Raw genomic sequence first — 53,892 nt, 5'->3', positions numbered from 1 at the left:
GGGGTCGTATCCGGCCAAGGGCATGCTGATCGTGCCGGCCTCCACGGCCTGCGTCGCCGGCGTGGCGCTCGGGCTGTCGAAGGACCTGCTCCAGCGGGCGGCGAGCGTCACCCTCAAGGAGCGCCGGACGCTGGTCGTGGCCGTACGGGAAACCCCCTTGAACGGCCAGACGCTGCGGCACCTGGTGGCCCTGGACGACGCGGGCGCGAGTGTGGTGCCCGCCTCGCCGGCGTTCTACGCGGGGGCGACGCACATCCAGGACCTGGTGGACTTCGTCGCCGGCCGCGTCCTCGACGCCGCGGGCGTCGAACACGGCCTGTACCGCCGCTGGAAGGGCGAACTGCGCGGTGGGAACGGCTGAGCGGAACGAGCGACTTTCTCGAACTCCCAGAACTCTTCAGCGGAAGGCTTTCAATCGCATGGACGCGGTGGACAGGCAGCTCATCCAGGCTCTGAGGGAGAACGGCCGGGCCTCGTACGCGGAGCTGGGGCGCCTCGTCGGCCTGTCGGGCCCCAGCGTCACGGACCGTATCAACCGGCTGGAGGCGGCCGGTGTCATCACCGGCTACCGTGCCACCGTCGACGCGGCCTCGCTGGGTCTCGGGGTCACGGCGCTGATCGGTATCTCGCTGTCCGACGCCGCCGACCACGAGGACGTGGCGCGCCGGCTGAAGGACCTGCCGGAGATCGAGGACTGCTGGTTCATCGCCGGCGACGACTCCTACATGCTCAAGGTGCGCGCGACCGACGTGGACGGCCTCGAGAAGATCATCCGGCGGCTGTCCGGGACCAGGGGTGTCTCCCGCACCCGTACCACCATCGTGCTGTCCACGAAGTGGGAGAACCGGGTCGGGGAGCTTCCCGAAGAGGTCTAGGGATACCGTTGGCGGTGCTGTCTTCAGAAAGGTGTTGGCATGGACGTCGGGCTCAAGCGCGAGCTGGAGGAGAAGGTCCGCTCCGGTGAGCGGCTGACCCGCGAGGACGGCATCGCGCTGTACGAGTCGGACGACCTGGCGTGGCTCGGCGGTCTGGCGCACGAGGTGCGGACGCGGAAGAACGGTGACGTCGTCCACTTCAACGTCAACCGGCACCTGAACATGACCAACGTGTGCACGGCGTCCTGCGCGTACTGCTCGTTCCAGCGCAAGCCGGGCGAGAAGGACGCGTACACGATGCGCATCGAGGAGGCCGTCAAGCTCGCGAAGGCGATGGAGTCGGAGAACCTCACCGAGCTGCACATCGTCAACGGCCTGCACCCGAACCTGCCGTGGCGCTACTACCCGCGCTCGCTGCGGGAGTTGAAGGCCGCGCTGCCGGACGTGTCGCTGAAGGCGTTCACGGCGACGGAGATCCATCACTTCGAGACGATCTCGGGGCTGACCGCCTCCGAGATCCTCGACGAGCTGATCGACGCCGGGCTCGAGTCCCTCACGGGTGGTGGCGCCGAGATCTTCGACTGGGAGGTCCGGCAGCACATCGTGGACCACCGCACGCACTGGGAGGACTGGTCCCGCATCCACCGGCTGGCGCACGAGAAGGGCCTCAAGACGCCGTGCACCATGCTGTACGGCCACATCGAGGAGCCCCGGCACCGGGTGGACCACGTGCTGCGGCTGCGTGAGCTGCAGGACGAGACCGGCGGTTTCCAGGTCTTCATCCCGCTGCGCTACCAGCACGACTTCGTGGACATGAAGGACGGCAAGGTCCGCAACCGCCTTCAGGCGCGGACGCAGATGGCGACGGGCGCGGAGGCGCTGAAGACGTTCGCGGTCTCCCGGCTGCTGTTCGACAACGTGCCGCACGTGAAGGTGTTCTGGGTGATGCACGGTGTGCAGACGGCCCAGCTGGCCCTTCAGCACGGCGCGGACGACATGGACGGTTCGGTCGTCGAGTACAAGATCACGCATGACGCGGACAACTTCGGTACGCCGAACAAGCTCACGCGTGAGGATCTGCTCGAGCTGATCCGTGACGCGGGGTTCCGGCCGGTGGAGCGGAACACGCGGTACGAGATCATCCGGGAGTACGACGGGCCTGACGCTGCGCGTCGGGAGTCGCCCCAGCCGATGAGGGTTTGATCGGCTCGTTCTCGGGTGCGGTGGCGGGGGCTGGTCGCGCAGTTCCCCGCGCCCCTGAGGTGGGTACTCGGGGCGCATGTCTTCGAAAGCGCCCGAGGACCAGTACACCGCCGCCCCTTTCGTTCCCGAGCGTGGCGGGCTTCCGGCACTGCGCAAAGCGGCCGCCGAGTGCCGGGGCTGCCCCCTGCACCTCGCCGCCACCCAGACCGTCTTCGGCTCGGGAGACGCGCATGCCCGGGTGATGCTCGTCGGGGAGCAGCCCGGGGATCAGGAGGACCGGCAGGGGAAGCCGTTCGTCGGGCCCGCGGGGAAGCTGCTGGACCGCGCCCTCGCGGAGGCCGGGATCGATCCGGCGGAGGCGTATGTCACCAACGCCGTCAAGCACTTCAAGTTCACCCGGTCCGAACCGGGCAAGCGGCGGATCCACAAGGCGCCGAGCCTGAGGGAGATGACGGCGTGCGGGCCGTGGCTCGCCGCCGAGCTGGCGGTCGTGGAGCCGGAGCTGATCGTGGTGCTGGGGGCGACGGCGGGCAAGGCACTGCTCGGGTCGTCGTTCCGGGTGACCGAGGTGCGCGGGACCGTGCTGGAGCGCGAGATCCACGGGCGCAGCGAGCGGTTGGTGCCGACCGTCCATCCCTCGTCGGTGCTGCGCGCGGACGACCGGGAGTCGGCGTACCACGGGCTCGTCTCGGATCTCAAAACGGCGGCGCGCGTACTGACGTAATAGCTACGATGGGTTCATGCCCCTTACCTTCACACTGGACCCCACCGTCGACGCCGGTCTGCGCGACGGCATCCTCGACCTGTGGACGGACGTCTCCAACGCCGGCGGGGCGGTCGGCTTCGTCGCGCCGGTGGCGCGGGAGACGATCCGGCCGGAACTGGTGAAGCACTTCGCGGCGATGGCCGAGGGACGCACCCGGCTGCTGGTCGGCCATGACGAGGACGGGCAGGTCGCGGCGACGGCCTTCTTCTCCTTCAACACCCACCGGCTGATGACGCACTGGGTGTGGCTGTACACGCTGATGGTGCACCCCCGACACCAGGGCAAGGGCTACGGCCGTGACCTGCTGGCGGCGGCGGCGGACGCGGCCCGGGGCTTCCAGGGCATCGAGGCGATCCGGCTGACCTGCCGGGGTGGCCTCGGCCTGGAGCGGTTCTACGGCTCCTGCGGCTACAAGGAGGTCGGCCGGGTGCCCGGGGCGATCCGGGTGGCGCCGGGCGATGACCGGGACGACGTCACCATGCTGCTGCCGCTGCTCTGACGCGCGAGGGCACCCCCGTCGGTGATCGGTACGGGGGCGTGCTTCACTGGAGACTGCCCCTGTTTGGAATCGGAAGAGTGGATTGAGATGCTCCGCTACACGCTGATGCGCCTCGGGATCTTCGTGGGCTGCCTCGTGGTGGTCTGGGGTCTCGTCTACTCCGGTGTCGTGCCGCGCGGCCTCGGCTCGTCCAACGGCATGTGGGTCGTCCTGCTCTCGCTGGTGATCTCCGCACCGATCAGCTTCGTCGCGCTGCGCGGGGAGCGGGACCGGGCGTCGCAGAAGATCGCGCCCAAGGTCGACCGCATGCGCGCCAACATGCAGGCGAACCTCAAGGCGAACCAGAGCCAGGAGGACGTCGCCGACGACGCCGCCCGCGCGCAGGGCCAGCCGTCGTAAGGCGTTCCGTGCGCTGCGAGCGCCCCGGTGACCTCGGTCGCCGGGGCGCTTTGCGTTGTATGGGTGGATAGGGCCTTCGACCTCTCAAAGCAAGGCTTTGAGATTCTCAAAGTTCAAGTGTTAACGTCTTGGGGTGAAGTCAGCAGCCGCGTCCCCCCGGTTCCCGAGCCTTCTGCTCGTGGCGCGCCTGCACGTGGACCTCTGCCGGTGCGCGTCCGGGATCTGTCGCCCCTGACGTCTCGCGACCCCGTCTCGCGACCCCTCGTCCACGTCAGCCCCTACGCGTCCCCAACGGAGCATGTCCGTGTCCTCGAACACGAAGTCCTTCAAGCTGCCCTTCTGGGCCCAGATAGCCGCCGGCCTCGTCCTGGGCGTCCTGCTCGGCTGGATCGCCCGCAGTCAGGACGTGTCCTGGCTGGTGACCACGCTGGAGAAGATCGGCGACACCTTCATCGGGCTGCTGAAGCTCGCCGTCGCCCCGCTCGTCTTCTTCGCGATCCTCGTCTCGATCACCAACCTGCGGAAGGTCAACAACGCGGCGCGCCTGGCGTCCCGGACCCTCCTCTGGTTCATGATCACTTCGCTGATCGCGGTGAGCATCGGCCTGGCCATCGGTCTGCTCACCAACCCCGGCGCCGGTACCGGTCTCACCCCGGCGGACGGCGGGAAGCCCAAGCACACCGGCTCCTGGCTGGACTTCCTCACCGGCATCGTCCCGACCGACGTGATCACGCCGTTCACCGAACTGAACGTGTTGCAGATTGTCTTCATGGCGGCCGTCGCCGGTATCGCCGCGCTCCAGCTCGGCGACAAGGCCCAGCCGATCCTCACCCTGAGCGAGTCCGTGCTGGAGCTGCTGCAGAAGGCGCTGTGGTGGGTCATCCGGCTCGCCCCGCTCGGCACCGTCGGCCTCATCGGCAACGCCATCGCCACCTACGGCTGGGACCTGATCGGCAAGTACGCCACCTTCACCGCCGACATCTACGTCGGCTGCGCGATCGTCCTGTTCGTCGTCTACCCGACGCTGCTGGCGACCGTCGCCAAGGCCAACCCGTTGCAGTTCTTCAAGGGCGCCTGGCCCGCGATCCAGCTGGCGTTCGTCTCCCGCTCCTCGGTCGGCACCATGCCGGTGACGCAGAAGGTCACCGAGCGCCTCGGCGTGCCGAAGGAGTACGCCTCCTTCGCGGTGCCGTTCGGCGCAACCACCAAGATGGACGGCTGCGCCGCGATCTACCCGGCGATCGCCGCGATCTTCGTCGCGCAGATCTTCGGCATCGGCCTGAACGTCGGCGACTACCTGCTCATCGCGTTCGTCTCCGTGGTCGGCTCCGCCGCCACCGCCGGCCTCACCGGCGCGACGGTCATGCTGACGCTCACCCTGTCCACGCTGGGCCTGCCCATGGAGGGCGTCGGTCTGCTCCTCGCGATCGACCCGATCCTGGACATGATGCGCACCGCCACCAACGTGGCCGGCCAGGCCCTGGTCCCGGTCATCGTCGCGGCCCGCGAGAACCTCCTGGACCGCGAGGCCTACGACGCGGTCGGCGGCGCCTCCCCGGTCGACGAGCCGGAGCACCGGCCTGAGCCGGTGACGGCGGCGGCCTGACCGATCGTCCCCGAAGGGCGGCGTGGCGTACTGTCTCGCCGCCCTCGGCGTATCCGCGGGGCGGGGCGCGGCCCGTACGCTAGTGCGCATGGGTTCGGGTTCGGTGAAGACCAAGCGGATGCCTCGGGCGGTCCGTGAACGGCAGATGCTGGACGCGGCCGTGCGCATCTTCGGGCAGCGCGGCTACATGACCGCCTCCATGGACGACATCGCCGAACTCGCCGGTGTCTCCAAGCCATTGGTGTATCTGTACCTGAACTCCAAGGAAGACCTCTTCACGGCCGTCATCCGCCGGGAGGCCGCCGCGCTCACCGAGGCCGTCCGCGTGGCCGTCGACCCGCGCTCGCCCGCCGACCGCCAACTCTGGGACGGGTTGCTGGCGTTCTTCACGCACACCGCGCGGCACCCGGACGCGTGGGCGGTGCTGCATCTCCAAGCCCGCACGCACGGTGAGCCGTTCGCCGCGGAGGTCACCGCGCTGCGTGCGGAACTCGTCGCCTTCGTGACCCGGCTGATCCTGGTCGCCGCCCGAGAAGCCCACGACGATCCCGACCTGGCCGAGCGCGAGGTCGCCGGGCTGGCCGAGGCCCTGGTCGGCGCCGCCGAGTCCCTCGCCGCGTGGGCCAACGCCACCGACGGTGTCACGGCCCGGCAGTCGGCGGTGACCCTGATGAACTTCGCCTGGTCGGGCCTCGGCAACCTGATGGCGGGACACCGCTGGTCACCCCCGCCGGCATGAGCCGGAGCGTCCGGGCGTATTTCCGGCCGGGATGAGCCGGAGCCTGCGGCGTCACTCCCGCCCGCATGAGCCGGAGCCCCGAGCCGTCACTCCCGCCCGCGTGAGCCGAGCCGGCCCTCCCCGCGTCACTCCCGCCCGCCTGAGCCGAGCGGCACCGCGAGGCCCGTCAGGTGCACCCTGTCGCCGCCGCGCAGCGCGAACCGTCCCTCGCCGTCCTGCGCGTACCGCACCGTGCCCGGCAGCAGCACCGGCGCCCGGAACTCCGCCCGCACGAAGGCCGCGTCGGGCACGCCGTGTGCGGCCAGGCAGCGTGCCACGCTCCACATGCCGTGCGCGATGGCCCGCGGGAAGCCGAACAGCCGGGCGGTGAGCGGGTGCAGGTGGATGGGGTTGCGGTCGCCGGAGACGGCGCCGTAGCGGCGGCCGAGGTCCCCGCCGAGCCGCCACTCCTCGACCACGGGCGGCTCCGGGGCGTCCCCGCTCTGCCCACCGGCCGCCGACCCCGTGCGGTGCCGTGCCAGATACGTGCTCGTCGACTCCCATACGACGGCGCCGCCCTCCCGCAGTTCGGTCACCACGGACGCCTCGGTGCCGCGCCGGTGCGGTGCCAGCCTCTCGACGCGCACCCCCACGTCGTACGTCCCCGTGGCGGCGAGTGCCCTGTGCCGGGTGATGCCGATCGACGTGTGGACCAGCCCCAGCAGCGGCAGCGGGAAGGTGCGGGCGCTCATCAGCCGCATGGCGAGCGGGAAGCCGAGGACGTGCGGATAGGTGATCGGCAGGGTGTCGTCGGCGGGGGCCAAGCCGCACACGCGCTCGTAGGCGGCCAGGCGGGCGAGGTCGACGCGCAGGCCGGGCAGCAGCAGCCGGACCGCGGGGACGGCCGCGTCCGGGCGCGGCCGCTTCAGCGGGGACAGCAGCGCGCCACGCGCCAGCAAGGGGGCGAGGGCCGGCGGCCGGGTGAGGGTCGTCTCGCGCATCACGCCCCCAGCAGGTCGCAAGTTGCTTACTCCAGAGTAAGGTTACCGGTGGTAAGTCTAATGCCGGCCGGCCGTCGACGCGCCAACAGCCGTGTGACCTGGGCAACGTGAGCCTCTCTCACACGGTTCCCGACGCTGCACAGCCCCGGCCCCGGACCCCCTTGGAACCCGCACAAGGCCCCCACAGGGGCCCCGTACGATTCCCCTGCCCAACCGCCGGTGACCGTCCGCCCACGCCGCCGCCGGTGAACGCCCCGCCGGGCGAGGCACGTACGTCTTGCAGCAAGCAGTGCCGCTGCTGCACGCACCAGGAGCCGCCCGTGTCCACGCCGTACCCCACCTCCGCCGACTACGCCGCTCCCCGGGGCCCCGTGCTGGTGGCACCGGAGACCAAGCGGCTGGGCGGGGCGGTGCGCGAGGCGTACGTCCCGCCCCTCGCCCAGCCCGTCCGCCACGGCTCGCTCGCCGACCTGCCCTTCGACAACGCCGACGCAGCGCCGGACGCGGTGGTGCTCAGCCGCCGCGACCCCTCCGGCCGGTGGACCGACGTGACGGCGGCCGCCTTCGCCGCCGAGGTACGGGCCGTGGCGAAGGGGCTGCTCGCGGAGGGACTGGTGCCGGGCGACCGCATCGCGATCATGGCGCGCACGACGTACGAGTGGACCCTGCTCGACTTCGCCGCCTGGGCGGCCGGCCTGGTCACGGTGCCGGTCTATCCCACCTCCTCGCCCTTCCAGACCCGCTGGATCCTCCAGGACTCCGGCGCCGTCACGCTGGTCACCGAGACCGTCGCGCAGGCCGCGGCGATCGGTCCCGAGCGGGCTCACCTGCCCGACCTGCGCCATGTGTGGGTGATGGAGAAGGGTCACGTGGAGCAGCTCGCCGAGGTCGGCGCGGCGCACGTCCCCGACCAGGAGGTGGACGTACGGCGCGGGATACTCGGCCCCGACACTCTCGCCACGCTGATCTACACCTCCGGCACCACCGGCCGCCCCAAGGGCTGCGCGCTCAGCCACGGCAACTTCTTCGCCGAGGTCGACAACGCCATCGAACTGCTCTACCCCGTGTTCCGGGCCAAGAGCGAGGACGAGCCGTCGGTGCTGCTGTTCCTGCCGATGTCGCACGTCTTCGGCCGCATGGTGGCGATCGCCTGCGTACGCGCCCGGGTCCGGCTCGGCCACGCCCCCAGCCTCAAGCCGGACGAGCTGCTGCCCGACCTGGCGGCCTTCCGGCCCACCTGTCTGCTGACCATCCCCTACATGCTGGAGAAGGTCTTCAACTCGGCCCGCGCCAAGGCCGAGTCGGGCGGCAAGCTGTCCGCCTTCGACCGGGCGGTGGCCGTGGCCCGGCGCTACGGCGAGGCGGTCGAGGACCGGCAGACGGGCACCGGCAGCGGCCCGGCGGCGGCGCTGAAGGCGGGGCGGGCGCTGTACGACCCGCTGGTCTACCGCAAGATCCGGCAGGCGATGGGCGGCCGGGTGCGGTACGCGATCTGCGGCGGCTCCCCGCTCGGCCGACGCCTCGCCGCCTTCTACGCCGGTGCCGGCATCGAGATCTTCGAGGGCTACGGCCTGACCGAGACGACCGGCGCGACCACGGTGACGCCACCGCTCAAGCCGCGCCTGGGCACGGTCGGCTGGCCCCTGCCGGGCACCCGCATCCGGATCGCCGCCGACGGCGAGATCCTGGTCGCCGGCGACCACGTGCTGCGCGGCTACTGGGACCCGGCGGCCGGCGGCGTGGTCCCGGCCGCGCAGGACGGGTGGCTGGCCACCGGCGACCTCGGCGAGCTGGACGACGAGGGGTACCTGACGATCACCGGCCGCAAGAAGGAACTGCTGATCACGGCCGGCGGCAAGAGCGTGGCCCCGGCGCCGCTGGAGAACTGGCTGCGCTCCCACCCGCTGATCTCGCAGGTCATGCTGGTCGGCGACGGCCGCCCCTATGTCTCGGCCCTGATCACCCTCGACATGGACGGCGTCAGCCACTGGCGCCGGATGAACGGCAAGCACCCGGTCCCGGCCGAGCTGCTCATCGGCGACGAGGGGCTGTACGCCCTCCTGCAACGCGCGATCGACGAGGCGAACCGGATGGTCTCGCGCCCCGAGTCCATCCGCCGCTTCGCCGTCCTGCCGGTGGACTTCTCCGAGGAGGCCGGCCACCTCACCCCGTCGATGAAACTGCGCCGCGAAACGATCCTGGAGGCGTTCGCGGACGTGGTGGAAGACATGTACGCCGAGCGCGGCTGAGCGGCCGGCCGGCGGCCCGGGCCCTTGCCCGGACCCGCCCGCCCCCGCACAGTGATCCCATGGATCAGGCACAGGCGCGGCAGTGGCTCGCCACCGCACTGGACGAGGCGCGGGCCGGGTTCGCCGAGGGCGGGGTCCCGGTCGGGGCCGCGCTCTACGGCCCGGACGGCACCCTGCTCGGCCGCGGGCACAACCGGCGCGTCCAGGACGGCGACCCTTCGCTGCACGCGGAGACGGCGGCCTTCCGGGCCGCGGGACGGCAGCGGTCGTATCACGGGACGACGATGGTGACGACCCTCTCGCCCTGCTGGTACTGCTCGGGGCTGGTCCGGCAGTTCTCCATCTCGCGGGTGGTGATCGGTGAGGCGACCACCTTCCACGGCGGCCATGACTGGCTCGCCGAGCACGGGGTGGAGGTCGTCGTCCTGGACGACCCCGCGTGCGTCGCGCTGATGCGGGACTTCATCCGGGACCACCCGGCGCTGTGGAACGAGGACATCGGCGCATGACGCTGCGCGGCGCCGGGTTGCCGTTCGGGTGCGGGTGCGTTGTGCCTGGTCGTCTTTGCCTGCGGCGCCGGGTCGTCTTTCGGCTGCGGGCGCGTTGTGCCTGGTCGCCCTTGCCTGCGGCGCCTGGTCGTGGTTCGGCTGCGGGTGCGTTGTGGCTGGTCGCCCTTGCCTGCGGCGCCTGGTCGTGGTTCGGCTGCGGGTGCGTTGTGGCTGGTCGCGCCGTTCCCCGCGCCCCTGTTTGTGCCTGCGGCGGCCCGTTGCGGTCCGGTGGGTGGCTGGTGTCGCGCCTGCGGTGCGTTGGGGGGCGGGGCCGGGGTCGGGGGTGTCCGTCCTCGGTCCGGCCGCCCGCTTCCGACACCGGTGCTGTTGCCTGGTGCCGGACGCTGCGGGCGGACACCCCCCACCCCGGCCCCTCACCGCCGTACGCGGGTGCAGGCCCACTGCTGCGGGCCGTCAGACGCCGGCGTAGGAGTGCTTGCCGGAGACGAAGAGGTTCACGCCGTAGTAGTTGAACAGCCAGCACGCGAAGGCCAGCAGGGCCAGGTAGGCGGCCTTGCGGCCCTTCCAGCCGGCGGTGGCGCGGGCGTGCAGGTAGCAGGCGTAGGCGACCCAGGTGATGAAGGACCAGGTCTCCTTCGGGTCCCAGCCCCAGTAGCGGCCCCAGGCGTCGCCGGCCCAGATCGCGCCGGCGATGATCGTGAACGTCCACAGCGGGAAGACGGCCGCGTTGATCCGGTAGGAGAACTTGTCCAGCGAGGCCGAGGACGGCAGCCGCTCCAGCACGGAGCGGGCGAAGGTGCCGGGCTTGCCGCCGGTCGCGAGCTTGTTCTCGTACGAGTCCTTGAACAGGTACATGATCGTCGCGACCGCGCCGACGTAGAAGGTCGCGCCGCAGAAGATCGCGGTGGAGACGTGGATGTAGAGCCAGTACGAGTGCAGCGCGGGCACCAGCTGGTCGCTCGCCGTGTACAGCACGGTGACGGCGAGGCCCAGGTCGAGCAGGATCGTGGTGATCAGGAACAGGCCGAGCCAGCGGACGTTCTTCTTCAGCGCCAGCAGGCCGAGGTACACGCCGACCGCGACGGTGGAGAAGGTGATGTTGAACTCGTACATGTTGCCCCACGGCGCCCGCTGCACCGACAGCGCACGTGTGAGGAGCCCGGCGAACTCCACCAGGAAGGCGAGCACGGTCAGGGAGATCGCGATCCGGCCGTACAGGTCGCCCTGCGCGTCCCCGCCGTGCGCGCCGGGCCCGTCGGGCACGTCGCGGGAGCCCGCGGCCGACCGCACGGTGACCTTGGGCCGCTCCAGTACGGCGGTGCCGCCGGCCTTGGTGACGGTGACGGCCGGGGCGTTCGCCGCCTTCGGCTCGGCGGTGAGCGCGGCCGCGGTGCGGGCGACCTTGCTGCGGCTGCCGAAGAGCCACTCGGCGATGTAGGCGAAGAAGGCCAGGGTGTAGACGGCCATCGCGGAGTAGATCAGCACATTGCTGATGTTCGCGAGGTGTTCGTTGGTGGCGGCGGCGAGGGTCACTTCTTCTCAGCCCCTTCGGCGGGTACGGAGACTTCTGAGGGGTCGGCTGCGGGGCCGGGGTCGGACTCGGGGGCGGTTTCGGGCTCGGGGGCGCCCGGTGCCTGGTCGTAGAGGATTCCGGCGAGCCGGCCGAGCTCCTCGGGAACCTTCGCGGACTCGCTGCGGCCGAGCCCGGCCATCTCGACGACCGTGACGCCGTCGGCGCCGCGGACCGCGCGCACCCAGACGCGGCGGCGCTGGATGAACAGGGACGCAGCGAGACCGAAGATCGCGGTGATGGCTCCGCCGAGGGCCCAGCCGCTCGCGGGCTGCCGGGTGACCTGGAAGCCCGCCCACTCCTTGACACCGTCGAAGGTGATCGAACCGGCGCCGTTCGGGAGCTGCATGGTCTGGCCGACCTTCAGGCGCTCGGCGAGCGGGTCGCCGTTCGCCTTCTTGAACTGCTTCAGGTGCTCGGTGTCGAGCTGGTACACGCTCTGCGGGATGCCCGCGTTGACGCCCAGGTCGCCGTGGTAGGCGTTCAGCGCCAGCCGGGGGTTCAGCAGCGCCGGGAACTGGGAGAGCATCGTGCCCTGGCCCTCGCCGGCGAAGGTCGGGATGAAGACGGCCTGGAAACCGAGCTGGTCCTTCTGCCCCTGCGCGTTGCGGTAGCCGTCCATCACCTTGATAGCGCCGGAGGACGTGACGTTGCCGTCCTGCGGCAGCAGCGGCACCGCGTCCTTCATGACGACGTTGCCCTTGCCGTCGCGGACGGTGACGACGGGCGCGTACCCGTGGCTGACGAGGTAGACCTTGGAGGCGCCGATCTCCAGCGGCTCGTTCACCTTGACGGTGGTCTTCGTGTCCTTGCCGTAGGCGCCGACGCTGTAGGTGAGGTGCGCCTCGTAGGTGCGCGGCGTGCCCCGGTTGGGCCCGGTCACCTCGTACGTCCCCTTGAAGTCGTCCAGCTTGAAGCTGAACGGCTCCAGGTCGTCGGAGGAGAAGAGGCTGCCGGACTTGAAGTCGTCGTACTGGGTGAGCGTGTTGGAGAAGCCGCCGCCCTCGACGATGAGCTTGTCGCCCTCGGACTTGAACAGCTGGCCCGCGGCGAACGCGACCAGCATCACGATCAGCGCGATGTGGAAGGCCAGGTTGCCCAGCTCGCGCAGATAGCCCTTCTCGGCGGCGACGGCGTCCCCGGCGACATGGGCGCGGAAGCGGCGCTTCTTCAGCAGCGCGAGCGCGGCCTCGCGGACCTGCTCGGGGGTGGCCTCGGTGCGCCAGGTGGTGTGCGCGGGCAGCCGCGTCAGCCGCTTGGGCGCGCCCGGCGGGCGGCCGCGCAGCTGGCCGACGAACTGCCAGGTGCGCGGGACGATGCAGCCGATGAGGGAGACGAACAGCAGGATGTAGATCGCGGAGAACCACACCGAGCTGTAGACGTGGAACAGGCCGAGCTTGTCGTAGACCGGTGCCAGCGTGGGGTGGTCGCGGCGGAACAGCTCGACCTTGGTGGCGTCGATGCCGGTCTGCGGGATGAGGGAGCCGGGGATCGCGCCCAGCGACAGCAGCAGGAGCAGCAGCAGCGCGACCCGCATGGAGGTGAGCTGGCGCCAGAACCAGCGGGTCCAGCCGATGACGCCGAGCGAGGGCGGAGCCGACAGCTCCTCCTGTGGCGCGGTGGAGAGCTGGGAGCCGGCCGCCGAGAGGTCCTCGGCGTCGGACGGGGTCGGGTCGGACCCGTACTTCGAGGTAGTGCTCATCGAGTCAGATCCCCACAGTGAAGCCGTCGGACCAGGTCTGCATGTCCTGCACGATGCGGTCCCAGGCGCCGGTCAGCAGCAGCAGACCGGTCACGATCATCATGGTGCCGCCGATGCGCATCACCCAGACATAGTGGCGCTTGATCCAGCCGAAGGCGCCGAGCGCCTTGCGGAAGGCGACCGCGGTGAGCACGAAGGGCACACCGAGGCCGAGGCAGTAGGCGACGGTCAGCAGGGCGCCGCGGCCCGCGCTCGCCTGGTCCATGGCGAGTCCCTGCACGGCGGCGAGGGTCGGGCCGATGCACGGGGTCCAGCCGATGCCGAACAGAGCGCCGAGCACGGGCGCGCCGACGAGTCCGGCCACCGGCCGGGTGTGGAAGCGGAACTCGCGCTGCGTCAGCCAGGGCATCAGGCCCATGAAGAAGACGCCCATGAGGATCATGACGACGCCGAGGACCTTGCTCAGGACGTCCTTGTGCTGCTGGACGTTCTGGCCGAAGTAGCCGAAGAAGGCGCCGGTGGAGACATAGACGGCGGTGAAGCCGAGGACGAACAGCGAGGCGCCGGCGACCATCCGGCCGCGCCGGGCGTCGGCGAGGTCGGTGCCGCTGACCCCGGTGACGTAGGACAGGTAGCCGGGGACGAGCGGCAGGACGCAGGGCGAGAAGAAGGAGATGAGCCCGCCGAGCAGCGCGATGGGCAGAGCCACCAGCAGGGCTCCGTTGAGCACCGTGCCGTTGGGGTCGGAGACCGCCGCCGCAGCGAGGGTGGTGGCTTCGGTCACGTCACTTCTCCGCCAGGACCGGCTTGATCATCGTCCGCAGCTTGTCCTCCGACAGGGGCTGCAGCGTGCGGGCCGCGATCTTCCCGGTGCGGTCGATGACGAGCGTGGACGGGATCGACTGCGGGTTGAGCGTGCCCTTCTTGAAGCGCAGCATCAGCTTGCCCGTGGGGTCGTACAGGCTCGGGTAGCTGATGCCGAACTCCTTGTCGAAGGCGCGCGCCGGGCCGGTGGAGGTGTCGCGCGTGTTGATGCCGACGAACTGCACGCCCTGACCCTTGAGCTCCTGGTACACCTTCTCGAAGCCGGGCGCCTCGGCGCGGCAGGGCGGGCACCAGGAGCCCCACACGTTGATGACGACGACCTTGCCCTTGAAGTCGGCGACGTCGAGCTGCTTGCCGTCGACGGTCTCGCCGGACAGGTCGGGGGCGTCGGCGCGCTTGCCCTTGTCGGCGGTGGCGATGCCGTTCTTGCCCATGACGAAGTTGGTCTGGCCGCCCCCGCCGGAGGTGCCGCCGGAGCTGCACGCGGACAGGGTCAGCACGGCCGCCGCGGCCGTCGCGGCGAACACGGCGGCGCGGCTACGGGCGGCCCGGGTGCGGGACGAGCGCTGGGGGGCGCGGCTGGCGGCACTCATGTGAAAAGTTTCGCATGTCCGTATCGGGGATCTTGGGCACCCCCCTTGCGGGCGGAAACCCGCATTTCAGGCGGCGTTTCGCGAGCCGCTGACAGCACGTTGCGCGGTCCGCTCGGGCGCGTTGCGTGAGCTGCTCACAGTGTGCCGCGAGGGCCGCTCACGCGGCGAGGAACTGCTTCCACCCGCCGGCCGGCCGCTGCCCGACCTCCAGGGTGCGCAGCTTGGCGAGCACCTCGGGCTTCTGTACGTCCATCCAGTCCACGAACTGCCGGAAGGAGACGAGCCGCACGTCCGCGCCCTTCTCCTTCTCGCGCGCGATGTGCTTGAACGCCTCCTCGACGGCGTCCATGTAGATGCCGCCGTTCCAGTGCTCGAAGTGGTTGCCGATGAAGAACGGCGCCCGATTTGTCTCGTATGCCCGCTGGAAGCCTGATATGTACGCCTGAGCGGACTGCTGCCGCCAGCCCGGGTAGTTGGCGGGCGGGGCCTTCGTGGAGTTGACGGACTGGTTGGCCAGCATGTTGTAGTCCATCGACAGCACCTCGAAGCGGCGGCCGGGGAACGGGATCTGCTGGAGCGGAAGGTCCCAGATGCCCTGCTTCTTGTCCGGCCACATCTGGCGGCCGCCCGGCGAGGAGGCGTCGTAGCGCCAGCCGAGCGAGCGGGCGGTGGGCAGCAGGTTGTTCTGGCCCAGCAGACAGGGCGTACGACCGCCGACCAGCTCCTTGTCGTAGTCGAACGGCAGCGGCGGCAGGTCGCTCCAGCCGGTGTTGGTCTTCCACTGCTTCACGAACGACTTGGCCTGGTCGATCTCGCTGCGCCACTGCTGCGGCGTCCAGTTGGCGACGGTGCCGTGCCCGGAGCAGAAGTGGCCGTTGAAGTGGGTGCCGATCTCGTGGCCCTCGAGCCAGGCGCGGCGGACGTTCTCCAGCGTGGACCTGATGTGGGCGTCGGTGAGGTAACCGATGTCGGACGCGCCGCGCCGGTTGTTCGGCGGGTCGTACAGGCGCTTCTTCGACTCGGGCAGCAGGTACAGCCCGGACAGGAAGAAGGTCATGCTCGCCCCGTGCTCCTTGGCGAGGTCCAGGAAGCGCGGGAAGAGGCCGTTGCCGACCTCGCCGGCGCCGTCCCAGGAGAAGATGACGAACTGCGGCGGCTCCTGCCCCGGCTCCAGCGGCTGCGGCGCGTCCGGCTGGTGCGGCTGCTTGCCGCTGTACGCCGTCGAGCCGTCCCCTATCGGGCGGGCGGCGGTCGTGGGCGTACCGGAGGGGTCCTTCCCGGAACCGTCGCCGCCGCCCGAGCCGGACCCGTGGCCCGACCCGCCCGACGAGGTGCCGCAGCCCGCGAGTGAGGCGGCCGCCGCGGCGCCCGCGCCCAGGCCGAGCATTCCCCTGCGGGAGAAGGTGCGCATGAGTTCCCCGATTCGTCACGTCCTTGGGTGGTCACCCAGTCAGAGGGCGCGACGATCCGGGGGGTTCCGCGAGCGCGTATGCGTTACGCCACGAACGTAACAAAACTGTGCCAACTGACAGGCCGTCAGTCCCTGCCGGTGGCAGGGCCGGCGCCGCAAGGCCGACCGGCCCGGGGCGCCGGTCGGCTCACAGCAGCGTCAGGCGCCGAAGGCCTTGCCCTGGCCCTTCACCGGCTTGGCGCCGGCCAGCAGATGGGCCGGGACCAGGTCGCGGGCGGGCTCGGTGTAGCCGACGGACACGATCCGGTCGCCCTGGAACGTGAACGTCGTCAGCGAGGCGAGCGTGCACTGCCGCTTGCGCGGGTCGTGCCACAGCCGGCGCCGCTCGACGTAACTGCGCACGATCCAGATCGGCAGCTGATGGCTGACGAGCACCGCCTCGTGCCCGCGCGCGGCGTCCTTCGCGGAGTTCAGCGCGCCCATCATCCGCACCACCTGGTCGACGTACGGCTCGCCCCAGGACGGCTTGAACGGGTTGAAGAGGTGCTTCCAGTTGTCCGGCTTGCGCAGCGCGCCGTCGCCCACGCCGAAGGTCTTGCCCTGGAAGACGTTCTCCGCCTCGATGAGCCGCTCGTCGGTCGCGAGATCCAGCCCGTGCGCCTTGGCGATCGGCGTCGCCGTCTCCTGCGCCCGCTCCAGCGGGGACGCGCACACATGCGTGACGTCCCGGGAGGAGAGGTGGTCGGCGACCCGCTCGGCCATCTTCCGGCCCAGCTCGGACAGGTGGTACCCGGGCAGCCGGCCGTAGAGGATGCCGTCCGGGTTGGCGACCTCGCCGTGCCGCATCAGATGGACGACGGTGATGTCCTTGCTGCTGTCGCTCACGCGGTGGCCTCCGCCGCGGCTCGGGCCGCCGCCGGGAGGGCGTCGGCGATCTTCTGGATGGCCTGCTCGTCGTGCGCGGTGGAGACGAACCACGACTCGAAGGACGACGGCGGCAGGTACACACCGTTCTCCAGCAGGGAGTGGAAGAACGCGGTGAAGCGGAACGACTCCTGCTTCTTCGCCTCCTCGTAGTTCCGGACCTCCCGGTCCGTGAAGAACACCGAGAACATGTTGGAGGCGGTCTGCAGCCGGTGCGCGACACCCTCCTTGGCCAGCGCCTCGGTGACGAGGGTCCGGATCTGCTCCGACACGGCGTTCACCTGGTCGTAGGCGGCGTCGTCGAGGAGGCGCAGCTGGGCGAGGCCGGCGGCGGTGGCGACGGGGTTCCCGGAGAGGGTGCCGGCCTGGTAGACGGGGCCGGCCGGGGCGAGGTGGGCCATGACGTCGGCGCGCCCGCCGAACGCGGCGGCCGGGAAGCCACCGCCCATCACCTTGCCGAAGGTCAGCAGATCGGGCTTGACCCCGTCGATCCCGTACCACCCCGCGCGGCTGGTCCGGAAGCCGGTCATGACCTCGTCGGAGATGTAGAGCGCGCCGTTCTTCTGGCAGGCGTCCTTCAGCCCCTGGTTGAAGCCGGGCTGCGGCGGCACGACACCCATGTTGCCGGGCGAGGCCTCGGTGATCACACAGGCGATCTCGCCGGGGTGCCGGTGGAAGGCCTCCTGCACGGCCTCCAGGTCGTTGTACGGCAGCACGATCGTGTCGCCGGCCTGCGCGCCGGTGACACCCGGGGTGTCCGGCAGCGCGAAGGTCGCCACACCGGAGCCGGCGGAGGCGAGCAGCGAGTCGACGTGCCCGTGGTAGCACCCGGCGAACTTGATCACCTTGGACCGCCGGGTGAACCCGCGGGCGAGCCGGATGGCCGACATGGTCGCCTCGGTGCCGCTGGAGACGAGCCGCACCTGCTCGACGGGCTCCACCCGGGCGACGATCTCCTCGGCGAGCGCGACCTCGCCCTCACCGGGCGTGCCGAAGGAGGTACCGCGGGCGACGGCCTCCTGGACGGCGGCGATCACCTCGGGGTGCGCGTGCCCGAGGATCATGGGACCCCAGGAGCAGACCAGGTCGACGTACTCGCGTCCGTCGGCGTCGGTGAGGTACGGACCCTTGCCGGACACCATGAACCGGGGCGTGCCGCCGACAGCGCGGAAGGCCCGCACCGGCGAGTTCACGCCACCCGGTGTGACGACCGCCGCACGGTCGAACAGTGCCTGCGAGGCAGGCGCTTCGTAGGGATAGGGCAGTTCGCTCATGACGTGCGGCTTCTCCGACCTCTTCCGGGACCTTCTCCGGCTGGGCTGCCGGGTGACCTCCTCAGGGTAGGCCGACCACGCCGATACGAGAGATCCGCACCCCGCCCATCTGAGAAACTGGTCCTCGCATACGTATGGACATGACGAAGGGTCGTGTCGGGGGCTTTTCGACAAAACCTGCGGACAGCTGTTCCAGCGCACGTTTCGGCGTGTGACCGTGGGGGAGGTCACTGACACGATGATCGGGTTGCGCGGCCCCGGGCACGCAGCCTAGAAAAGCAGTCGGGTGGAGATATGCATCGCGGTGGCGGACTGGGCGAGGGGACCGATGACCTGGGTCCTCGACGCGCCCGGCGGGGAAGGCACCGGCGCGACGCGGAGGCAGCGAACGACGCACGTCAGCAGGCACAGGGTGTACCGAACGAGCCCGAGCGGCCGGTCGGCCCCGAGCGGCTTGACCGGCTGAGCCGGGTGGACCGCCTCGGGGCGGGGAGCAGGAATGGTGGTCGGGTGGGGGTGACGTACAAGTACTTCGGCGCGCCGGACGGTGCGACGGCGGCCCGCGTCCCGATCTCGATGCGCCCCGAGGAACTCGGCGGCGACGAGCTCGGCATGAACGGCATGTTCACCAAGATCAAGCCGGAGACGATGGCCGCGATGGTCCTGACGGGCATCGAAGGCGTCCCCCTGCACAAGGTCCCGCCCCTGGAGCTGGTCGTCCTGCACCCCGACTACGCGGTCGTGAAGCTCCCCATGACGGTCGTCGACCCCCTGCGTGACATCGGTGAGGAAGCGGTCGGCGCGGCGGCGTTCATCTGGTCCACGGTCCCGGACCGCGGCGGCCCGCGGGACGCGTTCAACGTGTACCAGCTGCTGCACGAGTGGCAGGACTTCAGCCACCGGCTGCATGAGGCGGGGCATCAGCCGTATTGCCTGGTGTGGCCCTGACCTGGGATTCTCTGGTAGCGGGCGGGGTTTTCGGACCCCGCCCTCTTCATGTGCCGGTAGGGGCCTTCAGGCGGCCAGGGCACATTGAGCGCACATTGGTTCTGCCGGGGGCACTGATGTGCCCTGGGCTCCTGGTGCCGCCTCCTGGCCGTGACCGGTCCCCCGTACCGGTCACGGCCCCGCTGGCGTGGAGGTTGGTCATGGGTCTGTTCAGCAGCAGCCGCCCGCTGCGGCAGGCTCCTTTGCATCTGTGGCGCCCGGGTCGGTGCAGCAGCTGCTGCCCTGCTGCTTGGTGAGGGTGTCGGCGTCGGCCTTGACGACGTACACCTCCCAGGGCTCCTGGCCGGGGCCGTGCACCCAGACCTTGTCCTGGAGGGCGTAGCAGCAGGTGGTGTCTGCCTCCTCGGCGGTGGTCAGGCCGGCCTCGCTCAGACGGGTGGTCGCGGCGTGGACGGACTCGGTGGATTCGACCTCGACGCCGAGGTGGTCCAACCGGGTGGCCTCTTCCGCGGTGCCTTCGATGAGGACGAGCTTGAGCGGGGGCTCGGTGATGGCGAAGTTGGCGTAGCCGTCGCGGAGCTTGGCGGGTTCGGTGCCGAACAGCTTGCTGTAGAAGGCGACCGAGGCGTCGAGGTCGGGGACGCGAAGGGCGAGCTGTACGCGGGACATGGCGTATCTCCTTGGACGGGTGAGGAGTTCAGCAGCCGGAGGTGGCGGCCGGCGTGACGACGCCGATCTGGAGGGTGGACGGGGCGCCGCAGCAGCCGCCTTCGCCACCCTGGGCGGCCGTGTCGGGGGCGTCGTAGAGGCCGGCGCCGCCGCACACGCCGGTCTCCGGCAGGGTCAGCTCGACGCGCTCGGCGGCGTCGCGGTCGCCGGCGAGCGCAGCGGCGATGGAGCGGACCTGCTCGTAGCCGGTCAGCGCGAGGAACGTCGGCGCTCGGCCGTAGGACTTCATGCCGACCAGGTAGAGGCCCTGCTCGGGGTGGGCGAGCTCGTTGACGCCGTGCGGGTAGACGGTGCCACAGGAGTGGACGTTCGGGTCGATCAGCGGGGCCAGCGCGGTCGGGGCCTGGAGGCGTTCGTCGAGGCCGAGGCGGACCTCGGACAGGAACGACAGGTCGGGACGGAAGCCGGTCAGCACGACGACCTCGTCGACCGGGTCGAGGCGGCGGCCGTCCCCGGCGATCAGAACCAGCCGGTCACCGTGCCGTTCCACGGCCTGTGTACGGAAGCTGGTCACCGCGCTCGCGTGGCCGTCCTCGACGGCCGCCCTGGCGCGCAGGCCCAGGGCGCCTCGGGCCGGGAGCTGGTCGGCCTCGCCGCCGCCGAAGGTGTTCGCGCCGATGCCGCGCCGCAGGACCCATGCCGCGTGTGTGCCGGGCTCCTCCTCGGACAGGTCGGCGAGGGAGGCCACCGCGGTGAAGGCGGAGGCGCCGGAGCCGATGACGGCGGTGCGCCTGCCCGCGTACCGGGCGCGGATCCCCGGGTCCCGTAGGTCGGGGACGCGGTAGGAGATGCGGTCGGCCGCCGCCTTCTCGCCGAGGGCGGGGAGCCCGTCGGCGCCGATCGGACCGGGGAGCGACCAGGTGCCGGAGGCGTCGATGACGGCTCGTGCGCTGATCCGCTCTTCACGGCCGTCGGCCGGCTCGAGGTGCACGGTGAAGGGCTGCTCGTCGCGGTCGGCGTCGACGATGCGGTCGCGGCCGGCGCGGGCGACGCCCGTCACGGTGGCGCCGTAGCGGATCCTGTCTCCGAGGACGTCGGCGAGCGGCTGCAGGTACCGCTCGGCCCAGTCACCGCCGGTGGGGTAGGTGCCGCCGTCGGGGCGGATCCAGCCGGTGGGGGCGAGAAGCTTCTCGGCGGCCGGGTCGGTGACCTCGGCCCACGGGGAGAACAGCCGCACGTGCGCCCAGTCGCGCACGGCGGTGCCCGCGGAGGGGCCCGCCTCAAGGACCAGCGGTCCGAGTCCGCGCTCGACGAGGTGGGCGGCGGCGGCGAGGCCGACAGGGCCGGCGCCGATGACGACGACGGGCAGCCGGCCAGTGGCGGGCGCGTTCACGGTTTTCCCCCTTTGCTTCGACGTTTGTCGATGGCTTGTGCGGCCAGCATGGCACCTGATTCGACAAGCGTCAACATAGACATTTATCGAAGTATGTGTTCCCCACCGCTCTCGCTCGCCGACTGAGACCCTTCGCCCGCCTGGTTCGACATGTGTCAACATAGATGTATGTCGAACACCAAGGTGCTGCCGCTGGTCGAGCCCGACTCCGACACCGTGGCGCCGTGCTGCCCGCCGCTCACCGAGCGCCCTTTCACGGCGGACGAGGCCGAGACCGCCGCGCGGATGTTCAAGGCGCTGGGCGACCCGGTGCGGCTGCGGCTCTTCTCCGCGGTGGCCTCGCACGAGGGCGGGGAGGCGTGCGTGTGCGACATCTCCGACGTGGGCGTCTCCCAGCCGACCGTCTCCCACCACCTGAAGAAGCTCAAGGAGGCCGGTCTGCTGACCTCCGAGCGGCGCGGCACCTGGGTGTACTACCGGGTCGAGCCATCCGTGCTGGCCGCTATGGGCAAGCTGCTGACCATCGCGCCGGCAGCGGTCTGACCTCGGCCACGATCCCTGGGAGTACGCCACTGTGAGCAACCCGAGCGGTGTGACCGTCGCGCCGTTGGCCCCCGCGCATGCCGACGAGGTCCTGGCGATCTACCAGGCCGGAATCGACGACGGCAACGCCACCTTCGAGACGGCTGCCCCGACCTGGCCGGCGTTCGACGCCGCGAAGCTGCCCGGGCACCGCTTCGTCGCCCTGGACGAGCGTGAGGTCGTGCTCGGCTGGGTGGCCGCCACGGCGGTCTCCGACCGCTGCGCCTACTCCGGGGTCGTCGAGCACTCCGTGTACGTCCACCCCGACGCCCGCGGTCGCGGCGTGGCTTCCACCTTGCTCAAGGCACTGATCGACTCCACCGAGGCGGCCGGGATCTGGACCATCCAGTCCGGCATCTTCCCCGAGAACACCGCCAGCATCGCCCTGCACCTGCGGGCCGGCTTCCGCGTCATCGGCACCCGCGAGCGCATCGGGCGCCACCACGGCCACTGGCGCGACGTTGTCCTGGTCGAGCGCCGTAGTCCGGTCATCGACTGACCAATCCGCTCACATGCTGGGGACACCGGTGCCCTGCGGGATTCAGAGCGCCGAATACTGCTTCACCTCTTCCGGCGCGAGCTGGTTGTCTCCTTGCGTGCGCAGCAAGTGGTGTCCCATGGGCGCGTCCCGTCAGTACGGGGAGTAGGCAACACACCGAGTGGTCGCCCAACTCCCGCTGCCCCGACGAGACACGCTTGATTGCGGAGAGGCAGACGAAGTCAGGGAGAGCCCCCACGTGGCCGCTCGGCGACTTGGCGCCTACCCGAGCGAGGCAGCGATTTCACGAGCGGCTTCCCGAGCCGGCCGCCCGACCCCGATCAGCGTGGCCGAGGCCGGGCCGGTCCAGTCGCCGTAACCGAGCAGGTGCAGGCGCGGCTCGCTCACCGCACGCGTGCCTTCGACGGCGATGCGACCGTGGCAATCCCGCAGCCGGAGCGGTGCCAGGTGGGACAGCGCCGGCCGGAAGCCGGTGCACCAGATGATCGCGTCCGCCTCGGCGCGCGTGCCATCGGCCCATTCGGCCCCAGTGGGGGTGAGCCGCGTGAACATCGGTGCCGACCTGAGCAGGCCCCGGTCGCGGGCTTCCCGGACGGGCGGTACGGCGACGATGTCCCCGAGCGAGGCGACGCCGCCCGTGTCTGTGCGTCCTTCGTCGAGGGCACGGCGGCGGGCGGTGGCCACGTCGAACAGAGCCCGGCCGTCAATTTCATCGGGCAGGAAACGGGGTGGGCGCTGCGTGACCCAGGTCAGCTCGCTGTCGTGGGCGAGGTCGGCGGCGATCTGGGCGCCGGAATTGCCGCCGCCGACCACGATCACGCGGCGGCCGGCGAAGTCCTGGGGGCGCTGGTAGTCGACGGTGTGCAGCTGACGGCCGCCGAAGTCTCCGCGGCCTGCTGCCGCGGGCAGGAAGGGGCGCCACCAGGTGCCGGCGGCACTGATCACCGCTGCCGCCTGCCAGGTGCCGGAGTCGGTCTCCACCCGCAGGAGTCGGCCATCCCGGTGAATACCGAGGACGCGTACGGGCCGCTCGACGGGCAACTCGTACCGCTTCTCGTAGTCGGCGAGGTACTCCACCACGTGCTGCGCGTCGGGGTAGGTCGCGCCGTTCTGCGGTGGCATGAGACGGCCGGGCAGAGAGGAGTACGCGGCCGGGGAGAACAGGCGAAGGGAGTCCCAGGCGTGCTGCCAGGCACCTCCCGGAGTGGTCTGGGCGTCGAGGATGACGAAGTCGACGCCCAGCCGGCGAAGGTGATAGCCGGCGGCAAGCCCGGACTGGCCACCACCGATCACCACGACCGGAGCTGTCCGCGTCATTCGGCGGCTTCCCGGCCGGGCATGAAGACGAGCGCCACCAGCGCCAGTCCGGCCACGGCTCCGACGAGCTGCATGCCGATGAACCCCGCGACCGAGGCGGGGGCGATGCCGGCGAAGGTGTCGGTGAAGGCGCGGCCGATGGTCACCGCCGGGTTCGCGAAGGACGTGGACGAGGTGAACCAGTACGCAGCACCGATGTACGAAGCCACGGCCACGGGCGCGAAGCGGAGGCGGTCGGTGCGGGCCAGGCCGAAGATCAGCAGGATCAGGCCGGCGGTCGCGACGACCTCGCCCAGCAGCAGGTGGCCGGCCGATCGGTCGTGGGTGGACCACTTCACCAGCGGTTCGCCGAACATCGCGTCGGCCAGGACCGAGCCCGTGATCGCACCGGCGATCTGAGCGGGGACGTATGCCGCCGCCTCGCGTGGCGTGACGCCGGGGCCGCCGCGCCGGGCCGTCCACCACTCGGCCAGGGTGACGGCCGGGTTGAAGTGCGCACCGGAGACCGGGCCGAACAGGGTGATCAGGACGCCGAGGCCGAACACGGTGGCCGTGGAGTTGGCGAGCAACTGCAGCCCCACGTCCTTGGTCAGTTCCGTGGCCTGGATGCCGGAGCCGACCACGATCGCGACGAGCGCCGCCGTGCCGACCAGTTCGGCGGCGGCCTTGGCGAACAGTGGAGGCCGCCGGGGTGGAGTCGCGCCCGGAGCGGGCTGCGGCTCGGTGGCGGGGGCTGTGGGGCATTCCCCTGTTCTGCCGTGCTGGGTGGCCTCGGTGGCGGTCAACAGGAACTCCTCGGTACAGGTCGCCGTCACGGCGGGGGAATCAGGGGCAGGACCGCTTCACGTTGTTCTCGGCGGTGGTGCGCGCGGTCTCCGCGAGGTCGGCGAACCGACCGGCAAGCGAGGCGATGACGTCGGGCTTGAGCCGGTAGTAGGTGAACCGGCCGCACGGCTCCGTCTCCACGACCCCCGCCTGGCGCAGCACCTTCAGATGGTTGGAGAGGTTGGTCTGCTTGGCCCCCGTCTCCTCGATCAGATGCGTCGTGCAGAGCGTCTCCTTGGCGAGCAGGGTGACGATCTGGAGGCGGAGCGGGTCCGCGAGAACCCGCAACAGATCAGTGTCGACTGACGTCAGCATGGACTGATACTTTCACATCATTCCTGGCTGGTACCAGCCTGGGCTGATCCACTGACGAAGGAAGAACCGATGCCCTCCAGCCCGCTCGCCTCCGTGCTGTTCGTCTGCATCCACAACGCCGGGCGTTCGCAGATGGCCGCCGGCTTCCTCTCCCACCTCGCGGGCGACCGGATCGAGGTCCGCTCCGCCGGCTCCGTGCCCGCGGACCAGGTCAACCCGGCCGCGGTCGAGGCGATGCGGGAGGCCGGCATCGACATCGCCGACCAGCAGCCCAAGCTCCTCACGACCGAGGCCGTCCAGGCGTCCGACTACGTCATCACCATGGGCTGCGGCGACGCCTGCCCGGTCTTCCCCGGCAAGAAGTACCTCGACTGGGCCCTGGAGGACCCCGCAGGCAAGGGCGTCGAGGCCGTCCGCCCGATCCGCGACGAGATCAGGAAGCGGATCGAGGCGCTGATCGCGGAGATCGACGCCCAGCAGGGGGCGTGACATCCGCGACGGAGGCGATGGGGGTGGCCAAGTAGCAAGCCGACGGTGACCCCAGGACATCCGGTCCCGGCTTCGGCCTCACCCTCCATCCGGACACGCCGGCCGTCCCACGCCAGTGGAGGACCCCCCGCATGGTCTTCGTCGACTCATGAGCGATCTGTTCCACGCCAAGGTGCCCTTGGACTTCGTACAGCAGGTCTTGTCACGTAATCGCCGACACCTTCCCGATCGTCTCGCCGTGACGGCCCAGGGCACCTCCTGGGCACATGCGGGGCACATGATCCCGGTGAGCGGCGTCGAGTAGCGTTCATGCCCGTTGGGTCCCGGCCGGGGTGGGTCTATCGTCGGAATCACGGGGGTCAGGACGAGGAGGGCGGCCGGTGATGCCACAGGACGAGGCCGTGGTCGGCTGCACAGGGACGGTTCTCATCGGGACGCGCGGATCCGCGGGTCCCGGCGAGATTCTGGTCCGGGTCAGAGGCGGCTCCGAGACCTTCCTCGCCTGGTCGGAGAACCCTCTGGCCGCGGGCGCGACGGTGCTCGTGATCGAATCGCGGGGATGCCGTGAGGTCGGCGTCATCGAGTGGGTGGATCCATTGGACGCGCTCGGCGAGGACACCGCCGACGCCGACTGAGGAGTACAGGCATGTTCGGTTACCGCGTCCCCGCACCTGACGAGGCGATGTTGATCTCGGGAGGCAGGCGGGGCCTCGGGGGTGCGCCGTTCCGCGTGGTGACGGGACATGGCAAGTTCGTGCTCCCGGTCTTCCGCAAGGTCCGGTTCCTCACCCTGTCCATGTGCGAGTCCGAGGTCACCGAGACCTGTGTGACCAGGCAGGGCATCGCGTTGCACGTCCGCGCGGTCATCGCCTTCAAGGTCGGCAACGATCACGAGAGCATCATCAACGCGGGCCAGCGCTTCCTCTCCGACCAGGAGCAGATGTCGGTGCTCACCGGCCGGATCTTCGCCGGCCATCTGCGCGCCATCATCGGCTCGATGACGGTCGAGGAGATCGTCACCGAACGGCAGAAGCTCGCCGCGGAGGTCCTGGACACCTCCAAGACGGAGATGGCGAAGATCGGCCTGACCGTCGACTCCCTGCAGATCCAGTCGATCGACGACGGCGACACCGGCTACATCGACGCGATGTCCGCGCCGCACAAGGCGGCCATCCAGCGGCAGGCCCAGATCGCCCAGGCCCAGGCCACCCAGGCCTCGACCCAGGCGGAGCAGGCGGCGGCCCGCGCGCAGGCCGAGTACGCCAGGCAGACCGCCATCGTCAAGGCCGAGTACTCGGCGGAGGTGGACCGCGCCCAGGCGAAGGCCGCTCAGGCCGGACCGCTCGCGCTGGCGGACGCCCAGCAGGAGGTGCTCGCCGCCCAGACGGAACTGGCCCAACGCCAGGCCGAGTTGCGTCAGCAGCAGTTGGTGGCCGAGATCGTGAAGCCCGCCGAGGCCGAGGCCGAGCGCGTCAGGATCCTCGCGGCCGCCGAGGCGCAGCGGATGAAGATCCAGGCGGAGGCGGCGGCCTCGTACGACCGGGTCGCACTGGACCGGATGCTGATCGACCAGCTCCCGCAGATCGTCAAGGAGGCTGCCGGCGGTCTCGCGGGCGCCAACGTCAACGTCCTCAACGGCGCCGACGGCCTCGGCGAGATCGCCGCCGGTCTGGTGTCCCAGGGCCTGACGATCCTGGACTCGGTCCGGCAGAACCTGAACGGCCAGGACTCCGACGGTCACCGCCCCGAGAAGAACGAGGACAACGGCCTGCTCCGGCTGGCCGCCGGCAAGGAGCAGAAGCCGAACGACGGCCGGGTGGACCTCGACTGAGCGCGTCGATCGGGGCACGTCCCGGGCACCTGCCACGCCTGGGACGGCCCTGAGGCCCGCTTCCCGCTCGTCTCCGCCCGGCGGCAGCCGGCACCGGGCGGGCGCGGGCGTCAGGCGGTCTCGCCCGGATGAGTCCGGTCGACGGGTGGTCTGCTGGTCTCCAGCCAGGAGCGGAGTGGTCCGGCGCCCCGCACGGGGTCGAGCGTGAGGTGCAGACGCGTCCCTCTCCCCGACGCCGACGCCGGACAACTGCGCTGCTCGTCCCCGGCGAACAGCAGCCGCAGAGCGTCCGCGACATGCCGGGCGGCCGCGGCGTCCAGGGAGACGATGCGCACCTCGACCGTGCCCTCGGCGGGAGCGTCGTGCGGAACGTCCTCGGCCAGGGGCGAGGACGGCTGCTGGGAATCGATGGTCATAGGGCGGAACCTGCCCCGGGCCGCGGGAACGGCTCGTGTCGTGACGCGGCCGTGCCGCGCGCCGAGGACGAGACCAGTCCTGTCACCGGAGTGCGAAGTCCCCTCGACGCTCCCCACCGTACTCCTCGCACTCCTGGCTGCCTCGCGCCGCCGACTCGGCTGTGGGCGACGTACGGTTGAGGTACCGAGGGCATCACGCACTGCGGCCGCCGAGCCGAGTCGTCCCCGGCGAGAAACGAACCCCGGGCCGCCACAGCAGCCGGCGCGGAGGCGGGTCGGCATCATGTCCGTCGCGGTCGAAGCAACCTCGCACCAGCGCGTCACGGCCGTACCGCGTGCGGGGGCCGGTCCGCGCCCCTGCCGAGGGGAGGCGTGATGACCCCCGCACGGCTGGACATCCACCGGCGCAACAGAGGAGAGGGCGCTCTCGTCACGCTCGCCGGCGAGATCGGCCCGGCCACGGCGCCGCTGTTGCGTGCCGCCTTGGAGCAGTGTCTGCGCGACGGCGTCACCCTCATCGACGTCGACCTGATCACGGTCGGCTCCTGTGACGCCAGGGGCCTGGATGTCTTCCTGTCGGCGTCGCGGCGCGCCAGCCGGGTGCACGCCACCCTGCGTCTGCACCACCCCTGCGCTCAGCTCACCCGCCTTATCGCCGCCACCGGTTCCACCGTCCCGGATCTCGGCCTCCTCGAACCGGCCTCCTCTGCGCCGTCGCGGGGCAGGACGGGGACGCCCGAGAAGGCCGCCGGCGGGCCGGTCCTCGAGGGCATCCGTCTACGCCGCCTGACTCGCCGGCAGGCCGAGGGGATGGCGGAGGACATCGCGGACCTGGCCATGGCATCCGTCGCGGGCACCGCCGGTGAGGCGTACCACGAACGGCGCGACGTCCTGCGCCGTCTGGCCGTCAGCGCCCGGCGCCCCGGTTTCGCCCTGCTGGTCGCCGAGACGACGGTGCTGGTCGGCTGCGCCTACGGCTTCCCCGCGGGTGAGGGCGGCTCCGGCCGGCGGGAGCGCGGCGACGCGCTGCGGGAGTGCGTCGGGCGCCTCACGTCCTGCGCCGAGTTCGTCGTCCTCACTCAGTTCGTGGCGCATCCACACCCGCAGCGCCGTGACATCGCCCGCCGCCTGCAACAGCATCTTCTCGCCGACCGGCACTCCTCGCTCGGAGTCGCCCTGCTCCACCCGGCCGACCGGGCCGGACAAGCCGCCTTCGCGTCCTGGGGCTGGCAGAACATGGGAGAGATCGTCGGGCTGCCGGGACCGACGAACCCGTGCGTGATGACCCTGCCCAGGGGGGATCCGCTCCCGGCAGGCCGGTGACCGGGACGGGCGTCGCCCTCGGGCGCCGTCCTGGGACGCGCGTGCCCCGGAGGGCCGGGGTGGTCCGGAGGAGGTCCGGAGGAGGTCCGGTGCGCCGGCGGTGGCCCGGTCGACGTGCGGGGCGATCTCGGCCGCGGCGCCGGACGGCCGCCGCCGCTCACGCCCTCCCTGGCTCCAGCAGTTCCAGCGCCTCCTGCCAGCGGAAGGTGAAGGCACCTCCCCCTGCCTCGGTTGCCGGGTACGGCTCGTGGCCGCCGATCCGGACGCCCATCTCCCGTAGCCGGTGCAGGCTCTGCCGGTAGGCGGGATGGGCGGCCTGGGCCGCGTTCAGGCACGGCAGGACGGCGATGGGTATGCCCATGCCGTACGCCTCGCACAGGATGCCCAGGGCGAGGGTGTCGGAGATGCCCGCGGCCCACTTGTTGATCGTGTTGAAGGTGGCCGGGGCGACGGCGATCGCGTCCGCCGGGGGCAGCGGGCGGGGGTCCCCCGGGCGCCGCCAGGCCGAACGGATCGGGTGTCCGGTCTGCGCCTCGACCGCCTCGGCATCGATGAAGCCGAGACCCTGCGGGGTGGCGACGACACCGACCTCCCAGCCCTGTCCCTGCGCGGCCGTGATCAGCTTGCCGACGTCACCGGCGACCCCGCCCGCGCAGACGACGACGTAGAGGAACGGCTGCTTCTGAGGCGTGGTCACGCGTGCTCTCCCGGGGGTCGGCTGACGTGGTGCGGTCCCGGCAGCGTACGGGGAGCAGCCGGCGCCGGGACACGGTGGGCTGCGGGCGGCGAGGGACCCGGCCTCAGGTGGCTGGATCCGCCACCGTCAGTCACCGGACCGCCCCTGCTCCATTCATGTATCTGAACAAAAATCATGGACACGTCCATTGACGCGCCCACAGCACCCCTTTACGTTCCTGAAAGCGCTTTCCATATCCCAGGCAGTTCATTCCTCTGACCCCCCTGTGGAGGCGACGCATGCATCTCCGACCTGTTCTCAGACCCGCCCTCGCCGCCGTCGGCCTGCTGGCCGGCACGCTGGTCGCATTGGCCGGCCCCTCCGCCGAGGCCGCCTCGGCGCGCTTTGAGGCCGAGTCCTCGCCGGCGGTGTGCACCGGCACGATCGACTCCGACTGGAGCGGCTACTCCGGCAGCGGTTTCTGCAACGCGACCAACGCGACCGGGGCGTACGCCCAGTTCACCGTGAACGCCGCGAGCGCGGGCCAGGCGACACTCGGCCTCCGCTTCGCCAACGGGTCGGCCACCGCGCGTCCCGCCTCACTGATCGTCGACGGCACCACCGTGCAGACGCCGTCCTTCGAGGCCACCGGCGCCTGGTCGACCTGGGTCACCAAGACGGTGACCGTGCCGCTCGCCGCGGGCAGCAACACGATCCGGCTGAGCCCGACCACGTCCGCCGGCCTGCCCAACCTCGACTACCTGGACGTCACGACCGCCGACTCCACACCGCAGCCGACGGGCCCCGTGCTCTACGTGGCGCCCGGCGGCACCGACGGCGCCGCCGGAACACAGTCCGCGCCGACGACGCTGTCCTCGGCGATCAGCCGTATCACCCCCGGCGGCACGATCTACCTGCGCGGCGGGACGTACGCCTACGGCTCGACGGTCACGATCCCGCAGGGCAGCGGCGGCACCCCGGCCGCCCGCACCACCCTGTCCGCCTACCCGGGCGAGACCCCGGTGCTGAACTTCGCGGCGCAGACGGAGGCCCCCGCCAACCGCGGGCTCCAGCTGTTCGGTTCGTACTGGCACCTGTACGGCCTGGTCGTCGAGCACGCCGGGGACAACGGCATCTACGTCGGCGGCAGCCACAACGTCGTCGAGCGCACGGTGACCCGCTTCAACCGCGACACCGGGCTGCAGCTCGGCCGGATCGCGTCCACCACGCCCAAGGACCAGTGGCCGTCCGACAACCTGATCCTGAGCGCCGAGTCGCACGACAACGCCGACTCCGACGGCGAGGACGCCGACGGCTTCGCCGCGAAGCTCACCACCGGCACCGGGAACGTCTTCCGCTACGCCGTCTCCCACAACAACATCGACGACGGCTGGGACCTGTACACGAAGACGGACACGGGAGCCATCGGCCCGGTGACCATCGAGTACTCGCTGTCGTACACCAATGGCACGCTCCTTGACGGCACCGTCAACTCCAACGGCGACCGCAACGGGTACAAGCTCGGCGGCGACGACATCGCGGTCGACCACGTCGTCCGGCACAGCATCGCCTACAAGAACGGCAAGCACGGGTTCACCTACAACTCCAACCCGGGCTCGATGACCGTCTCCGGCAATGTCGGCGTCGACAACGCCCAGCGCAACTTCTCCTGGGACACGGGGACTTCGGTGTTCCGCGACAACACCTCGTGCCGGTTCGCCGTCAGCGGCTCCAACGACAAGACCGTCGGTGACGCGGACGGCTCCAACCAGTTCTGGACCGGCGCCAACGGCTCCCGCTGCTCCTCCTACAGCGGCGCGCTGGGCTGGTCCTTCGCCTCGGACGGCCATCTGGTGGTGACGTTCGGGGGCAAGGTCGTGACGCCGTAAACCCTGCTGGACGGGCGGGCCGGTGCCACGCCGGCCCGTCCCGCGCGGTGTCAGTCCACGGCGAGCCGGTCGCCGAGCCCGGCCTCGGCGAAGGCCTTGACCACGTCCTCGCGGCCCTCCGTGAAGTGGGCCCAACTGTCGCAGTGGACGGGCACCACCCGGCGGGCGCCGAGCAGGCGGGCGGCTTCGGCGGCGCCGGCGCCGTCCAGGACGAGCAGCGCGTCGTCGAAGAGGCCCGTGCGGGGCGCCCCTGCGAACAGCACCGCGGTGTCGACGGGGCCGAACCGGTCGGCGATCTCCCGGACCGCGTCCAGGGACGCGTTGTCGCCGCTGACGTAGACCGTGGGCAGCCCCTCGCCGGTCAGGACGAACCCGACGACCTGGCCGGTGACGGGCTCGACCTGCTCCTTGGTGCCGGGGCCGTGCACGGCGGGGACGCCGGTGACCGTCACCGTGCCGCCGCCGGGCCGGTCGAGATCGACCGACTCCCAGTCCGCGAGACCCGTGGCCCCGGCGCCGATGCGCCGCGCGCCGCCGGTGGTGGTGAGCGTGAGCGGCACATCGGCGAGCAGGGCACGGCCGGAGTGGTCGAGGTTGTCGGGGTGCTCGTCGTGCGAGAGCAGGACGACGTCGACGCGGCCGAGCGCGGCGGGGGTGGTGCGGGGCGGGGCGAGCTTGGTCAGGGAGCGGCCGCCGCCGATCGGATAGACGCCGGGCTCGTCGAAGGTGGGGTCGGTGAGGAAACGCAGGCCGCCGTACTCGAAGAGGGCGGTGGGGCCGCCGTAGCGGTGGACGGGGAGCTCGGGCGAGACGGAAGCGGACACAGAGCAGCACCTCACAGATGAGTCTCACGGATCGCCGATCGGCCATCCGTGAGAGAACCTAGCGGCTTCTCACGGATGCACGCAAGCCGTACCATGAGATGCATGACGGAGACCGCGCCCGCCGAACCCCTGGAACCGGCCGCCCCGCCCGCGCCTGGCGCCGAGCAGTACCTGGCGCTCGACCTCGCCAACAGCGCGCTGGCCCTGCCCGGCGGGCACACCCTCGACCTGCTGTCCGGCCCGGCGGACGCCACCCGCTGGCTGGCCGAACGCGGCCTCGCCCCGGCCGACGCCGGTCTGCGGGAGATGTGCGCGGCACAACTGCGCTCACTGCGGGAGCAGATCCGCGCGCTGATCGCCTCCCGCGTCGAGGGACAGCCCGCGCCGGCCGGCTCCGTGGCTGCGGTCAACGAGGCGATGACGAAGGCCCCGGCCACCGCGCTGCTGCGCTGGGACGCCACGCGCGGACTGCACCGGGCCGCCGCCCACCCCACCACCCAGATCCTCGAACACGCCCTCGCGGCCCTCGCCGCCGATGCCGCCGACCTGCTCACCGGCCCCGACGCCGACCGCCTCACCGCCTGCGGCTCACCGCCGTGCACCCGCTACCTGCTGCGGCACGGCCGCCGCCAGTGGTGCTCCACGCGCTGCGGGGACCGTGCCCGAGCGGCCCGCGCGTACGCCCGCCGCACCGGCCGGACGCCTCAGGACTGAAGCCGCGGCCCGGCTCCCCAGGGCGCCCCGCCCCGCGACTCCCGGCCGCCGCGCCGTCATCCCGGCCCGCTCGTACGCCCTGATCGCCGCCGTGTCGTCCTCGTCCACCATCAGGGCGGCGCCGGTCCCCTACGTGGCCGTCACGAACCGGGACACCGCCGCGGCCGGCCCGCGCCCCGGTGCCGCCGGGTCGGTGCCGCCGGGTCGGTGCCGCCGGGTCGGTGCCGCCGGGTCGGTGACCACACCGGCAGGAAGCCGCAGCCGGCGCCGACCAGGCGTCAGTGGCGACCCCGCCCAGCCGGCCCGTCGTCCGCCCGTCCGCACGGGCCTGCACAGCCCTTACGACGTGCGCCCCGCCCGGCGCCGCGACGTCGACGCCTCCTGGCCCGCCGCGACGTGGACGGACCCGTGGCCCGCCGCGAGGCCGACGGCCTCGTGGTCCGGCTCGACCTCGACCATCTCGTCGCCCGCCGCGGTCTCAGCCACCGTCGTCGTCCCGGCGTGCCGGTGCCCCGGCCACCGTGAAGCCGATCACCGAGCCGCCGCCCTCGCGGTGCTGCGCGAACGGTGCTCCGCCGTGGACCAGGGCCACCTCCCGCACGATGGACAGGCCGAGGCCCGAGCCGGGCAGGGAGCGCGCGTCGGCGGCGCGGTAGAAACGGTCGAAAACGCGCAGCAGGTCGCTGTCGGTGATGCCGGGCCCGCGGTCCAGGACCTCGACGCGCACCGTGCCGGGCCGGGCCGGACCGGCCACGTTGATCTCGATGGGCGAGGTGCCGTCGCGGTCGAACTTGGTGGCGTTCTCCACCAGGTTCGACACCGCCCGCTGGAGCATGCCCGGCCGGCCGTACGTCGTCGTGTCGCCGCTCGCGCGCAGCACGATCTCGCGGCCGGTGCGGCGGCGGGCGAGGCCCGCGACGTCCTCGGCGACGTCGGCGAGGTCCACCCGCTGCGGCGGCTCGCTGTCGGACTGCCCGGCGGCGAGGTCGACCAGCTCGTTGACCAGGTCGGTCAGCTCGCGGGCCTCCTGGCCGAGGTCGGCGACCAGTTCCTCGCGGGAGGCGGGCGGGAGTTCGTCGATCCGCTTCAACAAGGAGATGTTGGTCCGCAGCGAGGTCAGCGGCGTGCGCAGCTCGTGCCCCGCGTCCTGGACCAGGCGCCGCTGGTCCTCCTCGGACTGGGCGAGCCGGCCCAGCATCCGGTCGAAGGCGCGGCCCAGGCGGCCCACCTCGTCGTAGCCGGTGACGGGGACCTGGATGCCGAGCCGGCGGGTGCGGGCGACGTCCTCGGCGGCGGCGGTCAGGACGATCAGCCGGCGGGTGATGCGGCGGGCCAGCCACCAGCCGAACAGCCCGGCCGCGACCACGACCGCCGCCATCAGGATCAGCGTGCGCTGCTGGAGCGCCCTCAGCAGGTCCTCGGTGTCGCTGAACTCCTGCGCGACCTGCACCGCGCCGCGCTTTCCGCCCAGGGAGACGGTGGCGACGCGGTACACGTCGCTGCCGACGTCGACGTCCTTGTGCAGCACCATGCGCCCGGCGCTGCCCGCGGCCGCGACCGTCCGGTCGGCCTCGCTGACCGGCAGCGCGGGGCTGCCGCTGTCGGAGACCGCGCCGTCCGCGCCGAGCACCTGCACATTGGTGCGGGCCGGGCGGACGACGTCGTGACCGGGCGCGGAGGAGGAGAAGTCCTCCGGGGACATCCGGTGCTGGCGCACCTCGCTGCGCACGTCCTGCACGACCTCGTCGAACACCGACTGCTGGTCGACGCGCACCAGCCGGGCGGCCGCGTTGTACGACAGGATGCCGACCAGGACGGTGACGGCGGCGGTGACGGCCGCGAAGGACACGGCGAACGTGGTCCGCAGCGACACCAGCCCGGGGCGCCGCCCGGACACCAGGCGGCGCAGGCGCCCGCGCCCCATGTCAGTCCTCCCGCAGCACGTAACCCACGCCGCGCACCGTGTGGATCAGCTGCGGGGCGCCGGGCTCGTCGAGCTTGCGGCGCAGGTAGCCGACGTAGACGGCGAGGTTCTTGGAGCCGGGGCCGAAGTCGTAGCCCCAGATCCGGTCGTAGATCGTGGAGTGGTCGAGGACGATGCCCGCGTTGCGCACGAGCAGTTCCAGGAGCTCGAACTCGGTGCGGGTGAGTTCCAGCTCGCGCCCGCCGCGCCAGGCCCGGCGGGCCTGGGGGTCCATGCGGATGCCGGCGGCCTCGATGTGCCGCTCGGGCAGCTGCGGCTCCTCGCGGGTCACGGCGGGGGCGGCGGCGGGCGCGTCGGGGCTGGTGCGGCGCAGCAGGGCGCGCAGGCGGGCGAACACCTCCTCGACGTCGAACGGCTTGACGACGTAGTCGTCGGCGCCGGCGTCGAGCCCGGCGATCCGGTCGGCGGTCTCCACCAGCGCGGTGAGCATGAGGATGGGCGTGCGGTCGCCCTCGGCACGCAGCACGCGGCAGACCTGGAGTCCGTCGATGCCGGGCATCATCACGTCCAGGACGAGCACGTCCGGCGGCGACTTGTGGGCCTGCGCGAGCGCCTCCACGCCGTCGGCGACCGCCGTCACCTGGTAGCCCTCCAGGGTGAGGGCGCGTTCCAGGGCGTGGCGGATGGCGCGGTCGTCTTCGGCGAGGAGAACTGTCTGGGGCACCCGCCCAGTCTGCCAAGCCCTGGGACGCCCCGGCCGGGCGAGCGGTCCGACGATCACCCTTCTTACTCGGATCTCACCGTCCGGGACCCCCTGGCCACGGGCCTCCCGACCTGCGTCCGCCCGGGTGTCGGCCTGCGGACCGGGGACGCGAAGGACCCCGCCGGGATCCGTGGAGCGCCCCCCTCGGGACCGGGGCAGTGCAGGAGACCCTTCTGGAGACCCGGGCCGCAGCGGACGCCGCCCTTGAGGCGCGGCGCCTGGGCCCCCGGACAGCCGGGCCGGTCCGGGGCCCAGGGAACCGGGGCCGCCCCGGTGCCGGGAGCCCGGCGGCGGAGACGGGAGCACAGCCGGGGTCCGGCCGACAAGGGACGGAACCCCCGCCAGAGGGGTCCACGAGCCGGCTCCGGAGCCGGAGTCCCGCCAGGGGATGGGGACGGAACCGCCGCCGGGGTCCGGGACGGGCCCCTGCCGCCACCCGGCCCGAGCCCGGGCCGGGTGGGCCGGTGGGGAGCAGGGGTTCAGGACGCAGCGCCTGGTGCGCCCAGCCCGTCGGTCGCGGTGACACCCGCTCGGCAGTGGCTCGGGGTGGAGCGCCGGGTCCGCTCAGCCCGTCCGTCGCGGGGCGGTCCGCTGGGCGGGGGCTCCGGCTGGAGCCCCCGTCCGCTCAGCCCGTCGGGCGTAGCGCGGCCAGTTGGGCCTCGAAGGGGACGACGTCGAAGGCGTCCCGCTGGGCCGGAGGGCGGGCCGTGGACAGACCGGCCGTCAGCGCGGCCAGCTCGCCCGCCGCGCGTTCGATCCGCTCCGGCAGGCCTTCCGCGCCCCAGTCCTCGGAGGCGGCGTAGACGCCGGTCGGGACGACGACGGCCCGCAGGTAGGCGAACAGTGGCCGCAGGGCGTGGTCCAGCACCAGGGAGTGCCGGGCGGTGCCGCCGGTCGCGGCGATCAGCACCGGCTTGCCCGCGAGCGCGTCCTGGTCGTGCGCGCCGAGCGCGTCGAAGAAGGACTTGAACAGTCCGCTGTAGGAGGCGGAGAACACGGGCGTGACGACGATCAGCCCGTCCGCCCCGCTCACCGCGTCGAACGCGTCGGACAGCTCACCGCCCGGGAAACCGCTGGTGAAGGTGTGCGCGATCGCCACGGCGAGGTCGCGCAGCTCGATCACCCGCACCTCGGCCCCGGTGCGCTCGGCGGTGGCGGCGGCCAGCCGGTCGCCGAGCAGCCGGGTGGAGGAGGGCACACTCAGCCCCGCGGAGACGACGACGAGCTTCATACGGCGGCCTCCTCGGCGTTCGTCACGGCGGTTTCCCTGCGGGCGGTCGCGAGCAGCGAGGCGTGGGTCGGCGCCTCCGGCACACCGGCCGGGCGGCCCGCGGCGAACTCCTTGCGCAGCACCGGCACGACCTCCTCGCCGAGCAGGTCGATCTGCTCCAGCACGGTCTTCAGCGGCAGCCCGGCGTGGTCCATCAGGAACAGCTGGCGCTGGTAGTCGCCGGCGTACTCGCGGAAGGACAGCGTCTTGTCGATGACCTGCTGCGGGGAGCCGACGGTCAGCGGCGTGTCCCGGGTGAACTCCTCCAGGGAGGGCCCGTGGCCGTAGACCGGCGCGTTGTCGAAGTAGGGCCGGAACTCGCGCACCGCGTCCTGGGAGTTCTTGCGCATGAACACCTGCCCGCCGAGGCCGACGATGGCCTGCTCGGGCGTGCCGTGCCCGTAGTGGGCGTACCGGTTGCGGTACAGCTCGATCATCCGCTTGGTGTGGTCGGCCGGCCAGAAGATGTTGTTGTGGAAGAACCCGTCACCGTAGTACGCGGCCTGCTCGGCGATCTCCGGCGAGCGGATCGAGCCGTGCCAGACGAACGGCGGTACGCCGTCCAGCGGCCGCGGCGTCGAGGTGAAGCCCTGCAGCGGGGTGCGGAACTTCCCCTCCCAGTTCACCACGTCCTCGCGCCACAGACGGTGCAGCAGGGCGTAGTTCTCGATGGCGAGGTTGATGCCCTGCCGGATGTCCTGCCCGAACCAGGGATAGACGGGGCCGGTGTTTCCGCGGCCCATCATCAGGTCCATGCGCCCGTCGGCCAGGTGCTGGAGCATCGCGAAGTCCTCGGCGATCTTCACCGGGTCGTTGGTGGTGATCAGCGTCGTGGATGTGGAGAGGATCAGCCGCTCCGTCCGCGCGGCGATGTAACCGAGCATGGTCGTCGGGGACGAGGGCACGAACGGCGGGTTGTGGTGCTCCCCGGTGGCGAACACGTCGAGCCCGGCCTCCTCGGCCTTCAGCGCGATCGCGACCATGGCCTTGATGCGCTCGCGTTCGGTCGGCGTCCGGCCGGTGGTGGGGTCCGGCGTGACGTCGCCCACGCTGAAGATACCGAACTGCATGGTCGCTCACCCTCCAGTTAGTTGATTGTTGAACTATACCGCCCAACGAAGACCCCGCCCCCCCGTATTCCGCCGACCGACGCGTACGCGCACGCCGTGCGCCGAGCCCCGTCCTTCGGCCGCCCCGGCCTGCGGATCCGCCGCGGCGCCGCCGGGCCCCGGTCTGCGGATCACCCGCGGCGCCTAACCGTGCAGTGCGCGGTAGGCCGCGACCGCTCCGGGGTGCAGCGGGACGGCTCCGGTGGAGATCAGGCTGCGGGCGTCGAGGAACTGGGTGCCGAGCGCCGCGCCGGGGACGAGACGGGCCGCCCTGCGGACCAGCACCCGGGTGAGGGCCGCCGCGGCGGACTCCGGCAGGCCGGGGCGGCACAGCAGAAGGTTCGCCACGCCCAGGGTGGCCACCTCGGGTGTTCCCCGGTACGCACCCGACGGCACCGTCACCGCTTCCAGAGCGGAGCCCGCCTGCCCGGTGCGCAGCCGGGGCAGCAGGCCGGCCAGCGGGAGCAGGCGGATCCCCGGCCGGGTGTCCAGAGCGGACAGCACCGGCAGCGGTACCCCTCCCGCCACCAGCAGGGCGTCGATGGTGCCCGCCCCCATCGCCCGGGCCGCCTGCGGCATCAGCAGGTGGCGGACCGCCACGTCGGTGCCCGGGGTCAGGCCGGCGGCCCGCAGCAGCCGGTTGCCGAGCACCGCGCCCCCGGAGCCGGGCGCGCCCAGGGAGACGGTGCGCCCCGCCAGGTCGGTGACGGTGCGGATCGGTGCGTCGGCGCGCACGGCCAGCTGGACGTAGTTCTCGTAGACCCGGCCGATCGCGCGCAGCGGGACCCGGTGGCCGAACGGTGCCGAGCCGCCGTACGCGGCCCAGGCGATGTCGGCCAGGGCGAGCGCCACCTCGGCCCGGCCCGCCCGGAGCAGCCCGACGTTGGCCACGCTGCCCTCGCTGTTGACCACCCGGCAGGACAACCGCGGGTACGCCGCCTCCACCTCGTCGGCGAGCAGCCGGCCGAAGGCCGCGTAGAAACCGTCGGGCTCGCCGGTCGCGATCCGCAGGACGCCCCGCGGTCCGCGGTCCGCGTGCCGTGCGTCGGCCGTCACGGTTCCCGCGACCAGGCCGGCGCACGCCGCGCCGAGGGCCGCACGCAGGGCGGTGCGACGGGCGGGACCGGGGAGGGGACCGGGCGCCGGCGCGCCGGTCATGCGTCGTACCCCTTCGGCAGGACGACCCTGACCCGCAGGCCGTGCGGCTCGGCCGCCGCGAACTCGACACGTCCGCCGCGCCCGGTCACCAGCTGTTCGGCGATCGCCAGGCCGAGGCCGCTGCCGCGTACGGCGCGGTGGCGCTCCGAACGCCAGAAGCGGCTGCCCGCGTGGGTGAGTTCGCCGGGGGCGAGCCCCGGCCCGTCGTCGCGGACCTCGACCACCGCGTCCGGGCCCTCGGTGAAGCACCGCGTCTCGATCCGGGCGCCGTTCCCGGCGTACTTGATCGCGTTGTCCAGGAGGATGTCGGCCACCTGGGCCAGTTCACTCTCCGCGCAGGCCGTCAGGACCGTCGGGCCGGGGACGAACCTCAGGTGGGCTCCGGCTTGTTCGGCCACCGGCTGCCACCACTGGGACTGCGCGGCGGCGACCGCCGTCGCGTCGCAGCAGGCTCCGCGCCCGGCCGTGACGGACAGCTCTCCGGCGCGGTGTTCGGCGTTCGCCAGGGTCAGCAGGTCGTCGAGGAGTTCCTCCATGCGTTCGAGTTCCGAGGTCACGCCGGCGTAGGTGCGGGTGGCGGAGGCGGGCAGGCGGGACTGGAGGGAGTCGATGCGCAGGCGCAGCGCCGCGAGGGGGTTGCGCAGCTGGTGAGAGGTGTCGGCCACCAGGCGCCGCTGCTGTTCCAGAGCGGTGGTCACGGCGTCGGCCATGCGGTGGAACCCGGTGGCGAGCTGGCGCAGTTCGGGCGGCCCTCCGGCGCGGGCGTGTCCCGCCGCGATCCCGGCCGGAACTCCGGCCGCCAGCATGGCCACCGCGCGGTCGAGGCGGTGCAGGGGGCGTACGACCCAGCGCGTCGCCGTCCTCGCCAGGACCACGCAGGCCACGGCGAACAGCCCCGCGCCCGCGAGGACCAGTGCCCAGCGCAGGGTGATGTCGTCGGCGGCGGCCCGTACCGAGGCGCGCAGCACCACGGCACCGGAGACCCGGGTGCCGGTGCCCGCCGGACGGGCGAGCAGTTCGGCGCGGCGGGACCAGGGGCGCAGGGTGCCCCCGGGGGAGACCCGCTGGTTGCGCAGCGCCGCGTCGATCAGGCGGGCGACGGCCGGGTCGGCCGCGCGCATCCCGCCCGTCTGCACCACCGGGACGCGGCGCGCGTCGACCACGACGACCGCCTCGCCGTACAGCTCGGTGTAGCGGGTCACCTCGGCGGCCAGCGCACCGGTGTCGCCGCTCTCGGCGGCCTGCTCGGCGAGCCCGGCGAAGCGGTCGAGGTCACCGGTGCGGGCCGCGAGGAGCTGCTGGGTGCGCTGGGACGCGGTGACGCCCAGCAGGGGTACGGCGAATCCGGCCACCGCGAGCACGACGAAGGCCAGGACGACGGTCAGGACGCGGGTACGCATACGGGTCGCCGCCGGCTCAGCCGCCGAACCGGTAGCCGAAGCCGCGGATCGTGGTCAGCGCCTCGGGGCGGCCGAGCTTGGCCCGCAGCTGGGTGAGGTGGACGTCGAGCGAGCGGGAGACGGCCAGATACGCGTCGCCCCACACCTCGTCCATCAGCTGCTGGCGGCTGACGGCCGTGCCCGCCCGGGCCGCCAGTGCCGCGAGGACGTCGAACTCCTTGGTGGTCAGCCGGACCTCGGCGCCGCCGACCAGCACCCGGCGGGCGTCGAGGTCCACCTCGACGTCACCGGCGCGGACCGTGCGCGGCTGCTCGGGAGCGGCCGGTGCGGTGGCGCGGCGGGCGACGGCCTCGATACGGGCCAGCAGCTCGGCCAGTCGTACCGGCTTGACCAGGTAGTCGTCGGCGCCCAGTCGCAGGCCCCGCACCACCGACCGTTCGTCACCGCGCGCGGTCAGGACCACCACCGGAAGGCCGCTCACCGCGCGCAGCTTGCGCAGCACCTCCAGGCCGTCGAGGTCGGGCAGGCCGAGATCGAGCAGCAGCAGGTCGGCCCGGCGGTGCCGGGTGAGGACCTCCTCGCCGCGCCGCACCCGGGTCGGCAGATGACCGTGCTCGTACAGGGCCTCGGTGAGCGCCGCGGCCACACCGTCGTCGTCCTCGGCCAGCAGTACGCGCACGGTCGCCTCCCTCACCTTCGGTCCCGGGACTCCGTCTCCAGCGGCGATCCGTCCGACGTCTCGCGCATCCGAATGTAGACGAGCAGCGAGACCAGGACGCAGGCGGTGACGTAGTAGAAGTACCAGCTCTCGTGGCCGGCGTTCTTGAACCACAGGGCGACGTACTCCGCCGTCCCGCCGAACAGGGCCACGGTCAGCGCGTAGGGCAGGCCGACGCCCAGCGCGCGGATCGAGGTCGGGAACAGCTCGGCCTTCACCACCGCGCTGATCGACGTGTACAGCGAGCTGACGGCCAGCGGCACGACCATGAGCAGGAATGCGTACACCGGGTCACCGGTGTGGGACAGCAGGGTGAGCGAGGGCACCGTCACGGCGGCGCCGAGGACCCCGAACGCGATCAGCATGGGGCGCCGCCCCAGCCGGTCGGAGAGCAGCCCCATGACCGGCTGCAGGACGACGAACACGATCAGCGCGAAGAAGTTGATCCAGGCCGCCGTCGGCTTGGCGATGCCGCTGGTGTTGACCATGAACTTCTGCAGGTAGGTGGTGTACGTGTAGAAGAAGAGGGTGCCGCCCATGGTCAGCCCGACGACGACCAGGCATTGCCGCGGGTAGTTCAGCAGCAGCCGCACGCTGCCGCGCGTCGGGCCTTCGCCCGCTGTGGCCGCGGCCCGCTCGTAGCTCTCCGACTCGTCCATGCCGCGCCGCAGCCACAGGACGACGAGCGCCCCCGCGGCACCGACCACGAACGCGATCCGCCAGCCCCACGCCTCCATCTGCGCGGAGGTGAGCACCTGCTGGAGGATGATCTGCAGGCCGAGCGCGGTGAGCTGGCCGGCGATGAGGGTGACGTACTGGAAGCTGGAGTAGTAGCCGCGGCGGCCGGGCGAGGCCACCTCGGACATGTAGGTGGCCGAGGTCGAGTACTCGCCGCCGACCGAGAGGCCCTGCAGCAGCCGCGCGGCCACCAGCAGCACCGGCGCGGCGACCCCGATCGCGCCGTACGACGGGGTCAGCGCCACGATCAGCGAACCGACCGCCATGAGCGTCACCGACAGCGTCAGCGCCGCGCGCCGGCCACGGCGGTCGGCGTAGCGGCCGAGGACCCAGCCGCCGATCGGCCGCATCAGGAACCCGACGGCGAACACCGCTGCCGTGTTCAGCAGTTGGGCGGTCTGGTCGCCGGAGGGGAAGAACGTGGCGGCGAAGTAGACGCTGAACGCGGTGTACGCGTACCAGTCGTACCACTCGATCAGGTTGCCGATCGATCCGCGCAGGATGTTGCTGACGACCCTGCGTTCGCCGCCGTGCGGGTCGCGCACGCGCTCGGTCGTGGACTGTGTGGCCATCGGAACTCCCTTGTCTGCGGCCCGGGAGCACACAGAGTCGACGGCGGGAGAGGGCCGCTCAATATGGGGAACGAAGTCCTAACAGTCCCTTAGGGCGCACGGCCGCGGGGCGGCAACCGGAAGCGCGTCCGGCCACCCCACGACCGCCGGCCCGTCCTCACCGTCCTGGTGCCGCCCCTCACCGGCTGCGGCTGCCCGTCGGCCCTCGTTCCCCGGGGCGCCCACGGCCGTTGGGTCCGTTCCGCTACGGCACCAGCACCAGCCGCCCGCGCACCCCTCCCTGGGCGAGCCGGGCGTGCGCCTTGGCCGCGTCGTCCAGCGCGAACGTCTCGGCCACCCGCAGGGTCAGCACCCCCTCGTCCACCAGCCGCACCAGCTCCGCCAGCCGCGCCCCGTCGGCGCTCACCTCGACCGCCGCGGTGCGCACCCCGCGCACGGAGGCGGGCTGGGCCTGCGGGATCACCCCGGCGTACGCGCCGCCGTCCCGCACCCAGGCCAGTGCCGTCTCCCCGAGAACCGCCGCGTCCAGCACCGCGTCGAACGCGCCGGCCTCGGGCGCGGTGACATGCGTGGCGCCGAGCGAGCGCACCAGCTCCGCGTCGCCCTCCCTGGCCAGCCCCGTCACGGTCACGCCCCGGTGCGCGGCGAGCTGCACGGCGTACCCGCCGACCGCCCCGGCCGCGCCCGTCACCAACAGCGTCTGACCCGACGTCAACTGAAGGCTGGTGAGGGCCTGTACGGCGGTCAGGCCGTTGAGAGGCAGCGTCGCCGCGTGCATCGCGTCGACGGTGGCCGGCGCCGTGGCCACCGCGTCGGTGTCGACGACGACGTACTCGGCGTGCGCCCCGAGCGGCTCGACCATGCCGTAGTCCAGCGCCACGACCTCGTCACCGACGCTCCAGGCCGTGGCGACCCCGGTCGCGTCGACCGTCCCGGCGATGTCCCAGCCCAGCCCGATCTGCTTGCCGGCACCGCCGAACGCCCCGGCGCGCACCCCCGCGTCGACTGGGTTCAGCGCACTGGCGGCGACCTTGATCCGCACCTGCCGCGCGCCCGGCTCCGGCAGCGCCGTCTCCACGATCTCCACGGCCTCGGGCCCGCCGAAGGTCCTCACCACTGCTGCACGCATCTCAACTCTCCCTGCTGTCCCGGTACTTGCTTCGCTTCCCTTGCGGTGTGGACAACCGTAAAGAGAGCTACTATCCATAGGGAAGTAGTTACCTGAAGGTGCCTATCGCACCGGGAGGAGAGCCATGGCGACGACCACCGCGGCCCAGCGCCGCGAACAGGCCCGCATCGAGTACGACGCCTTCCTGCGCGAATGCCCCACCAACCAGCTGCTCGGCCGGCTCAGCGACAAGTGGGTCAGCCTGGTCGTGGCCGCCCTGTCCGCCGGGCCCATGCGCTACAGCGACCTCAGCCGCAAGATCGCCGGCGTGAGCCCCAAGATGCTCACCCAGACCGTGCGCGCCCTGGAACGCGACGGCATCGTCACCCGTGCCGTCACCCCCTCCGTCCCGGTCCGCGTCGACTACGCGCTGACCCCGCTCGGCGCCAGCCTCGCCTGCCTGCTGACGGCCGTGAAGGACTGGGCGGAGACCCACTTCGACGAGGTCCACACGGCCCGCGAGCGCTACGACGCGGAGAACGGCGTTACACAGCGGTGACGGTTCACGCACCGATCAAGGTCATGTGATCAGCAGACTTGAGGCATCGCACAGCGCAGGGGCCGAACCGGGGGGCCGGACGGAAGAACCGCGCGGGGCGATCTCCTTGCCTTCACCGCTCTTGCCGTCCCTGGGGGGATCACCATGTCTGCTGTGTTCTCGCGCCACCGCGTCGCACTCCGCGCCGCCGTCGCCACCGCCGCTCTCGCCGGCGCCCTGCTCACGCCGGCCGTCGCCTTCGCCGCCGACGGCCAGGGCGGGACCACCGCCCACTGCACCGCGACGAAGACCGTCCCCTCCGCGTTCGGCGGCTGGACGGTCGACCTGACCAACAGCCTCTCGGCCGGCCCGAAGGCCGTGCTCAAGGACGACAAGGGCAAGGCCGTGGCCACCGTGGACCGCGCCCACCCCGAGGACCTCACCAACGGCCTCAAGATCAAGAACGCGGACACCACCAGCCCGCTCTTCCTCGACCGCTCCCAGGGCGACCCGGCGCCGTGGCGCGAGACGCCGTTCCCGGCACTGCCGCAGGACTGCGTGCAGACGGGCACGGGTTCCGGGACGGGGACCGGTTCCGGCACGGGCACGGGAACGGGCACGGGTTCCGGGACGGGGACCGGTTCCGGCACGGGCACGGGAACGGGCACGGGGACCGGCACGGGAACGGGCACGGACACCGGCATCCCGGCGGGCACCGGCCCGGTCACCGTCATCGGCAAGTGCACGGTGATGCAGACCATCCCCTCCCGCTTCGGCGGCTGGACGGTCGACCTGACCAACAGCCTCTCGGCCGGCCCGAAGGCCGTCCTGAAGGACGGCAAGGGCAAGGCGGTGTCCACCGTGGACCGCAACCACCTCGAGGACACCGTCAACGGCCTGAAGATCAAGAACGCCTTCAGCACCAGCCCGGTCTTCCTCGACAACAACCAGGGCGGCGACGCCCCCTGGCGCGAGACGCCCTTCCCCAAGCTCCCCAAGAACTGCCTGAACCCGGGCACCGGCACCGGCACGGACAAGGGCACCTCGAAGCACGCGGGCAGCGGCACCACGCAGAACACCGGCACCACCCAGACCACCACCCAGACCAAGGTCGTCCCGGCCGGCGGTGTGGCCGCGGGTGCCGAGGGCACCGGCGGTGAGCAGAACACCGCGATGCTGACCGGCGGCGCCGCCGTGGCCGCGGCCGGCGTGATCGGCCTCGGTTACGTGGTCCGTCGCCGCCGCACCGGCGCGGGCGTCTGATCCCCCGTCACCACCGCACCTCTGGCGGGCCCCCGGTCGTCACCGGCGGCCCGCCTTCCGCGTCTCCCCCGGCGCACCCGAGGAAGTCCCGAGGAACCCGATGAACGCGCCCACCGCCCAGGACGCCCCGCCCCCGCCCTCCCGCAACCGCCTGCGCTGGATCACGCTCACGGCGGCGGCCGCGCTGTCCGTCGGCGGCTGGATGACGGTCACCGCCCTGAGCGCCGACGCCCCCGCACCGGCCGCACACGGGCCGGCCGCCAACATCACCGCCTCCGCCCCGCCGCCGGCAACGCCCACCCCGGCCGCGTCCACGCCCCCACCGGCACCGCTCCCCGCCGCCGAGCCCGTGCGGGTCCGCATCCCGGCCGCCGGCGTCGACACCTCGCCCGTCCTCGAACTCGGCCTGGCCGCCGACGGAACCGTCCAGGTGCCGTCCGTCGCCCAGGCGGACCGCATCGGCTGGTACCGGGAGGGCGTCACCCCCGGCCAGACGGGACCGGCCGTCCTGATCGGCCACTTCGACACCGTCAAGGGCCCCGCGGTCCTCAAGGACGTGGCGCGGGTGCGTCCCGGCGACACCATCACCGTCGACCGCGCCGACGGCTCCACCGCCGTCTTCGCCGTCCGCACCCTGCAACAGGTGGACAAGAAGCACTTCCCCACCCAGCGGGTGTACGGCGACACCACCCGCCCCGAACTGCGCGTCATCACCTGCGGCGGCGACCTGCGCGCAGGCCACCGCCCGGACAACATCATCCTGTACGCCGACCTGGTCCGGACGTCCGCGAGCTGAGCCGTGCGACGGCTACACGTCCCCGGCCCGCAACCGCGCCACCTGCTCCGCGCCGAACCGCGTCGTACGGCGCATGTGGTCGACGATGACGCCGAGCTGCGACTCGTCCAGATCGTCGAAGAGGGCGTACCAGCCGCCGTCGAGCCGGTCCCGCATGCGGCCGAACTCGGCGATGCGCTCCGGCACGGTCACCACCAGCACCTTGCGCCGGTCCGTCGCGTCCCGCTCCCGGCGCACATAGCCGGCCTTCTCCAGCCGGTCCACCAGCCGTGTCGCCGACCCGGTCGTCAGCCCCGTCAGCTCCGCGATCCGGCCGGTGGTCACGGGCCCCTCCTCCAGCGTGAGGAGGTTCAGGCACTGCACATCCGTGGGATGCAGCCGCAGGCGGTCGGCGACGGCCTGGTTGAACAACGCGTACGACGCCACGTACCGCCGGGAGACGCCCGACAGTTCCTCCAGCAGCCGCGCCCGCCCGTCCCGCGCCATCCGCCGCACCCCTTCGCTTGCGTGATGCAGAAAGCGTACGACGCAGCGACGGTGCGCCGGGCCCCCGGCGCGGACCGGACCCCGGCCGTAAGGACCGGGACCCCGGCCGTCAGAACGAGTACGCGTCCCCGGTGTCCAGCACGAGCACCTGGTAGCTGTCGTCGGCCCGGTTGTGGTCCGGGACACCGCCGCGCCACACCGTGCCGAGCTCCAGCCGCACCTGAGCCGGCCGGCCGCGAAGCCGCAGGTCGAGGTCGATCCGCTCGCCCACCTCGCCCGCGGTGAGCGCGCCCGTGCGGCACACCAGGTCCTGCTCGCCGGTGCGCACGCACCCGCCCGGCAGCCGCTGCCCGCTGTCGGCGAGCGGCACCGACCAGCGCAGCCGCACGGCCGCCTCCGGCACCGCCGCCGGACCGAGGTTCCGCGGCGTCAGCTCGACATGGACCCGGCCCCCGCCGAGCACCACCGACCCGTGGTACGCGAGGTCCGCCTCCCGGCCCGCCTGCCCGGCCTGCCGCACCCCTTGCGCAGCCTCCGGCCCCGCCTGCCGCACCCCCTGCCTGGCCTGTGGCCCTTCCTCCGGCCCGGTCAGTGCGACCGCGGCACCCGCCGGCCCGCCCACAGCGACCGCACCGAGCGCCGCCAGTGCCGTACCCCACATCGCAAGCCCACGCACGCCACCCACTCCTCACCCGACCGTCCGGCACATCGCTGCCATGTATCCCCCACCGGCCCCGCCCCAGGCGCCGTCCAGCGGGTGACACCACCCGCGCCCCACGTCATCCCGCACTCCGGCCCCGGCGTCCGCGCCACCGCGCGGCCCGCGCCGGACGCCCACCCGCCCCGCGCGCCCCCACGGAGGGCACCCCGCCCGGTCCCGGCCCCGCCCAGGGCCATGTGCCAAGCTGCGCGCATGCTCATCGTCCGGTCCGCCGCCCTCTTCGTCCTCGCCGCGATCCTGGAGATCGGTGGCGCCTGGCTGGTCTGGCAGGGCGTGCGCGAGCACCGCGGCTGGCTGTGGGCCGCAGGCGGCGTCCTCGCCCTCGGCGCGTACGGATTCGTCGCCACGTTCCAGCCCGACGCCCACTTCGGCCGTGTCCTCGCCGCCTACGGCGGGATCTTCGTCGCCGGTTCCCTGCTGTGGGGCGCCGTCGCGGACGGCTACCGGCCCGACCGCTGGGACGTGGCCGGCGCCCTCGTGTGCCTGGCCGGCATGGCGCTGATCATGTGGGCACCGCGCGGCAACGGCTGACCGTCCCCGCCCGTACGCCGACGCCGCCGCCTATCCTGGGCCGGACCAGCGCACAGACGTCCGAGGAGCAGCCCATGGCCACCGCCGCACCGTCCGCCGCCTCCCGCATCGCCGTCGTCACCGGCGCGAGCAGCGGCATCGGCGCCGCCACGGCCCGCCGGCTGGCCGCCGCCGGCTACCGCGTCGTCCTCACCGCCCGCCGCAAGGACCGCATCGAGGCGATCGCCGAGGAGATCAACGCCGCCGGGCACTCCGCGACGGCGTACCCGCTGGACGTCACGGACCGCGCCGCGGTCGACGAGTTCGCGACCGCGTTCAAGACCATCGGCGTGCTGGTGAACAACGCCGGCGGCGCCCTCGGCGCCGACCCGGTCGCCACCGGCGACCCGGACGACTGGCGCACGATGTTCGAGACGAACGTGATCGGCACCCTCAACCTCACCCAGGCCCTGCTGCCCAAGCTGGAGGCGAGCGGCGACGGCACGATCGTCGTCGTGTCCTCCACCGCGGGACTCGGCACCTACGAGGGCGGCGCCGGCTACGTCGCCGCCAAGCACGGCGAGCACGTCCTCGCCGAGACGCTGCGCCTGGAGATCGTCGGCAAGCCGGTCCGCGTCATCGAGATCGCCCCCGGCATGGTCAAGACCGACGAGTTCGCCCTCACCCGATTCGGCGGCGACCGGGAGCGGGCGGAGAAGGTCTACGAGGGTGTCGCCGAGCCGCTGACCGCCGACGACGTCGCCGAGACCATCACCTGGACCGTCACCCGCCCCAGCCACGTCAACATCGACCTGCTGGTGGTCCGCCCGCGCGCGCAGGCGTCGAACACCAAGGTGCACCGGGAACACTGATGGCCGACCACGAGAGCGAACTGTCGCCGGAGCAGCGCCGGCTGGCCCAGGAGACGAAGGACGAACGCCAGGTGTGGATCTTCCTGGCGTACTTCCTCTTCGGCATCCACATCGTGGCGTTCGTCATGATCTACGCCGTCCGGCACGCCAAGTAGGGCTGAATAGGCGGGTGGACCGACACATACCTTTCGACGCCCTGCGCAACTTCCGCGATCTGGGCGGCTATCCGACCCAGGACGGCACCCACCGCGTCCGCTCCGGCCGTCTCTACCGCTCCGACTCCCTCGGCAAGCTCACCGAGGGCACGGCGGACTGGGACCGCTTCCTGTCCCTCGGCGTCGGCACGGTCATCGACCTGCGCTACCCCTGGGAGATCGAACGCGCCGGCCGCGTCCCCGAGCACCCCTCGCTCACCTACCGCAACCTGAGCATCGAGCACCGCCCGTACGACCAGGCGGCGTTGACCGCCGACATCGACCCGGGCCCCTACCTGGCCGAACGCTTCATGGAAGTGGCGGAGGACGGCGTCAAGGAGATCCGCGAGGCACTGGAGACCATCGCGGACTCGGCCCGGCGCGACACCCCCGTCGTCTTCCACTGCGCCTCCGGCAAGGACCGCACCGGCGAGATCGCCGCCCTCGTCCTCGCCCTCCTCGGCATCGACGAGCCGGCCGTCGTCGAGGACTTCAGCCTCACCGAACTGGCCACCGAGGCCCTGCTCGCGGACTGGCGCACCCGCAACGGCGGCGCGTCCCCCACCTGGCCCGGCTTCGGCCGTGCCCCCGCCGCGGTCATGCGCCTGTTCCTGACCGCCCTGAAGGAGCGGTACGGCAGCGTCGAGGGGTACGTCGGCCAGGCCCTCGGAATGGACGCGACGGCCCTCGCGGCCACCCTGCGCGCGTCCCTCCTCGAGCCCCGCCCCACGACCTGGCCCGCGCTGACGTTCCGCGAGGCCACCGAGGCGGACGCCCCGCTGCTGGTCCGCCTGCGCGACAGCGCGGCCCTGTGGCAGCTGGCCCGCGGCATCGACCAGTGGAAGCCGGGCGAGAAGGACGAGGCCCACTTCGTCCGCCGTATGCGCGAGGGCGAGGTCTGGCTCGCCTACGCCGGCACCACCCTCGTCGGCGCCTGGGAGCTGTGGTGGACCGACGAGGCGGCCTGGGGCCCCCGCCCCGCCGACGCCGGCTACATCCACCGCCTGATGACCACCCCGCACACGGCCCCGCCCGGCGCGGGCCGGGCCATGCTGGCCGAGGCGGAGTCCCGCATCACGGCCACCGGCCGCCCCCACGCCCGCCTGGACTGCCTCTCCACCAACCCCCGCCTGCGCGCCTACTACGAGTCGGCGGGCTACCGGATGGCCGGCGAACAGCCCGCGAAAACGGACGGCGGGGGGAGCCCGTACGCCGTGACACTGATGGAGAAGCGGCTCAGCCCTTGACGCAGACGACCTGCTTCAGCTTCGCCACGACCTCCACCAGGTCGCGCTGCTGGTCGATGACCTGGTCGATCGGCTTGTAGGCGCCCGGGATCTCGTCGACGACTCCGGAGTCCTTGCGGCACTCCACGCCCTGGGTCTGCTCCTCGAGGTCCTTGGTCGTGAAGCGCCGCTTGGCCGCGTTGCGGCTCATCCGGCGGCCCGCGCCGTGCGAGGCGGAGTTGAAGGACATCTCGTTGCCGAGGCCCTTCACGATGTACGAGCCGGTGCCCATGGAGCCGGGGATGATCCCGTAGTCGCCGGAGCCGGCCCGGATCGCGCCCTTGCGGGTCACCAGCAGGTCCATGCCGTCGTACCGCTCCTCCGCCACGTAGTTGTGGTGGCAGGAGATCTCCTGTTCGAAGACCGGCTTCGCCTTCTTGAACTCCTTGCGGATGACGTCCTTCAGGAGCGCCATCATGATCGTGCGGTTGTACTTGGCGTACTCCTGCGCCCAGAACAGGTCGTTGCGGTACGCCGCCATCTGCGGGGTGTCCGCGACGAAGACGGCGAGGTCACGGTCGACCAGGCCCTGGTTGTGCGGGAGCTTCTGGGCCACGCCGATGTGGTGCTCGGCGAGCTCCTTGCCGATGTTGCGGGAGCCGGAGTGCAGCATGAGCCAGACGGAACCGGTCATATCGGTGCATACTTCAACAAAATGGTTGCCCGAGCCGAGCGTCCCCATCTGCTTCGTGGCACGTTCCTCACGGAACTTGACCGCCTCGGCGACACCACCGAACCGCCCCCAGAAGTCGTCCCAGCCGGCGGTCGCCAGGCCGTGGAACCGACCCGGGTCGACGGGGTCGTCGTGCATCCCGCGCCCCACCGGGATCGCCTGCTCGATCTTCGAGCGCAGACGTGACAGGTCGCCCGGCAGGTCGTTCGCCGTCAGTGACGTCCTCACCGCCGACATCCCGCAGCCGATGTCCACGCCGACCGCCGCCGGGCACACCGCGCCCTGCATCGCGATGACCGAGCCGACCGTCGCGCCCTTGCCGTAGTGGACGTCGGGCATGACGGCCAGGCCCTTGATCCAGGGCAGGGTCGCCACGTTGCGCAGCTGCTGCAGTGCCACGTCCTCGACCGTCGCCGGATCCGTCCACATACGGATCGGCACCTTGGCGCCCGGCATCTCCACGTACGACATCTCTACTTCCCCGTTCCCCCGGAAAACAGAACAAACGACCTGTATCGCAAAAACCGGAGCCAAGGTCGATGAAAGAGACAACGGACCGGCATCCACGGTCGTGCGTGCGATACACATGGTGCACAGGGGGCGCCCCCGTGCGGCAAGCGAATAACCAGCGCGGACACCGGTCGTCCGCGCACCGTCGAGAGGAGCCTCACCCGTGCAGCGCAAGGGGTACGTACCCGGCACCGTCGCCCTTCTCGCGGCGCTGCTGGCCGCCTGCACCAGCGGCTCCGACGAGGGCGGCCGCACCGACAACTCCAACCCCGGCGCGCCCGGCACGGCCACCGCGGTCGCCGAGCCCGGCAAGTACCGCACGTTGCCCCAGCCGTGCGGCGTGGTCGGCCACGACACCCTCGACGCGCTGCTGCCCGGCATCCGGGAGATCACCGACGAGGTGCAGCGGCAGAAGGCCTACGAGGGCGAGGCGGAGCTGACGTACAGCACCGACCGCAAGGTCGGCTGCCGTTGGAAGGTGGAGTCCGCGGCCGCCACCGACCATCTCTCCGTGGACTTCGAGCGGGTCGTCTCCTACGACAGCGCCGTCAGCGACGACGCCCAGGCCGAGCAGCTCTTCGCGCGCCTGCAGACGGCGGCCGACCTGCCGGCGCCGAGCGCCTCGGCCACCGCGGACTTCGACACCGCGAGCCCGTCCGGGACACCGTCCACGGCAGCGCCCTCCACCGTGCCCTCCGCATCGCCGTCCGGTACGCCGTCCGGGGCCACCTCCGGGTCCGTCTCCCCCTCGCCGTCGGCCTCCTCCACCACCGATCTGCAGCCCCGCACCCTGGACGACGTCGGCGACGAGGCGTTCCTCGACGACCAGCTGGGCGGCCCCGGTTCGACGGCCAAGCAGCGCACGGTGACTGTGGCGTTCCGCACGTCGAACGTCATCGTGACCATCCGGTACGAGGAGCAGCCGACGTCCGTGACGGCGGTCCCGGACAGCAAGGAAATGCAGGACAGGGCCCGGAAACTGGCGGCGCAGCTGGACGATTCGCTGTCCGGCTGACCCGCCCCGCGCTCCCCGCCCCCCTTGTCCGGGGAGCGGACGAAGCACGGCCGCGTGGCATCGGCACCGCGTACCGTGGCCCCTCGGACCCGTTCCGACCGCAGGAACCACGAGCCACATGAGTGAAGGAACCATGCAGCGACGAGCCCAGCGTGACGACCAGCCCGAGATGCGTACGAAGCGCCCGCAGCGCGCGGCGCGGCTGAACCGCGTCCTTGCCTGCGCGGCCGCCGTCCCCGTGATGCTGGTGGCCGCCGGTTGCTCCTCCTCGGACTCCGGCTCCGACGACCAGGCCAAGGCCGGCTCCGGCGCGAGCGCGAGCAGCTCGTCGTCGTCGGCGAGCGCGTCGCCGACCGTGCAGGCGGCGGCGTACGCCAAGCTGCCGCAGGCGTGCGGGGTGTTGTCGCAGAAGACGCTTCAGGACCTGGTGCCCAAGGGCACCAAGGGCAAGGAGGGCAGCTCCGGCGACCTCGCCACGCGGGCCAGTTGCTCCTGGAACAGCCTGGACAACAAGGGCGTGAAGGGCTCGCAGTTCCGCTGGCTGAACGTCTCCCTGCTGCGCTTCGCGTCGGACGTCTCGCGCGGTTCGGGCAACGAGCAGGCCCACGCGTACTTCCTGAAGCAGGTGCAGGAGGCGAAGTCGACGGCGGGTGCGAAGAACACCGCGTCGCAGCCGGTCGCCGGGACGGGCGACGAGGCGACGACGGTGCGCTACGACCTGAAGAAGAAGGAGGGCGACTTCAAGCAGCAGACGGTCGTCGCCCGGGTCGAGAACGTGGTCGTCACCCTGGACTACAACGGCGCCGGTCTCGCCGGTGACAAGGCCCCCGACGCCGGCGAGCTGACGAAGGCCGCGGAGCAGGCGGTGAAGGAGGCCGTGGCCTCGGTGTCGTCCGCGAACGGCGACGGCGGCGGCGCGGGCGGCGGCAAGGCCCCCACGTCCCCGTCGACCCCGTCGGCTTCCGCGTCGAAGCCGGCCTCCCCGTCCGCTTCCGCGTCGGAGTCCGCCTCCCCGTCCGCTTCGGCGGCGAAGAAGGGCTGACGGCGGGAAAGGCCGACAGCGGGTAAGGCCCGACGGCGAGCACGGGCCGACGGCGAGCACGGGCCCGCGGCGAGCACGGGCCGGCGGCGAGAAAACGCTGACGCCCCCGTACGACGTCAACAGGGCCCGGTTCGGGCCTGTTTGCCGGAACCCGGCCCTCCGCGGGGCCGGGCTCCGGCCGTACCGGCGCCACGTTCGCCGTACACATGTGCCACCCTGTTGCGCGCAACAGCATGCAAGGGGAGGGGAGTACGCGTGGCCGCGCCACCGCAGCTGACTCGGATGCACCGGATTCTCATCGGTGTGGTCGTGTCCGGCGCCCTGATCATCGCGGGGATCGGGTTCGCCGGTTCCTACGCCGCCGTGCGGGAACTGGCGATCAAGAAGGGCTT

The 53,892-nt window shown here is 72.0% G+C and carries 60 protein-coding genes (1 of these 60 only partly in view); 31 read left to right on the top strand and 29 right to left on the bottom strand.

The window, feature by feature from the left end; translation table 11 throughout:
- From ACZ67Q_RS24275 to ACZ67Q_RS24235, 9 genes are all read left to right on the top strand, one after another.
- Positions 1 to 361, top strand: partial view of a UbiX family flavin prenyltransferase gene (locus ACZ67Q_RS24275; protein ID WP_471185657.1) — the 3' portion only. It extends 308 nt beyond the left edge of the window; only the last 361 of its 669 coding nucleotides appear in the window; the start codon falls outside the window, past its left edge; it ends in the stop codon at positions 359 to 361.
- Positions 362 to 419: 58 nt separating this feature from the next.
- A complete protein-coding gene (locus ACZ67Q_RS24270) occupies positions 420 to 875 on the top strand; it encodes an Lrp/AsnC family transcriptional regulator (protein WP_437046545.1) in 456 nt (151 codons plus the stop codon).
- 39 nt (positions 876 to 914) lie between these two features.
- Positions 915 to 2,078, top strand: coding sequence for an aminofutalosine synthase MqnE (gene mqnE, locus ACZ67Q_RS24265; RefSeq protein WP_471185654.1), 1,164 nt, complete (start codon positions 915 to 917; stop codon positions 2,076 to 2,078).
- Between the two features lie 76 nt (positions 2,079 to 2,154).
- Entirely contained in the window at positions 2,155 to 2,802 is a 648-nt protein-coding gene (locus ACZ67Q_RS24260; protein ID WP_471185651.1) for a UdgX family uracil-DNA binding protein, read from the top strand.
- A gap of 16 nt (positions 2,803 to 2,818) precedes the next feature.
- Positions 2,819 to 3,343 (top strand): GNAT family N-acetyltransferase, encoded by a 525-nt coding sequence (locus tag ACZ67Q_RS24255; protein WP_471185648.1) that lies wholly within the window; start codon positions 2,819 to 2,821, stop codon positions 3,341 to 3,343.
- Positions 3,344 to 3,430: 87 nt separating this feature from the next.
- Positions 3,431 to 3,742: a DUF4229 domain-containing protein gene (locus ACZ67Q_RS24250; protein ID WP_471185646.1), complete on the top strand. Its 312-nt coding sequence runs from the start codon at positions 3,431 to 3,433 to the stop codon at positions 3,740 to 3,742.
- Positions 3,743 to 3,875: 133 nt separating this feature from the next.
- A complete protein-coding gene (locus tag ACZ67Q_RS24245; RefSeq protein WP_471185643.1) occupies positions 3,876 to 3,977 on the top strand; it encodes a putative leader peptide in 102 nt (33 codons plus the stop codon).
- A 63-nt stretch (positions 3,978 to 4,040) separates the two neighbouring features.
- Positions 4,041 to 5,348, top strand: coding sequence for a dicarboxylate/amino acid:cation symporter (locus tag ACZ67Q_RS24240; RefSeq protein WP_471185641.1), 1,308 nt, complete (start codon positions 4,041 to 4,043; stop codon positions 5,346 to 5,348).
- 88 nt (positions 5,349 to 5,436) lie between these two features.
- Complete coding sequence (locus tag ACZ67Q_RS24235) at positions 5,437 to 6,087, top strand: TetR/AcrR family transcriptional regulator (RefSeq protein ID WP_471185638.1); 651 nt, start codon at positions 5,437 to 5,439, stop codon at positions 6,085 to 6,087.
- A gap of 125 nt (positions 6,088 to 6,212) precedes the next feature.
- On the opposite strand, the gene ACZ67Q_RS24230 is transcribed toward ACZ67Q_RS24235, so the two are convergent.
- The gene (locus ACZ67Q_RS24230) at positions 6,213 to 7,067 is read right to left on the bottom strand and encodes a MaoC family dehydratase (protein WP_471185635.1); all 855 of its coding nucleotides are present in this window, start codon (positions 7,065 to 7,067) and stop codon (positions 6,213 to 6,215) included.
- A 320-nt stretch (positions 7,068 to 7,387) separates the two neighbouring features.
- On the opposite strand from ACZ67Q_RS24230, the gene ACZ67Q_RS24225 reads away from it, so the two are divergent.
- Both ACZ67Q_RS24225 and ACZ67Q_RS24220 read left to right on the top strand, forming a co-directional pair.
- Positions 7,388 to 9,316, top strand: coding sequence for an AMP-dependent synthetase/ligase (locus tag ACZ67Q_RS24225; RefSeq protein WP_471185633.1), 1,929 nt, complete (start codon positions 7,388 to 7,390; stop codon positions 9,314 to 9,316).
- Between the two features lie 59 nt (positions 9,317 to 9,375).
- The gene (locus ACZ67Q_RS24220) at positions 9,376 to 9,825 is read left to right on the top strand and encodes a nucleoside deaminase (protein WP_471185630.1); all 450 of its coding nucleotides are present in this window, start codon (positions 9,376 to 9,378) and stop codon (positions 9,823 to 9,825) included.
- 453 nt (positions 9,826 to 10,278) lie between these two features.
- On the opposite strand, the gene ccsB is transcribed toward ACZ67Q_RS24220, so the two are convergent.
- From ccsB to hemL, 7 genes are all read right to left on the bottom strand, one after another.
- A complete protein-coding gene (gene ccsB, locus ACZ67Q_RS24215; protein WP_471185628.1) occupies positions 10,279 to 11,358 on the bottom strand; it encodes a c-type cytochrome biogenesis protein CcsB in 1,080 nt (359 codons plus the stop codon).
- Complete coding sequence (gene resB, locus ACZ67Q_RS24210; RefSeq protein WP_471185626.1) at positions 11,355 to 13,097, bottom strand: cytochrome c biogenesis protein ResB; 1,743 nt, start codon at positions 13,095 to 13,097, stop codon at positions 11,355 to 11,357. Before resB ends, ccsB begins: the two co-directional genes overlap by 4 nt.
- A 4-nt stretch (positions 13,098 to 13,101) precedes the next feature.
- Entirely contained in the window at positions 13,102 to 13,881 is a 780-nt protein-coding gene (locus tag ACZ67Q_RS24205; RefSeq protein WP_471185623.1) for a cytochrome c biogenesis CcdA family protein, read from the bottom strand.
- 1 nt (position 13,882) lies between these two features.
- On the bottom strand, positions 13,883 to 14,515 hold the full coding sequence (locus ACZ67Q_RS24200) for a TlpA family protein disulfide reductase (protein ID WP_471185620.1): 633 nt from the start codon (positions 14,513 to 14,515) through the stop codon (positions 13,883 to 13,885).
- Between the two features lie 157 nt (positions 14,516 to 14,672).
- Positions 14,673 to 15,926 (bottom strand): polysaccharide deacetylase family protein, encoded by a 1,254-nt coding sequence (locus ACZ67Q_RS24195; protein WP_471185618.1) that lies wholly within the window; start codon positions 15,924 to 15,926, stop codon positions 14,673 to 14,675.
- A gap of 198 nt (positions 15,927 to 16,124) precedes the next feature.
- Positions 16,125 to 16,772: a histidine phosphatase family protein gene (locus ACZ67Q_RS24190; protein WP_471186143.1), complete on the bottom strand. Its 648-nt coding sequence runs from the start codon at positions 16,770 to 16,772 to the stop codon at positions 16,125 to 16,127.
- A 35-nt stretch (positions 16,773 to 16,807) separates the two neighbouring features.
- The gene (hemL, locus tag ACZ67Q_RS24185) at positions 16,808 to 18,124 is read right to left on the bottom strand and encodes a glutamate-1-semialdehyde 2,1-aminomutase (protein WP_471185615.1); all 1,317 of its coding nucleotides are present in this window, start codon (positions 18,122 to 18,124) and stop codon (positions 16,808 to 16,810) included.
- A 510-nt stretch (positions 18,125 to 18,634) separates the two neighbouring features.
- Here hemL and ACZ67Q_RS24180 point away from each other — a divergent pair.
- Entirely contained in the window at positions 18,635 to 19,072 is a 438-nt protein-coding gene (locus ACZ67Q_RS24180; protein ID WP_010353923.1) for a hypothetical protein, read from the top strand.
- A gap of 210 nt (positions 19,073 to 19,282) precedes the next feature.
- On the opposite strand, the gene ACZ67Q_RS24175 is transcribed toward ACZ67Q_RS24180, so the two are convergent.
- Positions 19,283 to 19,741: an ArsI/CadI family heavy metal resistance metalloenzyme gene (locus ACZ67Q_RS24175; protein ID WP_471185612.1), complete on the bottom strand. Its 459-nt coding sequence runs from the start codon at positions 19,739 to 19,741 to the stop codon at positions 19,283 to 19,285.
- Positions 19,742 to 19,769: 28 nt separating this feature from the next.
- Positions 19,770 to 21,134, bottom strand: a complete 1,365-nt coding sequence (locus ACZ67Q_RS24170; protein WP_471185609.1) for an NAD(P)-binding domain-containing protein — start codon at positions 21,132 to 21,134, stop codon at positions 19,770 to 19,772.
- Positions 21,135 to 21,302: 168 nt separating this feature from the next.
- Here ACZ67Q_RS24170 and ACZ67Q_RS24165 point away from each other — a divergent pair, with 168 nt between their 5' ends.
- Both ACZ67Q_RS24165 and ACZ67Q_RS24160 read left to right on the top strand, forming a co-directional pair.
- On the top strand, positions 21,303 to 21,677 hold the full coding sequence (locus ACZ67Q_RS24165) for an ArsR/SmtB family transcription factor (protein WP_471185607.1): 375 nt from the start codon (positions 21,303 to 21,305) through the stop codon (positions 21,675 to 21,677).
- Between the two features lie 31 nt (positions 21,678 to 21,708).
- Positions 21,709 to 22,215 (top strand): GNAT family N-acetyltransferase, encoded by a 507-nt coding sequence (locus ACZ67Q_RS24160; protein ID WP_471185605.1) that lies wholly within the window; start codon positions 21,709 to 21,711, stop codon positions 22,213 to 22,215.
- Positions 22,216 to 22,476: 261 nt separating this feature from the next.
- On the opposite strand, the gene ACZ67Q_RS24155 is transcribed toward ACZ67Q_RS24160, so the two are convergent.
- From ACZ67Q_RS24155 to ACZ67Q_RS24145, 3 genes are read right to left on the bottom strand one after another with little or no spacing between them, the layout of a single operon-like run.
- The gene (locus tag ACZ67Q_RS24155) at positions 22,477 to 23,532 is read right to left on the bottom strand and encodes an ArsO family NAD(P)H-dependent flavin-containing monooxygenase (RefSeq protein ID WP_471185603.1); all 1,056 of its coding nucleotides are present in this window, start codon (positions 23,530 to 23,532) and stop codon (positions 22,477 to 22,479) included.
- Complete coding sequence (locus ACZ67Q_RS24150) at positions 23,529 to 24,317, bottom strand: aquaporin (RefSeq protein ID WP_471185601.1); 789 nt, start codon at positions 24,315 to 24,317, stop codon at positions 23,529 to 23,531. Before ACZ67Q_RS24150 ends, ACZ67Q_RS24155 begins: the two co-directional genes overlap by 4 nt.
- A gap of 40 nt (positions 24,318 to 24,357) precedes the next feature.
- Positions 24,358 to 24,672, bottom strand: a complete 315-nt coding sequence (locus tag ACZ67Q_RS24145) for an ArsR/SmtB family transcription factor (protein ID WP_471185599.1) — start codon at positions 24,670 to 24,672, stop codon at positions 24,358 to 24,360.
- Between the two features lie 69 nt (positions 24,673 to 24,741).
- Here ACZ67Q_RS24145 and ACZ67Q_RS24140 point away from each other — a divergent pair, with 69 nt between their 5' ends.
- The 4 genes from ACZ67Q_RS24140 (at position 24,742) to ACZ67Q_RS24125 (ending at position 26,992) form a co-directional block, all read left to right on the top strand.
- Entirely contained in the window at positions 24,742 to 25,161 is a 420-nt protein-coding gene (locus tag ACZ67Q_RS24140) for an arsenate reductase ArsC (RefSeq protein ID WP_471185596.1), read from the top strand.
- Between the two features lie 148 nt (positions 25,162 to 25,309).
- Positions 25,310 to 25,465 (top strand): hypothetical protein, encoded by a 156-nt coding sequence (locus ACZ67Q_RS24135; protein WP_471185594.1) that lies wholly within the window; start codon positions 25,310 to 25,312, stop codon positions 25,463 to 25,465.
- A gap of 79 nt (positions 25,466 to 25,544) precedes the next feature.
- The gene (locus ACZ67Q_RS24130) at positions 25,545 to 25,796 is read left to right on the top strand and encodes a hypothetical protein (RefSeq protein ID WP_471185591.1); all 252 of its coding nucleotides are present in this window, start codon (positions 25,545 to 25,547) and stop codon (positions 25,794 to 25,796) included.
- 11 nt (positions 25,797 to 25,807) lie between these two features.
- Positions 25,808 to 26,992: an SPFH domain-containing protein gene (locus tag ACZ67Q_RS24125; protein ID WP_471185589.1), complete on the top strand. Its 1,185-nt coding sequence runs from the start codon at positions 25,808 to 25,810 to the stop codon at positions 26,990 to 26,992.
- Positions 26,993 to 27,102: 110 nt separating this feature from the next.
- On the opposite strand, the gene ACZ67Q_RS24120 is transcribed toward ACZ67Q_RS24125, so the two are convergent.
- Positions 27,103 to 27,408 carry a hypothetical protein gene (locus ACZ67Q_RS24120; RefSeq protein WP_471185587.1) on the bottom strand — a complete coding sequence of 102 codons (306 nt, stop codon included), beginning with the start codon at positions 27,406 to 27,408 and terminating at the stop codon, positions 27,103 to 27,105.
- A 375-nt stretch (positions 27,409 to 27,783) separates the two neighbouring features.
- Between ACZ67Q_RS24120 and ACZ67Q_RS24115 the strand changes: the two genes are divergently transcribed.
- Positions 27,784 to 28,731 carry an STAS domain-containing protein gene (locus ACZ67Q_RS24115; RefSeq protein WP_471185584.1) on the top strand — a complete coding sequence of 316 codons (948 nt, stop codon included), beginning with the start codon at positions 27,784 to 27,786 and terminating at the stop codon, positions 28,729 to 28,731.
- 157 nt (positions 28,732 to 28,888) lie between these two features.
- On the opposite strand, the gene ACZ67Q_RS24110 is transcribed toward ACZ67Q_RS24115, so the two are convergent.
- A complete protein-coding gene (locus ACZ67Q_RS24110; RefSeq protein WP_471185582.1) occupies positions 28,889 to 29,428 on the bottom strand; it encodes a flavoprotein in 540 nt (179 codons plus the stop codon).
- Positions 29,429 to 29,706: 278 nt separating this feature from the next.
- Between ACZ67Q_RS24110 and ACZ67Q_RS24105 the strand changes: the two genes are divergently transcribed.
- Complete coding sequence (locus ACZ67Q_RS24105; protein WP_471185580.1) at positions 29,707 to 31,296, top strand: carbohydrate-binding protein; 1,590 nt, start codon at positions 29,707 to 29,709, stop codon at positions 31,294 to 31,296.
- A 50-nt stretch (positions 31,297 to 31,346) separates the two neighbouring features.
- On the opposite strand, the gene ACZ67Q_RS24100 is transcribed toward ACZ67Q_RS24105, so the two are convergent.
- The gene (locus ACZ67Q_RS24100; RefSeq protein WP_471185578.1) at positions 31,347 to 32,120 is read right to left on the bottom strand and encodes an MBL fold metallo-hydrolase; all 774 of its coding nucleotides are present in this window, start codon (positions 32,118 to 32,120) and stop codon (positions 31,347 to 31,349) included.
- Between the two features lie 93 nt (positions 32,121 to 32,213).
- Between ACZ67Q_RS24100 and ACZ67Q_RS24095 the strand changes: the two genes are divergently transcribed.
- Positions 32,214 to 32,834 carry a CGNR zinc finger domain-containing protein gene (locus ACZ67Q_RS24095; RefSeq protein WP_471185576.1) on the top strand — a complete coding sequence of 207 codons (621 nt, stop codon included), beginning with the start codon at positions 32,214 to 32,216 and terminating at the stop codon, positions 32,832 to 32,834.
- A 339-nt stretch (positions 32,835 to 33,173) separates the two neighbouring features.
- Here ACZ67Q_RS24095 and ACZ67Q_RS24090 read toward each other — a convergent pair whose 3' ends face one another.
- The 10 genes from ACZ67Q_RS24090 to ACZ67Q_RS24045 form a co-directional block, all read right to left on the bottom strand.
- Positions 33,174 to 33,320, bottom strand: coding sequence for a hypothetical protein (locus tag ACZ67Q_RS24090; protein WP_471185573.1), 147 nt, complete (start codon positions 33,318 to 33,320; stop codon positions 33,174 to 33,176).
- On the bottom strand, positions 33,313 to 34,758 hold the full coding sequence (locus ACZ67Q_RS24085; RefSeq protein WP_471185571.1) for a sensor histidine kinase: 1,446 nt from the start codon (positions 34,756 to 34,758) through the stop codon (positions 33,313 to 33,315). The genes ACZ67Q_RS24090 and ACZ67Q_RS24085 overlap by 8 nt, the downstream gene beginning before the upstream one ends.
- Position 34,759: 1 nt before the next feature.
- Positions 34,760 to 35,482 (bottom strand): response regulator transcription factor, encoded by a 723-nt coding sequence (locus ACZ67Q_RS24080; RefSeq protein WP_471185569.1) that lies wholly within the window; start codon positions 35,480 to 35,482, stop codon positions 34,760 to 34,762.
- Between the two features lie 664 nt (positions 35,483 to 36,146).
- Complete coding sequence (locus ACZ67Q_RS24075; RefSeq protein ID WP_471185567.1) at positions 36,147 to 36,752, bottom strand: FMN reductase; 606 nt, start codon at positions 36,750 to 36,752, stop codon at positions 36,147 to 36,149.
- Entirely contained in the window at positions 36,749 to 37,861 is a 1,113-nt protein-coding gene (locus tag ACZ67Q_RS24070) for an LLM class flavin-dependent oxidoreductase (protein ID WP_471185564.1), read from the bottom strand. The genes ACZ67Q_RS24075 and ACZ67Q_RS24070 overlap by 4 nt, the downstream gene beginning before the upstream one ends.
- A gap of 183 nt (positions 37,862 to 38,044) precedes the next feature.
- The gene (locus tag ACZ67Q_RS24065; RefSeq protein WP_471185562.1) at positions 38,045 to 39,058 is read right to left on the bottom strand and encodes a TAXI family TRAP transporter solute-binding subunit; all 1,014 of its coding nucleotides are present in this window, start codon (positions 39,056 to 39,058) and stop codon (positions 38,045 to 38,047) included.
- Positions 39,055 to 40,458 (bottom strand): sensor histidine kinase, encoded by a 1,404-nt coding sequence (locus ACZ67Q_RS24060; RefSeq protein ID WP_471185559.1) that lies wholly within the window; start codon positions 40,456 to 40,458, stop codon positions 39,055 to 39,057. The genes ACZ67Q_RS24065 and ACZ67Q_RS24060 overlap by 4 nt, the downstream gene beginning before the upstream one ends.
- Positions 40,459 to 40,474: 16 nt before the next feature.
- Positions 40,475 to 41,137: a response regulator transcription factor gene (locus ACZ67Q_RS24055; RefSeq protein ID WP_471185557.1), complete on the bottom strand. Its 663-nt coding sequence runs from the start codon at positions 41,135 to 41,137 to the stop codon at positions 40,475 to 40,477.
- Between the two features lie 11 nt (positions 41,138 to 41,148).
- Positions 41,149 to 42,486 carry an MFS transporter gene (locus ACZ67Q_RS24050; protein WP_471185553.1) on the bottom strand — a complete coding sequence of 446 codons (1,338 nt, stop codon included), beginning with the start codon at positions 42,484 to 42,486 and terminating at the stop codon, positions 41,149 to 41,151.
- Between the two features lie 244 nt (positions 42,487 to 42,730).
- On the bottom strand, positions 42,731 to 43,615 hold the full coding sequence (locus ACZ67Q_RS24045) for an NADP-dependent oxidoreductase (protein WP_471185550.1): 885 nt from the start codon (positions 43,613 to 43,615) through the stop codon (positions 42,731 to 42,733).
- A gap of 124 nt (positions 43,616 to 43,739) precedes the next feature.
- Here ACZ67Q_RS24045 and ACZ67Q_RS24040 point away from each other — a divergent pair, with 124 nt between their 5' ends.
- The 3 genes from ACZ67Q_RS24040 (at position 43,740) to ACZ67Q_RS24030 (ending at position 46,191) form a co-directional block, all read left to right on the top strand.
- Positions 43,740 to 44,153 carry a winged helix-turn-helix transcriptional regulator gene (locus ACZ67Q_RS24040; RefSeq protein ID WP_471185548.1) on the top strand — a complete coding sequence of 138 codons (414 nt, stop codon included), beginning with the start codon at positions 43,740 to 43,742 and terminating at the stop codon, positions 44,151 to 44,153.
- Between the two features lie 144 nt (positions 44,154 to 44,297).
- Positions 44,298 to 45,395, top strand: a complete 1,098-nt coding sequence (locus ACZ67Q_RS24035) for a hypothetical protein (protein WP_471185546.1) — start codon at positions 44,298 to 44,300, stop codon at positions 45,393 to 45,395.
- 202 nt (positions 45,396 to 45,597) lie between these two features.
- Complete coding sequence (locus ACZ67Q_RS24030) at positions 45,598 to 46,191, top strand: class F sortase (protein ID WP_471186140.1); 594 nt, start codon at positions 45,598 to 45,600, stop codon at positions 46,189 to 46,191.
- 12 nt (positions 46,192 to 46,203) lie between these two features.
- Here ACZ67Q_RS24030 and ACZ67Q_RS24025 read toward each other — a convergent pair whose 3' ends face one another.
- Together ACZ67Q_RS24025 and ACZ67Q_RS24020 are read right to left on the bottom strand one after the other, a co-directional pair.
- Positions 46,204 to 46,677: a MarR family winged helix-turn-helix transcriptional regulator gene (locus tag ACZ67Q_RS24025; protein ID WP_471185544.1), complete on the bottom strand. Its 474-nt coding sequence runs from the start codon at positions 46,675 to 46,677 to the stop codon at positions 46,204 to 46,206.
- Positions 46,678 to 46,786: 109 nt separating this feature from the next.
- Positions 46,787 to 47,353, bottom strand: coding sequence for a hypothetical protein (locus tag ACZ67Q_RS24020; protein ID WP_471185542.1), 567 nt, complete (start codon positions 47,351 to 47,353; stop codon positions 46,787 to 46,789).
- 237 nt (positions 47,354 to 47,590) lie between these two features.
- On the opposite strand from ACZ67Q_RS24020, the gene ACZ67Q_RS24015 reads away from it, so the two are divergent.
- The 4 genes from ACZ67Q_RS24015 (at position 47,591) to ACZ67Q_RS24000 (ending at position 50,221) form a co-directional block, all read left to right on the top strand.
- Positions 47,591 to 47,929, top strand: coding sequence for a YnfA family protein (locus tag ACZ67Q_RS24015; RefSeq protein ID WP_471185539.1), 339 nt, complete (start codon positions 47,591 to 47,593; stop codon positions 47,927 to 47,929).
- A 74-nt stretch (positions 47,930 to 48,003) separates the two neighbouring features.
- Positions 48,004 to 48,780 (top strand): SDR family NAD(P)-dependent oxidoreductase, encoded by a 777-nt coding sequence (locus ACZ67Q_RS24010; RefSeq protein ID WP_471185537.1) that lies wholly within the window; start codon positions 48,004 to 48,006, stop codon positions 48,778 to 48,780.
- Positions 48,780 to 48,935, top strand: coding sequence for a hypothetical protein (locus tag ACZ67Q_RS24005; protein ID WP_471185534.1), 156 nt, complete (start codon positions 48,780 to 48,782; stop codon positions 48,933 to 48,935). Before ACZ67Q_RS24010 ends, ACZ67Q_RS24005 begins: the two co-directional genes overlap by 1 nt.
- Positions 48,936 to 48,949: 14 nt before the next feature.
- Positions 48,950 to 50,221, top strand: coding sequence for a GNAT family N-acetyltransferase (locus ACZ67Q_RS24000; protein WP_471185532.1), 1,272 nt, complete (start codon positions 48,950 to 48,952; stop codon positions 50,219 to 50,221).
- Here ACZ67Q_RS24000 and ACZ67Q_RS23995 read toward each other — a convergent pair.
- On the bottom strand, positions 50,211 to 51,404 hold the full coding sequence (locus ACZ67Q_RS23995; RefSeq protein ID WP_471185530.1) for an RtcB family protein: 1,194 nt from the start codon (positions 51,402 to 51,404) through the stop codon (positions 50,211 to 50,213). The two genes, ACZ67Q_RS24000 and ACZ67Q_RS23995, sit on opposite strands and share 11 nt — an antisense overlap.
- Before the next feature lie 202 nt (positions 51,405 to 51,606).
- Between ACZ67Q_RS23995 and ACZ67Q_RS23990 the strand changes: the two genes are divergently transcribed.
- The 3 genes from ACZ67Q_RS23990 to ACZ67Q_RS23980 all read left to right on the top strand — a co-directional run.
- The gene (locus ACZ67Q_RS23990) at positions 51,607 to 52,458 is read left to right on the top strand and encodes a DUF3558 domain-containing protein (RefSeq protein WP_471185527.1); all 852 of its coding nucleotides are present in this window, start codon (positions 51,607 to 51,609) and stop codon (positions 52,456 to 52,458) included.
- A gap of 118 nt (positions 52,459 to 52,576) precedes the next feature.
- Positions 52,577 to 53,500 (top strand): DUF3558 family protein, encoded by a 924-nt coding sequence (locus tag ACZ67Q_RS23985; RefSeq protein WP_471185525.1) that lies wholly within the window; start codon positions 52,577 to 52,579, stop codon positions 53,498 to 53,500.
- A 255-nt stretch (positions 53,501 to 53,755) separates the two neighbouring features.
- On the top strand, positions 53,756 to 53,892 hold a 137-nt coding region (locus tag ACZ67Q_RS23980), incomplete at its 3' end, for a DUF2637 domain-containing protein (protein WP_366842072.1).

Source organism: Streptomyces sp. NPDC036813 (assembly GCF_055609245.1).
Note: the sequence above shows the minus strand (reverse complement) of the source record. Positions and strands in the feature narration are given on the sequence as shown.

Excerpts from the sequence above, each read along its gene's own strand:
- ACZ67Q_RS24095 (WP_471185576.1), top strand. The coding sequence starts at position 32,214 with ATGAGATGCATGACGGAGACCGCGCCCGCCGAACCCCTGGAACCGGCC.
- ACZ67Q_RS23995 (WP_471185530.1), bottom strand. The coding sequence starts at position 51,404 with ATGTCGTACGTGGAGATGCCGGGCGCCAAGGTGCCGATCCGTATGTGG.
- ACZ67Q_RS24025 (WP_471185544.1), bottom strand. The coding sequence starts at position 46,677 with ATGGCGCGGGACGGGCGGGCGCGGCTGCTGGAGGAACTGTCGGGCGTC.
- ACZ67Q_RS24175 (WP_471185612.1), bottom strand. The coding sequence starts at position 19,741 with ATGTCCCGCGTACAGCTCGCCCTTCGCGTCCCCGACCTCGACGCCTCG.
- hemL (WP_471185615.1), bottom strand. The coding sequence starts at position 18,124 with ATGAGCGAACTGCCCTATCCCTACGAAGCGCCTGCCTCGCAGGCACTG.
- ACZ67Q_RS24230 (WP_471185635.1), bottom strand. The coding sequence starts at position 7,067 with ATGCGCGAGACGACCCTCACCCGGCCGCCGGCCCTCGCCCCCTTGCTG.
- ACZ67Q_RS24255 (WP_471185648.1), top strand. The coding sequence starts at position 2,819 with ATGCCCCTTACCTTCACACTGGACCCCACCGTCGACGCCGGTCTGCGC.
- ACZ67Q_RS24260 (WP_471185651.1), top strand. The coding sequence starts at position 2,155 with ATGTCTTCGAAAGCGCCCGAGGACCAGTACACCGCCGCCCCTTTCGTT.
- mqnE (WP_471185654.1), top strand. The coding sequence starts at position 915 with ATGGACGTCGGGCTCAAGCGCGAGCTGGAGGAGAAGGTCCGCTCCGGT.
- ACZ67Q_RS24030 (WP_471186140.1), top strand. The coding sequence starts at position 45,598 with ATGACGGTCACCGCCCTGAGCGCCGACGCCCCCGCACCGGCCGCACAC.
- ACZ67Q_RS24105 (WP_471185580.1), top strand. The coding sequence starts at position 29,707 with ATGCATCTCCGACCTGTTCTCAGACCCGCCCTCGCCGCCGTCGGCCTG.
- ACZ67Q_RS24135 (WP_471185594.1), top strand. The coding sequence starts at position 25,310 with ATGAGCGATCTGTTCCACGCCAAGGTGCCCTTGGACTTCGTACAGCAG.
- resB (WP_471185626.1), bottom strand. The coding sequence starts at position 13,097 with ATGAGCACTACCTCGAAGTACGGGTCCGACCCGACCCCGTCCGACGCC.
- ACZ67Q_RS24040 (WP_471185548.1), top strand. The coding sequence starts at position 43,740 with ATGGCGACGACCACCGCGGCCCAGCGCCGCGAACAGGCCCGCATCGAG.
- ACZ67Q_RS24085 (WP_471185571.1), bottom strand. The coding sequence starts at position 34,758 with ATGGGGCGCGGGCGCCTGCGCCGCCTGGTGTCCGGGCGGCGCCCCGGG.
- ACZ67Q_RS24115 (WP_471185584.1), top strand. The coding sequence starts at position 27,784 with ATGACCCCCGCACGGCTGGACATCCACCGGCGCAACAGAGGAGAGGGC.
- ACZ67Q_RS24005 (WP_471185534.1), top strand. The coding sequence starts at position 48,780 with ATGGCCGACCACGAGAGCGAACTGTCGCCGGAGCAGCGCCGGCTGGCC.
- ACZ67Q_RS24075 (WP_471185567.1), bottom strand. The coding sequence starts at position 36,752 with ATGAAGCTCGTCGTCGTCTCCGCGGGGCTGAGTGTGCCCTCCTCCACC.
- ACZ67Q_RS24220 (WP_471185630.1), top strand. The coding sequence starts at position 9,376 with ATGGATCAGGCACAGGCGCGGCAGTGGCTCGCCACCGCACTGGACGAG.
- ACZ67Q_RS24045 (WP_471185550.1), bottom strand. The coding sequence starts at position 43,615 with ATGCGTGCAGCAGTGGTGAGGACCTTCGGCGGGCCCGAGGCCGTGGAG.
- ACZ67Q_RS24060 (WP_471185559.1), bottom strand. The coding sequence starts at position 40,458 with ATGCGTACCCGCGTCCTGACCGTCGTCCTGGCCTTCGTCGTGCTCGCG.
- ACZ67Q_RS24015 (WP_471185539.1), top strand. The coding sequence starts at position 47,591 with ATGCTCATCGTCCGGTCCGCCGCCCTCTTCGTCCTCGCCGCGATCCTG.
- ACZ67Q_RS24145 (WP_471185599.1), bottom strand. The coding sequence starts at position 24,672 with ATGCTGACGTCAGTCGACACTGATCTGTTGCGGGTTCTCGCGGACCCG.
- ACZ67Q_RS24195 (WP_471185618.1), bottom strand. The coding sequence starts at position 15,926 with ATGCGCACCTTCTCCCGCAGGGGAATGCTCGGCCTGGGCGCGGGCGCC.
- ACZ67Q_RS24200 (WP_471185620.1), bottom strand. The coding sequence starts at position 14,515 with ATGAGTGCCGCCAGCCGCGCCCCCCAGCGCTCGTCCCGCACCCGGGCC.
- ACZ67Q_RS24010 (WP_471185537.1), top strand. The coding sequence starts at position 48,004 with ATGGCCACCGCCGCACCGTCCGCCGCCTCCCGCATCGCCGTCGTCACC.
- ACZ67Q_RS23985 (WP_471185525.1), top strand. The coding sequence starts at position 52,577 with ATGAGTGAAGGAACCATGCAGCGACGAGCCCAGCGTGACGACCAGCCC.
- ACZ67Q_RS24130 (WP_471185591.1), top strand. The coding sequence starts at position 25,545 with ATGCCACAGGACGAGGCCGTGGTCGGCTGCACAGGGACGGTTCTCATC.
- ACZ67Q_RS24165 (WP_471185607.1), top strand. The coding sequence starts at position 21,303 with ATGTCGAACACCAAGGTGCTGCCGCTGGTCGAGCCCGACTCCGACACC.
- ACZ67Q_RS24190 (WP_471186143.1), bottom strand. The coding sequence starts at position 16,772 with ATGCGGCACGGCGAGGTCGCCAACCCGGACGGCATCCTCTACGGCCGG.
- ACZ67Q_RS24155 (WP_471185603.1), bottom strand. The coding sequence starts at position 23,532 with ATGACGCGGACAGCTCCGGTCGTGGTGATCGGTGGTGGCCAGTCCGGG.
- ACZ67Q_RS24270 (WP_437046545.1), top strand. The coding sequence starts at position 420 with ATGGACGCGGTGGACAGGCAGCTCATCCAGGCTCTGAGGGAGAACGGC.
- ACZ67Q_RS24120 (WP_471185587.1), bottom strand. The coding sequence starts at position 27,408 with ATGACCATCGATTCCCAGCAGCCGTCCTCGCCCCTGGCCGAGGACGTT.
- ACZ67Q_RS24140 (WP_471185596.1), top strand. The coding sequence starts at position 24,742 with ATGCCCTCCAGCCCGCTCGCCTCCGTGCTGTTCGTCTGCATCCACAAC.
- ACZ67Q_RS24070 (WP_471185564.1), bottom strand. The coding sequence starts at position 37,861 with ATGCAGTTCGGTATCTTCAGCGTGGGCGACGTCACGCCGGACCCCACC.
- ACZ67Q_RS24125 (WP_471185589.1), top strand. The coding sequence starts at position 25,808 with ATGTTCGGTTACCGCGTCCCCGCACCTGACGAGGCGATGTTGATCTCG.
- ACZ67Q_RS24250 (WP_471185646.1), top strand. The coding sequence starts at position 3,431 with ATGCTCCGCTACACGCTGATGCGCCTCGGGATCTTCGTGGGCTGCCTC.
- ACZ67Q_RS24065 (WP_471185562.1), bottom strand. The coding sequence starts at position 39,058 with ATGACCGGCGCGCCGGCGCCCGGTCCCCTCCCCGGTCCCGCCCGTCGC.
- ACZ67Q_RS24235 (WP_471185638.1), top strand. The coding sequence starts at position 5,437 with ATGGGTTCGGGTTCGGTGAAGACCAAGCGGATGCCTCGGGCGGTCCGT.
- ACZ67Q_RS24240 (WP_471185641.1), top strand. The coding sequence starts at position 4,041 with ATGTCCGTGTCCTCGAACACGAAGTCCTTCAAGCTGCCCTTCTGGGCC.
- ACZ67Q_RS24035 (WP_471185546.1), top strand. The coding sequence starts at position 44,298 with ATGTCTGCTGTGTTCTCGCGCCACCGCGTCGCACTCCGCGCCGCCGTC.
- ACZ67Q_RS24050 (WP_471185553.1), bottom strand. The coding sequence starts at position 42,486 with ATGGCCACACAGTCCACGACCGAGCGCGTGCGCGACCCGCACGGCGGC.